Here is a 55,216-nt window from a genome sequence, read left to right on the forward strand (position 1 = left end):
CCCCAACCGAAAACACCCCACCGATTTTGGTGGGGCGCCACACCCACGACATTTTGACGGGGCTCAAGGGCTGCCGCCTCAACTGTGTAGATCAGCTGTGTAGGTCAGCGGATTGCGGGGCGGTCGGGGGTGATTCGGGTGCTGACGGAGGTCCAGTTGACGATGTCGCCACGCACCAGCGGCTGCGGGTCGCCGTTGACGTTGCGGGGTGCGGTCACGGTGGCGACTTCGCGAAGGCCCAGGAACCGGCCGGTCTTGGGTTCGATGATGAGGTCCTGGCGCACACCCAAGTACTGCACCCGGCCGATCGCACGTCCGGTCTTCCCGTCGAGGTTCACAGCGTCGGCCTGGAGCTGGATGCCGGGAATCTTGCGGGCCGCCTGATAGAGGGCGGCTCGGAGGTCGGCCGGCGCGATCCCGGAGGCCATGATGGTGGCGACGCGGCCGAACGCCTCGTTGTCCGCCGCCTGAGCCGTTCGGGCCGGCAGACCACAGTTCGGCAGCTTGTTCCGGCAGTGCGCCACTCGCCGGGCGTCATCCGCGCGCAGCGCCGCCAGCAGTTTGTCAGGGTCCCGCGGCAGGCGGGCGAGGAAGTCCGCGGAAGGCATGAACCAACTGGGAGTGCAGATGTTCTTCGAGTCCTTCTTCTGGAGCATGATGCTCCCGCCCGTGCCCACCCCGCACGCGTAGGGCGACTTGATCGTCTCCGGCTTCATGTTCAACGGGTCGATCTTGCTCCAGACCTGTTTGGCCGCTGCGGGGGAGAATTCCTTTTTCGCATTGAGCACCGATATCGCCGTGTACGGCGGCTTTTGGTCGGCTGAGATCCACCAGTCGCTCACGTCGACGCGCGTGCCGACGTACGAGTTGTGAGGTCCGAATCTCCACGTCCCCTGGCTTCGCTGGGTGACCTGGCGGTACTGCCCAGGTGGGATCGGCGCGTCGGGGTTGGCGCTGGTGAGTTCGGCGGCGTTGGCCAGGAAGGTGTTCGCGTCAGCGACCGCACCGGGCTTCGGGGCGCCGTCCTTGATGACGACGTCGTTCACCAGGAAGCCGACGGCCAGCGTCGCGGCCACGGTGCCGGCCACCAGCACCCGGCGCCGGCCGACGGAGCGGCGTACGGGGGAGGAGGTCAGCAGACGCTGACGGGCGCGGGCGAGTGCGATGGGATCCGGCGGGGGTACGTCGTCGCGTACCCGCTTGAGCAGGTCGATCTCATTCATCAGGGTTCTCCTGGAAGTCGGGGCCGAGCGCCGCGCGCAGGGCACGGCGGGCTCGGTGCAGGCGGGACCGGACCGTCCCGATCGGGATGTCGAGTGCGGCGGCGATCTCCGGGTAGCTGAGGTCTTCCCACGCGAAGAGCAGCAGAATGTCGCGATCGGCTTGCCGCAGACCGGCCAGTACTCCGGCCAGGGCGCGCGAGGCCGACTGTGCGTCGACCCGGGCGGCAACCTCGGCGGCGAGCATGTCCGCGTCGTCGAACGATCCACCGGGGTCCGAGCGCGAGTAGGCGCGGTACTGGCGGACCTCGTCTCGCCGCCGTCGATGGATCAGGTTGGTGGCGATGCCGTAGAGCCAGGGCAGCGCGCCTGCCGAGGACTCGTAGTAGTGGTACCGGCGTTCGAAGGCGATCAGGAACGTCTGCCCGACCAGGTCGTCAGCTTCGGTCGTGCCGAGCCGACGGGCGACGTAGCGGTGGATCGCGACGGCATACCGATCGAACAGCAGGGCAAAGTCCTGCTGCCTGGAGGACACGAGCTGGGCGTCCGTGCGCTGGCCGACCGGATCGGTCCTCAGGGCAGCCTCTGGCGGTGGCGCCGGTTCGGGTGGCAGGCGTTCTCGGGCGAAGGCGGCCGTCTGTATTCGGTTCACGCCTGCTTCTGCCCGATCCCCAGATATCGGTTCCCGCCCACCCGGAGAGCATGCCCTAGTCGGCGGTGCGGAGCGCGCCTGGGGCCGAGCCGGTCGCGGCCTTGATGTGGCGGCTGAGGTGGCTGACCGAGTCGTAACCGGTCAGGTCTGCGATCGCCTGCAGCGGCAACGTGGAGTTGCGGAGGTGGCCCAGCGCGTGCCGGAGCCGTACGTGCTGCAGCGCCGTACTCGGGCTCGTGCCGCGCAGCCGCGCGAAGGATGCCCGCAGCCCGGAGGGCGAGATGCCGAGTTCGGCGGCGACCGAGGCGATCCGGATTCCCGAGGCGAAGCGTTCCTCGAAGATCCGCTCTGCCTGCGCGACCAGTTGCTCCGCCGCGGTCACCGGCGCAGCTGCCGCGCGGCGCAGCAACAGGTCGAGTTCGCCGAGCAGCAACGAGCAGAGCTGGTCGCTGTCGTCGCTGGGCTGCGTGCTCTCGCGGACGAGCGAGTCGAAGACCCGGCCGAGGTTGCGGTCGCCGTCGTCGAAGCAGACGCGTGGCCAGGGCCAGCGCGGAGCCGCGTCGACCTGCAGGAAGCGGTTGGCGTAGCCGGTGCGGCTGAGCTCGGCGTGCCACGTCCGCGGTGGGGTGAGCAGCACGGTCCCCGGCGTGGCGGCGTACGTCTCGTCGCCGATCGGGCAGGTGATCCGCCCGCGCACGTAGTACACCAGCTCCCACGAGGTGTGCGCGTGCGACGGATAGTCCTTGCCCGGCCCGGCGGTGTGTACGCCGGCGCCGAGCAATCGAAGCGATTTGTGCATAACCGCTGTCGCCTTCTGCATTGTTTTCCTGGTACGTCGCATCGATGCTGGCATCGATTCGTGCATCTGGGAAGGAGTGCTTGGATGGATATGGCGACCGCACTGCGCGACCTCGGGGTGACCGACGACGTACTCACGCACGGCGAGAAGGACCAGCTCGACCGCGACGGATTCCTCCCCCTGGAGGGAATCCTCACGCCGGAGGAGGTGTCCGGGTTCACCAAGCGGATGGCGGAGCTGACCGCCGCCGAGGGCGACCGAGCGGGCCTGGAAGTCCACCAGGAGAACGGCACCGACCGACTCGCCGACCTGGTGAACAAGGACCCGAGGTTCGAGGTGTGCTTCAGCCACCCACGCGTCCTGGCCGCGATGCAGCACGTGCTCGGCGAGTTCAGGTTGTCGTCCCTCAACAGCCGCGCGGCGTTGCCAGGTCAGGGGCACCAGGGCCTGCATGCGGACTTCGGCCACCCGGTCGAGCCTGGCGCGTACGAGGTGTGCAACTCGCTCTGGCTGCTCGACGACTTCACTCCGCAGAACGGCGCGACACGCGTCGTCCCCGGGTCGCATCGGCGCGGAACCATGCCTGGAGACGAGATGGCCAATCCGGGCGACGAGCACCCGGAGCAGATCCAGCTGACCGGCAAGGCCGGGACGGTCGTGGTCTTCAACAGCCACCTGTGGCACGGCGGCACCCTGAACCGCACCGACAAGCCGCGCAGGGCGATGCACTCCTACTTCGCGCTGCGCCACCTGCCGCAGCAGCTCGACCAGCAGGCGTACCTCCGGGTCGAGACGTACAAGCGGCTGAGTCCCGCGCAACGCTTCATCCTCGACGTCAGCGGCACCGGTTGAGTCGTCAGTCTTCGACGGTCAGTTGGTGAGCGATCCGTGCTGCTTCGAGGCGACTCGACACGTCGAGTTTCCGCAGGATGTGCGAGACATGGACGCTGGTCGTCTTGATGCTGATCGTGAGTTCGGCGGCGATCTCCCGATTCGTGTAGCCACGGGCGAGCAGCCGGAGTACTTCGCGTTCGCGCGCCGTGAGACCGAGGGCGTCGTCCTGGTCGCGGAGCGCGGGTTGATCCGAGAGGTCGAGGTGGGCCCGCTGCGCGAGCAGCTCGAGCTCGTTCATCAACGGTCGCGCGCCGAGCCTGCTCGCAACCAGGTGCCCTTCGCGGGCGGGGACCGCCGCGTCCGCTCGCGAAGCGCCGGCGGCGACAAGCGCCTCGGCATGCCGCCAACGGCAGTAGGCGGCAGGGTACGGGCGCTCCAGTTGATCCCAGGCTGCGCTCGCCGCCTCCCACAACGCCGGTTGGGAGCAGCCCTCGACGCGGGAGTGCTCGGCTTCGGCGAGGGCGAGCCAGCCGGCCGCGTCCAGTGTCACCGCAGCCGCATCGGCGGCCGAGCGGTGGGCACGTTCGAGCAGCTGCTTCGCGCGACGGCGCGCGTCGTCGACACCCGCTGTGTCGCGGCGGATCGCCGCCAGCTGCGCACGGTCCGTCTCGGCTTGGATGGCCAGAGCGCACACCCTCGGCTCGCGGATCTTCACTTCGCCCGGCGAGTCGAGGCGCAGCTCGGCATCGAGCACCCGTGCTGCCTCCTCCGGCCGACGTTCCCACAGGGCGAGCTCCGCCACGAGGCAGGAGTACGCCGCCGTCAACTGCGGCTCGAGCGCCGCCGGCCGCGCCGCTTCCAGGTGCTGCCGTGCAACGGCAAACGCGCCACGCCGGATCTCCAGCTCTGCGCGGATCAGGTGCACGCCCTCGGGCCGAAAACTGCTGGTCAGGTGGAGCGCCGCATCGAGCACCTCCTCGGCGCGAACCCAGTCACCCAAGCCGAGGAGCGCCTCTGCCGCGTTGGCCGCGATGACGATGCCACTGCTCCGCTCGTACCCGTACCGGCGAGACTTGGCGACACCGTCGAGCGCGTCCTGAGCCGCCTCGCGCAGCCGGCCGCCGATCAGGTGCACGTCCGAGAGCAACACATACGTTCGCAGCTCCTCGACCACCGCGCCACGCTCCCGCGCGCGCCGGCGGGCGTCCAGAAGGCACTCGATGCCCTCGGCGCCGCGCCCGAGGAGTTGCAGGTCCAGGCCGAGGACGGCGAGCGCCCTGAGGGCGGGTAAGTCGTCGCCGATCGCAGCTGCGACCGCCAGCGCCTGCTCACAGGCGGTGCGCGACTCGACGGGCCGCAAGGACAGGCTCAGCGCATTGCCGAGTGCGGAGAGGACGCGGGCTCGCTGCGGCGAAGGCGGCTGCTCCGGAACGAGCTCGACCGCCCGTTCGAACGCTGCCCTGGCGCCGTGTCGATCGCCGATCGGGAGGAGGTACGTGCCGAGCCGTTCATACAGCAGGCCGGTCTCCGCGTCGTCATCCGCCAGCGAGATCGCCTGTTGCAGCAGCTCCGGAGCCCGCTGGCCGGCACCGGAGAAGTACGCGACCTCGGCGGCCCCCGTCAGCACCCGGCCGAGGTCGTGCCCGGTCACGGACTCGGGGTCGTCGACCTGGTCCCACAGATCGAGCGCGCGGTCGAAATGCTGAAGTGCCTCCGCCGGGCCGGAGACAGCCTCCGCGTCCAGCGCCGCCTCGATCGACGATTGGAGCGCCTCTCTGGGTCTCCCGGCCGCCGACCAGTGGTGCGCCAACTCGGACGCGGTCGAACCGGGCTGCGCGCGCAGTGCACGGGCGAGACGCTCATGCAGTTCCTCGCGCTCGCCCGGCAGGAGAGTCGTATACACAGCCTCGGCTAGGAGTGCGTGCCGGAAGCGGAAAGAGCCAGCCGCTTGGTCCGGCACGAGTACGTCGTACTCGACCGTCTTGCGTAACGCCTCGACGAGTCGTTCCTCGGGCAAGTCTGCGACCGCGGCGAGCAGCCGGTACGGGACGTCACGCCCAGCGGCGGCGGCGATGCGGAGGAGCGCGCGGCTCTCACCATCGAGGCCATCGAGTCGCTGCAGCAGTACGTCGCGAAGTACCCGGGGAAGCGTCTGCTCGCCACGGACCGCAGCCGCTAGGAGCTCTTCGGCGAAGAACGGATTCCCCTGCGAGCGTTCGTAGATCTCGTTCGCCAGCTCCGCCGGGACGGGCGTCTCCGCGGTCCCGGCGAGCAGTTGCGCGATCTCGTCACGCTCCAGCGGCTCCACCGCCAGAGCAGTCGCGGCCCGCGCGCGCAGTAGCTCCCCGACGAGGCGTCGCAGCGAGCTGTCCGGGACGAGCTCGTCGCTGCGGTACGTCGCGACCAGCAGCAGCCTCCGCTCACGCGCGGCGTGCGCGAGGAACGACACGAGATCCAGCGTTGATCGGTCAGCCCAGTGCAGGTCCTCGACGACGAGGACGACCGGCGCTTCGGCGCCGAGGTGTTCGAGCAGGGCGAGCGTCTCCTCGAACAGTCGGAGCCGCGAGTCAGGGCCGTCCGAAGCTGCAGCCGTCTGTGGCTCCGTCAGCTCCGGGACAAGCCGCGACAACTCCGGAAGCGAGCGACCCGCGACGGCCGCTGATCTCCGCAGCGGCCAGAGCGCCTCGACGAGAGGGAGATAGGGCATGCCGCTGCCGACGAGATCGATACAGCGCCCCCGCAGTACGGTTGCACCCGTCCGCTGCGCCCGACCGCCCAGCTCGGACACGAGTCGGGTCTTGCCGATGCCGGCGTCGCCCTCGACCAGGACCGTGGAGCCACCAGCGCGTGCCGCGGCAGCGAGCGTCGCATCGAGGCGTTGCAGCGCGTCGGCCCGCCCCACGAACCTCGGCCACGCCGGTCCTGGCTCCATGTCTAGTTCGAGTATGCGCCCGGGATAGGACGTCGGTCGCCGGGAAGTAGGACGGACCTCCCGATTGTGCAGGCCCCGCCTGAGGGCCAGCATCGAAGGACGAGCCAGCCGGTGGGGGAGGGGCGATGACGACACAGCAGCAGGTTCGGGACGCGATGCAGTTCGTCAACGAGCAGGACGCCGCGACGGTCGAGCGCTTCATCGAACGGCTCGAGCTCCGCGGCAAGGATCCGACGTTCGTGGCGTACCGCGAGGCCTACCTCGACGCGATGGACCTGCCGCCGACGGCCAGCATCCTGGAAGTCGGCTGCGGTACCGGCGTCGTGTCCCGCGCGATCGCCTCCCGCGACGGATTCGCCGGCTCGGTGACGGGGGTCGATCAGAGCCAGGACTTCATCGCGGTCGCCCAGACGCTCGCGGCGAACGAAGGCGTTGGCGACCGCGTCCAGTTCGCGGTCGGCGATGCGCACAAGCTCGACCTCCCGACCGCCGGCTTCGACGCTGCCATCGCCCACACCCTCGTCAGTCACGTCCGCGACCCACTCGCGGTACTCAAGGAGATGGCGCGTGTCGTCCGCCCCGACGGCATCGTTGCCCTCTTCGACGGCGACTACGCGTCCCTCACGTTCGACTGCGCTGATCCGGCCCTCGGCAAGGCTGTCGAAGCCGCGCTCGAGGCGATGATCATGAGCTCGGCGCGAGTCATGCGCGAGCTCCCGCGCCTGCTGCCGAAGGCGGGACTGCGACTGCTTGTCACGCAGGCGAACGTCTACGCGGAGACCGGTTCGAGCACGTTCATGCTCAACCTGGCCGAGACCTACGCGCCACTGATCGCCGTGCAGGGCCTCCTACCCGCAGCACAGGTCGACGAGTGGCTCGCACACCAACGCCGTTCGGCCGCCGACGGCACGTTCTTCGCCGCCTGCAACTACTACGCCTATCTGGCCCGACCCTGAGTGCTCGCCCGATAGGATCCGGCGGGTGGAGGATCCCGAGCTCGCGGTCTGGTTGGGGCAGTTGCAGGAAGAGTCGTTCGACCGGGCGGGGTTGGCTACGCGTACGGCGTACCCGCCGGAGCGACGGATGACCGGACTCCAGCTGGCCGGATATCTGGAGCGCCGGAGCTACGCGCTCGCTTCCTCCACCCGGCCCGACGGTCGTGCACACGCCGCGCCGACCCTGTACTCCATTTACGCGCAGGCGTTCTGGCTTCCCACGGTCGGCGGCGCGGTCCGGCTCCGCAACGTGCAGGCACACCCGTGGCTGGCCCTGTCTGTCCTCGAGGGTGACCACGACGCGCACGCCGCGGTGCTCACGGAGGGGCCGGCCGAGGTGCTGACCACCGTTCCGGACGACGTGTGGGAGTTAACGCGCCGCCGCAACGACGGCGGCAGCGTGGAATGGGCCACGGCCTGGCTGCGGATGACCCCGCAACGACTGTTCAGCTTCGCCGAAGTCGCCTGGCAGGAATCCAGTAGCTCCTGACGACCTTCGCGCATCCGCAAGGTCGACGTACGCGAACGCCTTCGATCGTCGTGGTCGAGGTACGGCGGCCTTCATGGCTGGTGTCCGGCCGGTTGTTGATCCGGATTCGGGAGCACGTTGGTGAGGACGAAGGCGACCACGACAGCGACCACGACCTGCGGTGTCACCAACACACCGTCGGTACCGAGCAACAGGGTGGCCAGCAGGGTCGAGGTCAACGGCAGCCGCAGCATCGCGGCACACATCGCTCCGATGCCCATGCCGATCGCCGGCGCCAGACTCATGCCGGGCAGACCCGCCGCGGCGATCCCCAGCACCGCACCGATGAACATGGCGGGGAAGACCGGCCCGCCCCGGAACGCGCTGAGCGCGAGTCCGTACGCGAGCAACTTGCAAGCGGCGAGCAGGATCAGCACCCCGACCGAGTAGTTTGCGGCGTCTTCGACCAGCGCGGGCAGGGCATCCTGGCCGGAGAACAAGACCTGATTGAAACTGTTGTCGGAGATCAGCTGGTAGGCCATGGCGATCAGCCCGATGAGAAGGCCGAGAACCGCCGTCACCAGCACCCGGTTCACGTGTACGACCGCACGCAGCGACAGCCCGATCCAGCGGATCACCCAGCCGAGCAGCGCCCCGGCCGCGCCCATGGCAAGAGCCCAGGCCATCGTGGCCACCGTCGGATCCACCGCCGGCGGCACGGAGGGGAGGGCCAGCGAGAAGCTGCCGAGCCCCGTCCAATTGTCCAGACCGACGAAGACCAGAGCGCCGATCCCGGAGGCCAGCAAGCCCGGCAGCGCTACCAAGCTCAGCGTCGCACCTCCGATGCCGGCGACCTCCATGATCAGGAACGCGCCGAGCACGGGGGAGCCGAGCAGCGTACTGATCGCAGCGAAGCTACCGGCCGACGCCATGATCGTCAGCGCCATCGGTGGCGCGTCCTTCCTGACCAGATGCACCGTCAGCACCGCGAGGCCACCACCGATGGCGATCAGGGGAGCCTCAGGCCCGAGGACGGCGCCAAGACTGAGTGTGCTCAAGGCAGCCAGGATGATGCCGAAGAGCTCCTTGTCAGCCGGCGGACCTCCACCGGTCTGGAACCCGAAGGCGGGTGAGTGACCACCGTTGCCGGGCAGATACCGAATGGTCGACCCGGTCAACAGTCCGCACAGCACCAACCAGGGCACCGGCCACCAGGCTGGTACGCCTCCGCTGAAGATCTCCTGCGGAAGATCGTCGAACAGGGCCTGCTGGATCGCGCTGACCAGAGCGAGGAAACCGTACGCGACGGCCGAGATCGGAATGCCGAGGATCGCGGCGAGCAGCAGCGCGGAAAGATACGGCTTCGAACGGATGACCGTGACCGGGTCCATCGCCGGTGGCCCGCCCGACGGCCGCTCAGCCGCGCGCGATGCGCCCGCCGGGCGTTGCGAGTCGGTCATGACACGTGCCTCCCGGACGAGAACAACCCCGGCCGCGTCGTCACCTGAGCTCGCCGAAGACCTCCCTCACGATCCGTGGTCGAGGCGCCCGGCCACATCGTCCCGGCCGGATGATCGTTCACCGCTCCACGGTGGGAGCGGTACGACGGTCAGCGGCGCCGCCCCCACCGACGCCCGGCCCCGACACCGGCCAAATGCAGCGCGATGCAGAGCAGGCCGGCCATCAGCAGCGTCTGAGGCGTAAACGCATCGCTCACACTGGCGTTGGCCCAGTCCAGGATGAGTGCCAGCCCAAAGATCACAGCGGCGATGATCGCGAACATTGAGTGCTCCTTCGAACGATCGGGCGGAAGTAGCACTCAGGTACCCATCCGCCAACCACGGGTGATTCACCCCACGCGGGGGATGTGGCGCGCGCGGCGTTCGGCTGAGGTGGGTGGACATTCTGCGAGGGGGCCACGGATGGCGCTGAACGAGTACGAAGCCGGCACCGGATTCACCGGCACGATCGGCAGGACGGCGGACGAGTCGTCCCCCGCGTGGCCGAAGCCCACCCGCGCCACGCCGGGTGCTCCCAACGTTCTGATGGTCGTTCTCGACGACACCGGCTTCGGCCAACTCAGCTGTTACGGCAGCCCGATCGCGACGCCGAACTTCGACAGTCTGGCTGCCAGCGGACTGCGCTACAACAACATGCACACCACGGCGCTGTGCTCGCCGAGCCGTTCGTGCATCGTGTCCGGACGCAACCACCACAGCAACGGGATGGCGTGCATCACCGAGTTCGCGACGGGCTATCCCGGGTACAACGGTGTGGTCCCGTTCGAGAACGGGTTCCTGTCGGAAATGCTGCTCGGGCAGGGGTACAGCACGTTCATGGTCGGCAAGTGGCACCTCACTCCGAGCAACCAGGAGACCGCGGCCGGGCCGTACGACCGTTGGCCGCTGTCGCGCGGCTTCGAGCGGTTCTACGGATTCCTCGGCGGCGACACCAGCCAGTGGTACCCCGACCTGGTGTACGACAACCACCAGGTCGAGCCGCCCGCGACGCCCGAGCAGGGCTACCACCTGACCGAGGACCTGGTGGACCGGTCGATCCAGTTCGTCGTCGACGCGAAGCAGGTCGATCCGGACAAGCCCTTCTACCTGCATCTGTGCTTCGGTGCGACCCACGCGCCGCACCACGCCCCGAAGGAGTGGGCGGACAAATACGCCGGCCAGTTCGACGACGGCTGGGACGCATACCGGGAGCGGGTGTTCGCCGAGCAGAAGGCGCTGGGGATCGTCCCTGCCGATGCGGAGCTGTCTCGTCACGACCCCGACGTACCCGACTGGGAGTCCCTGCCCGCACCGGCCCGCCGCCTGTACAGCCGGATGATGGAGGTCTTCGCCGGCTTCCTCAGCCATACCGACCACCATCTGGGCCGCCTGCTGGAGTTCCTCAGCGAGCAGGGCGAGCTCGACAACACCATCGTGATGGTGATCTCCGACAACGGCGCCAGCGCCGAAGGTGGCCCGACCGGCACCACCAACGAGGCACAGTTCTTCAACAACGCCCCGGAGTCCCTCGAGGACAGCCTCGCGGTCATCGACGAGATCGGCGGTCCCAAGCACTTCAACCACTACCCGTGGGGCTGGACCTGGGCCGGCAACACGCCGTTCCGCCGGTGGAAGCGCGAGACCTACCGGGGCGGGAGCTCCGACCCGTTCATCGTCAGCTGGCCACAGGGCATCAAGGCCAGGGGCGAAGTGCGAACGCAGTACGCGCACCTCATCGACATGGTGCCGACCGTCCTCGACGCGCTCGGCCTCGAGCCGCCGGCCACGATCAGGGGTATCACGCAGTCGCCGCTTCAGGGGGTGAGCTTCGCGCACACGTTCGACGACGCGGACGCAGCGACCAAGCACCGCACCCAGTACTTCGAAATGCTCGGTCACCGCTCCATCTACCACGACGGCTGGCGAGCGGTCTGCCCGTGGCCCGGCCCTTCGTTCACCGAAGCCGGAACAGGTTTCGGTGAACCCATCTCGGCGGACAAGCTCACCGAGCTCGACTCGACGGGCTGGGAGCTGTACCACGTGGCCGACGACTTCGCCGAGAACCACGACCTCGCAAGCAAACACCGCGACAAGCTCATCGCACTCATCGGCATGTGGTACGCCGAGGCCGGCAAGTACGGCGTACTGCCGGTCGACGGGAGCGGCCTCGCGCGGCTTGTCGCCGACAAGCCGCGGGCTGCGGTACCGCGGGACACGTACGTCTACCGGCCGAACACCCAGTCGATCCCGTTCGGCGCCGGCCCTCGGGTGCTGAACCGGCCGCACAGCATCACCGCCGACGTGGACCTGCCCGAGGACGGCGCCGAGGGAGTTCTGTTGAGCCAGGGCACAGCGGCCGGCGGATACTCGCTGTTCATCAAGGACCGCAAACTGCATTATGTGCACAACTACGTCGGCCGAGGCCTGTACAAGGTGTCCACGCCGGAGGTGCTCCCGGCCGGTCCGCACAAGCTGCGCTTCGAGTTCGAGCCGACCGGAAAACCGGATATGGCGAACGGCCGCGGAGCACCGGGAACGATGCAGCTCTACGTGGACGAGACCCTCGTCGCCCAGGCCGAGGCACCGGTGACCACACCCTTCATCCTCAACCCCGGTGCCCTCACCTGCGGCGCCAACCCCGGCTCCCCGGTAACGCCGGACTACCCGTCCCCGTTCCGCTTCACCGGCACCCTGCGAACCGTCACCATCGACATTTCCGGCGACCTCATCACCGACAGCGAAAGCGAACTCCGCGCAGCAATGGCCCGCCAGTAACCACTACCTCGCGGCCGCCGGCGCAGCGAGCCGACCGTGTGGCGCGGGGGTCGGGTTTCTCACGCCGGCACCTCGTCGAATGCGACCGCTTCGATCGTCGCCGGGTCGGTCTCGGCGAGCTGCTGCAGAAGGGCGCGGGCTGTCTCGACCCGGGTCGGGTCGAAGAGGCTGAACACCCGGCCGCTCGCCGTGCCGATCCGGTCACGGACGGCCGCATAGCGCTCGGATCCTGCGGGAGTGAGGTGGAGTAGCTCGTCGCGGTCCTCGATGAGACCGCCTGCGGCGAGGCGCGCGAGCAGCGCGTCGGCCCTCGGGCCGTCGTACCCACTGGTGGAGAGCAGGTCCTTGACGGTTCTGGTCGGGGTAGCGCCCCGCAGGCCGAGGGCGTTGAGCGTGAACCACGCGCCGGGCTCGAGGTCCTCCTCGGTGAGGATCCGGGTCAGTGGACCGCGCAGGTTGCGCTCAGCCAGCGCCATCGCGGTGCCGAACGGGAGTGTCGGTGCGTTCATAGTCGTTGTTCCTCCTAAGATAGACAGGCAGCTGTCCACTACCGTACTCAAAAGACAGGAGACTGTCTATATGCCTGGGCATCCCCAACCACTCATCGGGTTGCTGCTGCGCCTGGCGAACCAGCGCTGGTCCACGGAGATGGACGCGGAGCTCGAGAAGCTCGGTGTCCGCGGCCTCACCGCGGCCCACGCGCGAGTGATCCCGTTCGTACCGCCTGAGGGCGTCAGCGTCCAGGCGCTCGCTACCAAGGCCAACGTGCGCAAGCAGACCATGGCCCAGAGTGTCGAGCAGCTGATCGCGGCCGGCCTGGTCGAGCGCCGTCCGGACCCCAACGATCGGCGCGCGTGGCTCGTCGTACTCACCGAGGCCGGGCGTGCGATCCGACCGAAGTCCCACAAGGCGGGGAGTGCTGTCGAGCGCGCCTGGGCCGACCAGCTCGGCGAGGATCGACTGGAGGCTCTCCGGGCAGCGTTGATCGAACTCGTCGGATACGACGCAGAGATCTAGCTGGCCTCGGCCAACTGCTGGAGGGACTGCCTCATCGCGGCACGATCCGGATAGCCGTGTCGTGCACCAACTCTGTAGACGTAGTGCCGGTCGCTCTTCATCACCGCAGCGACGTACCAAACGGGCCTGCCCGCGGCCAGCATCGCCACTATCGTTCGGTGTTCGGGTGTCGTGAACATGCTGAACCTCCTCAGCTCGGTGTTGGGTGTGAGCCGGTTGGCGGTCCGGCTCACACAGTTGCCCTTCCTTGCTCAGAAGCACGCCTCGGCGTAGTAGCACGGTTGCCAGTACCACGGGTCAGGCGGCGGCGGGTCCACAAAGGTGATGCGGAAGTGCGCCTGGTTCTGGATGAACTGCCCTGAGTTGCCGGTCAGATAGTTGGCGCGGACCGTCCAGACCTCCCCTCCAACCGTGTGCCTCGCAAGGTTGACGAACGTCTCGTTCGCGACGCAGTTGCCTCCGGCAACCCCGCTGTTGAAGATGAACCGCCCGCTGACGTTGCTTTCGACGTTCCAGAACGCCGAGGTGTACGGCCGCAGACCGTTGCCGCCGACCCGCAGCGATGTCGAGTCACCGGCGAACATCTGGTAGTCGTCGGTGCCACCGTCCACCGGCTGGTTCTCGAACCGGAAGCTGGACGGGTACACCGAGGTCAGGTAGACGTGAGCGTTGGTCCTACACGTCGCCGCCTGGGCGGGCCCTGAAGTAACGACCGAGACCACCGCCAACGGGACCAACACGGCCGCCACGGCGGCGACCCGTTTCACCACCCGCCGCCAGCGGCCGGATGTGCGCGTGTATTGCATGACTGTTCCCTTCCCTGGAGCTGCGGATCGGTCGACCGGTCGATCGAATGGATCGCCCAACGTTCGAAACCACCCACCCCACGGATAGCCAACAAATCCCACCACCAGCCCGAGGCCAACGAACCCCGCCGACCCGCCTGGGCGTAGAGCCACGACCTACCCAGATACAGGCGTAGGCCTTCAGCCCGGCTTAGGGGACGGCGGTGAGGTCGAGGCCGGTCCCGGCGGGGGTCAGCAGGGTTAGACGGTTGTAGTCGATGGTGTAGGTCACCCTGGCGCCAAGCGTGGTCAGGATCGCGGTCTCCACCTCGGCAGTTTCGCCTGTGCATGCGTGGTCGGTGGTGGTGACGCCGGTGAAGGTCAGCTCTGTTCTGGTGCGGGTGACGGTGCCGGAGAGTTCGTTGCAACCGGTCCAGCCGGTCAGTCGCCCACCGTCAAAGGTGATCCACGCCTCCTCGGCCCCATGGTGGTACTGGCGGAGATGGCCGTCCTTGATGATGACGGTGTCCACCTTCCACCTGGGCCCGTCGAGCGGGAAGTCGGGTTCGGCGATCTTCCTGTCCAGCAGAGTGATCGCCGTACCGGCCGATGCGAGGGTGAGCTGGCCGTGGTTCAGATGCCAGCTGGGTTGGCTGACCAGGAACTTGGTCAGCCATTCGTCCTGGGCCATGAGTGGCGGTTCGCAGCGCTGCTGGGTGACGAAGTATCCGTCGATCCACAACCTGCCGTCGGCCAGCAGCTCACCGGCTGCGGCAGAGGCGCCGAACTGGTTGCACCCGGCGTACGCCCCGAGGCAGTGGTACACGCGCGGACCCTCTTCGTTCGGGTTGGGCTGCTCGGCGAACTCCAGCCGGATGCGTGTGTTCGGGACCAGGTCCTTGGGATTGCCGTCCTCCGTCACCGCGGTGGACAGATAGGTCTTGCCCATCGGTGAACTAGTCGATCCGCCCACGCTCGGCTCCTCTCCACATCCGGTAGGCCCGGGGCGGCCGGACTTGTAGTCCTGCCGTGGCCCCGCGGGCGCCTCGCTCACCGGGTCCCGGCCGGCTCAGGATTCAGCCTACGATCGATCGCCTCGGCCAACGCTCCGTCGTCAACCGGGCCGCCTGCCGATGAGCACACCGGCCAGGGTCGCCTCGTGACATTCAGTCCGTTGGTGCGGCCTACGTCGTTGACGGCGGTCGGCACCGGGTAGATCTCCAGCCCGGACGCGGGGATCAGTGCCTTGATCCCGTCCGCGTCACGCCTGGGGATCCGGGTCGAGTTGGCTCAAGGCATCGAGCGCGGCGTTCATCATCTCCTGTGCCTTTGTTTCTCCGTAGATCCTGGCGGCGAAGGCGAGGTACTTGATGTTGACCCAAACGACCGCGAGCAGATAGGCGCTGCTCCAGCCTGGGTCGGTGTCGAGGCGTCGGCCGGTGAGGCGGCGCCAGGTGTCGACATAGGTCCGGTACCCGCTGCTCGCCGGCCCGCCGAGGTTCGCGATGTCGAGGGCAGGTGCGCCGACGAGCGCGCCGCCCCAGTCGATGATGTGGCCCTTGTGACTCTCGTCAACGAGAACGTTGTTCCGATGAACGTCACCGTGGAGGAGCGTCCGAGGCAGATGGTCGAGAGGGATGGTGATGCGGGGATCGTGTTGCAGTGCAGCAACTTGCGGGATCAGCTCGTCCGGCACGGGTCGATGGAGCGCGGCGAGTCGCTGCATCGAGATGTCGCACTTGGCTCGCCACCAGGTCGCATCAACGACCGGCACCGACTCGGGTGGCGCTGCGTCGAGGTAGTGAAGGTGGACCCTGGCCAGCGTCTCGATCGCATTCGAGGGGAGGCTGGTCTCGTCCGCTGCTGGCGTCGCCTCGTAGAACGCGGTCATCAGGTACGGACCCGACTCGTTGGTGCCGGTCTCGATGATCTCCGGCACGGCATCGGCGCCGGCCACGCTCGCCGCTGCGTGCATCGCCGAGATCTCGAGCTGTGAGGTCTGCTTCAGCAGAACCGTTCGCTCGGTCCGTCGCCCGGACCGGGTCAGAGCAACCTGAAGGCGGAACTTCGGCGCGTCACTGAAACCGCCGGTCACCGGCTGAGAAGAGACGATTTCGACTTCCGATCTCGGACCATGTGACGTCATCGCCATAGTCGTTGACCCTAGCCGAGCCGTGGTCCGCCACCTGTCGCACGCGGGTCGGCCGTCGAGTGCAGACGAATTCTGACGGGGTGCCCAGTGTTCGGTTCGCTGCGGTGCCTGGTGGGTGTGTTGCGGCGCCGGTCTGCGTGGTGCCGACGGGGTCTTGCGGACGGGCGGCGGCGTGATGGCGAGGTTCGCAGCGGAGCTGGCTGGCCTGGTGAACCTCGAGCTGGCCAGGGACGGTCCGTCGGCCGCTGACCGACCAGTCCCGGCACTGTCATGAAGCCCGGTGCGCGGACCGGCCAAGGCCGACCGGAGCATGGGCCGCCGCGGGCGGGAGACGCAGATCACGTGCGGGTGGGCTCACAGGTTGCCAGGCTGTTTCGTCTACTGAGCGTCAGACGAGCCGAGTCTCGACGTGAGGAATGCGAGTGAAACTCAGAAGCCAACCCTGGCCGCCGTGGCCGCTTCTGCGCTCACGACCCTTCCGGCTCGAAGAAAGTGGCAACGAGATCCGGAAGGCAAGGGGAGTGCTTCATGTTTCGAGACATCGGCGCCTACGTTGACGGCGACAACAACAAGGCCGAGTTTCCTCGGGACGGATGACCCCGAGGGCGGCTATGAGGTCCTGTTCTGGGACTGAAGGAGTCGCGTTCTGCAGCTCGGCGCCTGGCGATATTTCACTTGCCGAGGCATCGATTTCCTGTCAATGATCGCCGAGAGGGTTCTCGTGCTCTCAACGCTTACAAGGAAGGTCAACAAGTGAGACGAACCAAGGTTGCATTGGCTGTCGCGGCAATCGCCTTGACGCCGGCGCTTCTGATAACCACCCCTGCGTCTGCCGCCGACTCGGTCGGCGCCCCCACTGCTTGCCAGGCGCCCACGGACACGTTCGTCGTGACCACGCCGGTGGACGAGATGTCCGACGACGATGTGCGGGTCACGATCCTGCGCATTATCGGCGACCCGAGCACGGGCAGCGCGGTCGAAGCCGCCGCGCAGAAGGCCATGGACGGGACCATCGAGGACCAGCGCAACTTTCTGACGACCGACCGCTGGACGGCCCAAGCCGAGGACGACAAGGTCGCCGTCGCCACCACCCTCCACTTTGCCATCGTGTACAACGACCGCGGCGTCAGCAAGGCGGCGCAGCAGGCCCTCAACGACGGCACACCGACTGTCGTGCGCGCCTTCCTGGAGACCGGCTGCCGCCTCGCCCAGTTCGAAGACGACAGGGTCGCCATCTTCCGAATTCTCGCCGATCCGACCACCAGCGCAGCGGTCCGTGCGGCGGCAGAGCAGGCCCTCGACGAGGGTACGCCGGAAGCGGCGCGGTACTTCCTGGAGCACGGCCAGTTCGAGGTCTAGCCGTACTCGGTCATGAGGTTGGTGGCCGGGGATCGGGGGTTGACGTGAGGAGAACCTCCGGTTGGGCGAGTGGCTTGCCGAAGGCCCACTGGCAACCGGAGGTCCTCGTGCCCCACGAGTAGTGCGCGGCTGACTGTTCATGGTCGGCGGCTGATTGTTGAGCGGCATCGTGCCGGCTGGAAGCAGGCGCACATCGCGGCGGCGATGGGGGTGTCGCGTAAGTGTGTGAAGACCTGGATCGACCGGTTCGCCGTCGAGGGGGTGACACGGCTCTGCAGGATCGGTCATCGCGACCGCACATGACGCCGCGGCGTACCAGCACCGAGATCGAGCAGCAGGTGGTGGAGTTGCGTCGTACGGCGCGGCGAGGGCAGGACTGGATCGGGCCGGAGCTCGGTGTGGCGCCGCGGACGGTGGCCCGGATCCTGCGTCGTCACCAGGTGCCGTGCTTGCGCGAGTGTGACCCGATGACCGGCGAGGTGATTCGGGCGTCCAAGACCACCGCTGTGCGGTACGACGGTGGCGGTTCGAAGGCCAAGGGCCGCGAGCACGGACAGACCGCGCAACAGAAGCGCCAAGATCGGTTACGACTACATCCACTCCCTGGTCGATGACCAGTCCCGGTTCGCTTACTCCGAGGTCTTACCCGGCGAGAAGGGCACCACCTGCGCGGCGTACCTGCTCCGCGCCGCGCAGGCGTTCACCCGGGCCGGCATCCCCACCGTCGAGCGCTACAACCGCACCCTCACCAGCGAATGGGCCAACCGGCACCCCTTCACCACCAACACCGCCCGAACAGCAGCCCTTGCACCCTGGCTCGAGCGCTACAACAATCAACGCCGCCACACCCGCACTCGGAGGCCAACCACCTATCAACCGCGTGCCACCAACCTCATGACCGAGTACGAGGTGGCGTCGAGGGCAGCCTGCCGGAGGCGGCTCCGGTGGCGTGTGTCGGTCACCCGTTGATGTAGAACTCTTTCCCGTAGTGGTAAGACCCCGGGAGCGGGCCCAGCCAGATGTCGATATAGATCCAGGCATCGTATGGAAGGTCGTGGGAGCCGCCATCCGACTGCTGGGCGTGGACGCATGTTCCGTTCCCGCCCGAGGCGGTCAGGGTGTAGCGAGTGTTGTATTGACCGGACGCACTATGGGTGGCGACGTTCATCCTGGGCGCCAATCCATCGGCTGCCGTGTCGCACAGATAGAACTTGTCGCCGTATTCCTCGATGCACACCGTGCCCCCGTTTGCGGAGTCTGTGGTGGTCCAGACGTGGTCCCATATCCCGGCGCCCTTGCAGTAGGTGGGGGCCGCCGGCGCTGACGACGCAGCAGAGGCTGTGGGCACGACAGCGAACACTGCGACACATGTCATCAGCGCGGTCGCGATCGCACCGAACTTCCTCGACAGTGACTTCATGGATGCATGTTCCTAACATGATTGAGTGAGTTGTTATCACTGAATCTAACAAAGTGACCTAGATGTTGGCCTCAGGTTTTTGCCAGGCGCAGAACCGCTCCGAGAACGGCGCTCCCGGATGGCATCCGCTGCTGCTTCGATTCGGTGCTGGTCAGCGCGGGCGATGGCCGCGAGCAGGGTGAGGGCCTGGCGGCGCACGGCGTGCTCGACCAGTTCGTGCTGGCGACGCGCGGCATAGTAAATCGACGCACCTGCAGACGTCGGATTCCCGTGTAGCCAGCCACCACCAGCCTGTCCCTTCGTGACTCGAGTGGACTCTGATTGACGCGATTTCATCGCACGACCCATTGCACGCACGGCGCCTGCTGGCATGGGCCCGGCCGCCGGCGATCAGCTCGTTCGGCATCTCGGCATCTCGGCATCTCGGCATCTCGGCGTACGCCGTCTGCCTCTACGATGCCGCTTCAGCGCAGCCGAAGCACTCCGAGCCCAGCCGGCAAACTAGTCGCCAACGGCAACAGCCAGGGCACCACCCCAGCCAGACTCAAACCCGGACAGGTCGCCCTTGCATTCATCTACTTCGAGATGGGCGGCAACCCTCCGCCCCGGAACGCCAAGTCCATCTTCACAGCGCAACGCGCCGCGCCGGGCACGGAGTCGTTCGATTCGGCAGACATCAAGGTGACCGAGGCAGAGCGATCTGGCCAGCGGCTAGTCGGAACCGCGGAGAACACGAACAGCAAGGAGTTGGAAGGCCCGTACGGCGAGCTGCTCTCTGAACATGGCACATACGCGGCACCGGACGGGCCGCTTGCAGCGAACGGTTCTGTGTCGTACTCGATTGACCTCTACGGCCAGCCATGCCCAACGTTCCTTGTCGGCTCGACCGCCTACTTCAAGTAGGCGAACAGCTATGTGGATCCCTCAAACGCGCGCAGGGTCATTCGCTGTCCACAGCGGGAAGCATCAGCGGACGATTAGCTCTTTGATCGCGCGTGCACCGATGGCGTGTGCACCCTGATGCTTCAAGTCTGCGGTCGACGGGCCGTCGCACGACACCACCGCCAGTCAGGGCCGGGCCGACATCCGATCCTGCGGATGAAAGCCCGCACGCGATGGCATGAACTCTGCCATCTTGAGGCGTCGGGAGTACCGCCGCCGACGGCCCGCAACGGTCTGATTCGCGATGTTCCTCGGTGGTCTTGCGCCGGTCTGGGATCAGCGCTCAGCGCGCCTGGTAATCGGACTCGATTCGGCCGAGCCAGGTGACCGTCTCGCGTGGGCTGCGGAGTTGGATGACGGTTAGGTGTGCCCACAACGGGTCCTGTGTGCGAGCGGTCAGCTGGTCATGTCTGATCCGGGTGAGACGCCACGCCCTTCGGATTGGATGATTTGGGCGAAGCCACCAGCATGGCGTTTCGCGGTGGCCGTGCCACAGTTCCTCGCGGGTGATGATGCGCCGCAGCGACCGCTTGATGGCACGCCACAGGACAACGCGCCGCGGGTAGTCGAGCCAGATAAGCGTGTCGGCGCGGGACCACAGCAGGGCGGTGACCTCTGGCGGAGCCTCGGAGCTGGCCGGTGAACCCTGCGAGTCGAACAGCCACTCGTCGCCGGCGACGATTCGCTCGATGTCGCTCACAAAGGTGGGTGACATGCGCAGGTCAGGCCCGAGGTACAAGCCGTCCAAATGGTGAAACGGCAGGCCGAGGACCGGCGCGAGCCGCCGGGCCAGTGTCGTCTTGCCGGATCCTCCGATGCCGGCGATCAGCACTCTGCGCATGACGACAGTCAACCTCGATCAGCGGCTGAACCTGTCGGCTCCGGGGTGTGTCGCGAGGAACCACCAGCGGCAGACGAGTCCACGTCCGGGGTTTGGTTCAGGCTCGACACTGACTTCATCCAGCCGACGAGCACCGCGACCTCCGACGACCTCGCCCGGTCCCAATCGACGCCAAGAACCCACAGCAGCCGAAACCAGCGCAACAGATCGAAGCTGTAGCCGGCGGCATGTCAACGGACTTGCGTCGCCGTTGTGCCACATATCGGTGAAGTGCGCGTTGCCGAGATAGGCCGAACACCGCCGTTCGTTGTCGTCGATCGTGAGGGTTCGGAGGTCGAGCCGGCCGTCCGGTACCTGCGGGATCTGGCCCCAAGTGACGTCAGCCCGTTGACCTGTCGTAGCTACGGTTTCGACCTGTTGCGGTGGTTCCGCCTGCTGTGGGTACTGAGGGTCGGTTGGGACCAGGCGCCGTCCTCCGAGGTCGCCGTCCTGGTCGGCTGGATGCGGTTGTCGCCGAATCCTCCAGTACTGCAGGCCACTGGGGCGGGTTAGCCTCCGACAAGCGAGCCTTTCACCGAACCACTTATCTGAGACGGTGCTGGCTGGCGGTGGGTCAAGGACATCTCGCGCTCGTCCGGCGGGTCGTGTCCAGTTGGGGAACGCCTATCGGGCGCTGGGTGCGGATAGCGGATCGGTTAGGAGGTCCAAATGGCCGACATGGCATGCGGTCTCTTCCAGCATGTGCACCATCACCCAGCGAAGCGTCACGGGACCCTTGCCGAATGATGGCCGGGGCGCGGTCGTGTCGAGGCTAGGAAGTTGACTTGCGACGCGGCGGCTGCGCGAGCACGCGGCACGGTAGAGCTCGACGATCTCCCCGACGGTGTCGTCGGCCGCGGACTCGAAGTCCCACTCCGGCTGCGTGTCGAACGGCGCGGACGCCCAGGGCTCGGGCAGATCTCCGCCGCCGACACGCGCGATGAACCAGTGGTCCTCCATGTGCGCGAGATGCTTCACCACAGCACCTGGTGTCAGATCGGTTGCCGGCAGGGACTTGGTTCGCGCCTGCTCGTCCGTCAGCCTCCCGAATCGGGTGAGCGCCCGATGGCGATACTGATCAAGAAACTGGCTGAGGGTGGTTCGCTCGTCAGCGTCGAGGTCGGGGTAGAACTGTGCTTCGTCCACGGACATCTAGGCGTTGATCCTTCCGTGATGGTTCTGGGTGGCAGCGCCGGAATCAGACGCGGTCGGTCTTAACGTATGGCAGGCCGAGCTCGGCGTTCGTTGCGAGGCCGCTCGCCAACTGAGGCATCCCAGCGGGAACGGTTTGCCCGTCTGTCCGGTGGTGGATCCTCTTGCGGGCAGCTGTTGATCATGGCGTGCCACGGCAACGTCCGCGAGTACAACGTGGCAGCACGTCGCGGTGGAATCTCGGTGCTGCTGGCAACCGTCTCTGCCTGCCGGTTGATGACATTCTCGTCGGCGCCGGCGAGAAGCTGTTCGGGCCGACGGATTTGCTCGTCCGCCTGCGGTGCGCCTCCGTTGTCCAGACCGGCGCCGCGTCACTGGCGAGCTACGGCCAAGCGTCGTAGTGCTGGCGGAGGAGCTTCAGGACCAGGCACGTCGCCGCCACCGGCACTCTGATCCGGGCGCCGGTGGCGGCGAGCTCTCTTACAGGGAAGGGGTCATTGCCCAGGCGCCAGTACCGGGCTGTTGTGGTAGGCGGCGATCAGCCACTGGCCGTCGCGCTTCTCGAAAACCCAGGTCGCGTTCACCTTGCCGGTGTCCGGAACCTCGGTCTGGCCGGGGAACAGGATGCCGGATTCGCTGATGACGATCGCCGCGTCCCTGCCGACGAAGCGGAGGCTGAGCTGCTTGTTGGAGGTCGAGCTGCCCTTGAGTGGCCCCGCGAAGGCCAGAGCCATGTTCTCGCGGATTACGTCTCGGCTGTCGCGGAGCGAGCCGGTCATGATGGCGGTCGCGTCCGTGGCGTAGTTCGCGACCATGCCGGCGGCGTCGCCAGCCTCCCATGCCTTGTAGGAGTCAACCAGTACGGCCTGGATGGCGGCCTCGTCTGCCGGACGACTGTGTGACATCGGGTTCTCCCTTGTGAGCGGTTCGCTCGGGGTATTCCGGCGAACTCGGGAATACATACCGTCGGCAGGCCCGGAACTCATCGCGTCCGCACAGAAAAGTTGGTGAGGCGTACTGATCGACGGTTCCCGTGGCGCCTGCCGGCGCCCGTGCCGGCCCACAAGCTCAGCCACACTCCAGGCGGGCGCCGACGCCCGACGTTGACAGTCCCTAGTCGTCGAGTCTGGCCGCCAGGCCGAAGGTTGCGAAGACCTCGGAATCTTGGAACACCGAATTCCGGCTGATGCCGGCGGCGGTGACCGTGAAGATCTGGAGCGTGTGCAGCTCGTAACCGCCACCGACGCGCTGGTATGCGGCGAAACCGGGCTGGCCGTTGGCGGCGACGATCTTCAGCTGCCAGTCCGTTCCGGCCTTCGCGAAGACCCATTCCATGAACAGGCCGTAGTTGGCGGGGCCGGTGAACCAGTTGAGCATCGGCGGCATCTCCATGAGCACGTCCTCGGTGAGCAGCCGCTTGAGCCCCTCGATGTCTGCGTTCATGAATGCTTTCATGTAACGCTCGACCCAGGCTCGCTGCTCGGCCTCGGGTGGCTCGCTGACATTTTCCCGCTGGATCCCGATCTCCTTCAGCCGGGTACGGGCCCGCTGTAGGGAACTGTTCACCGACACGACGGTGGTGCCGAGGATCTCCGCCGCCTCGGCCGCGGAGAAGCTGAGCACGTCACGCAGGATCAGCGCACCGCGCTGACGCGCCGACAGGTGCTGCAGGGCGGCGGCGAACGCCAGACGCAGACTGCCGCGGTCGATCACGGCCCCGGCCGGATCACCGCCGGTCAGCAAGGAGTCAGGCAACGGCTGAAGCCAGGGCACGTTGTCTCCCAGGACCAGCGGCGCGAGCGGTTCCGACTCGGCCACCAACCCCGACGGCAATGGCCGACGGCCATGGCCCTTCAACGCGGTCAGGCAGGCGTTCGTCGCGATCCGGTAGAGCCAGGTCCGTAGGGAACTACGGGACTCGTCGTACTGCTCCCGCGCACGCCATGCCCTCAGGTACGTGTCCTGCACCAAGTCCTCAGCGTCGTGAACCGTGCCGAGCATCCGGTAGCAGTACGCCAGCAACTCCGAACGGAACGGTTCGACCAGCCGATCGAAGCCCTCTACGTTCGTCGTCACGTCCACGCCCCTTCTCTGCTCCGATCAAGATCACCATGCTCGAGCGACTGTAGCCGTGAGTACCGACAGCGCTTGTGGTGGTGAGAGCGGAGGACGCGCCGGCCGGGCCTCCGGCTGCCGGCCGCCGTTGAGGAGCCGTGGAGGACGACGGACACGGTCCGCAGCTGGTGGCAGACGAGGTCGTCGCGGGGTCGAGGACGAGTGAAGTGGCGGCGAGCGCGTCCCACCAGAACATGATGTCGAGCGCTGGCGTACGCGGGCAGACTGAAGGTATGCGGTACGTCGAGTTGCGCCGCCACACGGAGAACGATGGTGATCGCCTGACGCCGAGGGGCGTGGCGGAGGCCGAGGCGATCGGTGGCCTGCTGCGGCCGCCGTATGCGGCGTTCGTCTCGACCGGAGCGGTTCGTTGCACCGAGATGTTGAAGATCCTGCGGGCCGCGGCCGATCAGGACGGCGTACCGATCGTGGAGGCGATCGGCCTGCGGTCCTTGGTCGAGGACCGGTGGCGCGACGCCGTCAAGGCTGCGGGCAAGGGTGCGGATGTCGAGGCTGTCCGTGATGTCGATCCGGATCTGGTCGAGCGGGAGTCGTTGCTGCTGGGTACGGCGTTGCGGCAGGTGGTGGACGCGCTTCCGGAGGGCGGCAGGGCCCTCGTGGTCGGGCATAGCCCGACGAACGAGGCTGCTGTGCTGGGACTGACCGGTCGAGCGATACCGCCTTTGGGGAAGGGCGAAGGAGTCCTGCTGATCGAGGACAGCGGGACCTTCCGGCTCGAACCACTCGCCTGAGCATCGCCAGCGACCGGTCGGTCCCGACCTCGGCACGCGTCTGGGCGGGCGCGATCCGGGTGAGGTCGTCTTGCGCGGCGAGGAGCGCGAGGCCGTGCCCGGCCCTGGCCAGTAGCGCACCGAGGATCAGTAGTGCTGGTGCGTGCAGGGGAGCGGTAAGGACGAGCGTGAGCAGTCCGGTTGCCAGCAACAACAACCCGCCGGCCTGGGCTTGGCGCGGTGGCGTTCCGTGGCGGATGTGTAGCTGGGTGACGCAGGGCGAGCCGAGCATGATCGAGGTGATCAGCGCGAGCAATGCCACGTTGTGGGTGTGCAGTACGAGCTTGCCGGCGTACGACGGAATGTTCGAGAGGAACAGCCCGGCGGCGACTGCCCATGCCGCTGCCGCTGTGAGTCCTACCCGGAGGAAGTCGGCGCGGGTGTCACGAGGCACACTCGGCCACCGGATTCGCCAGCCGTTGCGGGTTCTCGGGCCGGTTTCGGGTACGGCGCGAACGAGTACGGCGGCGGTTGCACAGGGCATCATTCCGGCGACGAACGGGAGGATGTGTGGTGCGGGTGCCCACTGCGCCAGCAGTCCGGAGACCAGTACGCCGGCCGCCGAGCCGCCGGACTGGGCCAGTGTGGCCAACAGCGCTGCCTGGCGTGGGTCCTGGTCCGCAACGAGCTCGACCAAGCCGGCCGTCGCGGCGCCGCTCATCATCCCTTGGCCCAGGCCCTGTGTGGCACGTGCCGCGAACAGCCATCCGGTGCCGAGAGCGACCGCGAACAGGGCCAGCGCCAGGAATGAGATCGCGAGCCCCATGGTGATCACCCTGCGCCTGCCCCATTGGCCGGAGACTTGTCCGAACAGCAGGAGGGACGGGATCAGCACCAGCGCGTAGACCGCGAAGATCAACGCCAGCACGGCGGTGGAGAAGCCGAACCGCGTGCTGTAGTCCGCATACAGCGGTGTGGCGAGGTTGGCGCTGAACAGCATCGACGCGAATGCGCCTGCGACCACCAGCACGCGCAGCCGACGGGCATGCCTACCGCTGAGAGACAGGGTTTAGTCAACTAGCCGCGTCGCGATCGTCCGCGCCGGTGGCTTGAGACTCAGGCTGTGTGAAGGCTGAATTCGGTGCTGTTTGGGTCGGCCATTTCGACGCGGTCAGCCCGGTCGGCAAGACGGGTCGCACCGAGTGAGACCAGTCGTTCCGCCTCGCTGATGGGGTCCGCGGTGACCAGGTCGAAGCGCTGCCGGTTCCTTGCGTTCTTGGGTCGGATCGGCGGTCCGCCCCATGAGTCCCATGAGATCTTGGTGCCGCCGAGCGGCGACTGGACCGCGGTCTGCTCGTTCTTGTCCAGCACCAGCGGCCAGCCCAGCGCGTCGCGCCAGAATAGGCCGACGTCTCGTGTTCCGTCACAGGTGACCTCGCCGAGGTAGCCGGTGCCGGCCAGATAGTTGTTGCCCGGCTCGATCACACACAGCTCGTTGCCGCCAGGGTCGGCCAGTACGACGAACTTGTCGTCGGGTCCTTGGCCCACGTCAATGTGGCGGCCGCCCAGGCGCAGCGCTGTCTCGACGGTTCGCTGCTGGTGTTCAAGGCTGGTGCTGGTCAGGTGCAGATGCAGCTGTCGCGGGCCAACCTGCAAGGTGTCGGAGGTGACGAAGCGGAGCCCGACCTGCGTGTTGTCACCTGGTACCAACGCGCCGTCGGGCTCGGTGAGGACCTCTCGGTCGAGCAGCCCGGCCCAGAAGGCCGCCACCGCGGTCGCGTCGGCCACGTCGAAGACCACTGCTTCCAGTCGTAGAGCCACCTCTGCACCCTAGGAGGGGCTCGTGGCCCTGGCGACTGGTTTGCGCAGAGATCGAATAGGCTGCCCCGGTCTCCGATGGTGACGTGGTCGTCGTGGGTGCCCTTGCCAGGAACGCGTAGCTTGAGAAAATCGAGAGCCCCAACTGAGCCCTGGTCCGGCCAGCGTGCCCCAGTACGCGGACCGGCCCGTGGGCGGCCGTCCCCGTCCGGAATGGGATCGCTCGTCGCGGCAACATCCGGCACCGGGGTGGCTCGCGATCCGCGGTGATATCTTCCCGCGCGACTACCTGGAAGGCCCCGCTCGCCTACGTGGCGCACACGCCGTGGACCGTCATCTCTCGGAGAGTCGCCCGTTCAAGCTCTGAGCGAGGGATGGCCAAAATCGCTGTGCCCAGTCAAACCAGCTCTCATCCCCGGGCGGCGGAGAGGGCAGAAACGAACCGGAGAGCTCGTCTGCGTCGGGGACCTCGAACTGCTCTCTCCAGGGGTCGAGCTCCGCCTCGGCCATAGGAAATGTCTGCTCTGGCGTGTGTTTCCAGCGGTTCTGAATCCGACTCCATTGCACCTCGCGTTCCACAGGCAGGTACACGATCTCACAGGACGCTCCCACCGAAGCGGCCATCCAGCGCAGGGCGCAGCGCTCATCACGCGACCACAGACCGAAGTCAAGAACGACGCTGAGCCGCAGGCGCAGGGCGTCGATGGCCAGTGCGACGAGGCGGCCCTCCAGCAGCCACCGCTTGCCGCCGGGCTCCTGGTGACGGTCTTCTTGGCCGAAGAGGGTGAGCGCCCAGTCGTCGGCGGTGAGCTGCAGGGCTCCGCGCTCCGCCGCCAGCTCCCCCGCTCGAAGGGTCTTCCCGGACCCGGGAAGGCCAACCATCAAAAATAGTGTGGGTGCCTGCCCCGGCTGCGTGTTTCTCACAGTCGCATGCATGTGGTCCATGGTGCCTGCCACTCGCCGACGAGCATCCAGGGGTGGGCGAGCACCGCATCGCCCGCCAGGGTGACAGCTAGGGCCGTTGGCGATTACTCGAACTGGTGTTCTAGTCTGAAGGAATGGGGACGAATCGCCGCTACCCGCGGGAGCCGCCGCCGGATAGCCGGCGCCGGCATTGCTGGGTGATGCGGACGGCTCGCGAGCGAGGTCCGTGGCCTGGCTTGATCCTCGATTGGCGCCGTACCTCGTCGGGGGAGTGGCAGGCGCGGGTCGTCTACGTGCCTGACCTGCGCCGACCGGAATCTGTCGAGGGGTGGTTCGCGGCCGCCAATCTGCGGCCGCTGGACCCGAAGGCCTAGCCCGGCTAGGCCACGCGATGTGCGTTGCCGACGACGGCGCGCCCAACGCATGGTGGACAAATGGAGACCGACGCCGCGATTGTCGAGCTGTACGGGTTGATACCCGAACAGTTCATCGGCGCCCGGAACCAGCTCGCCAAGGCGGCCCGCGACGCCGGAGACCAGCAAACCGCCACTGCGGTAGCGGTCCTCCGCAAGCCGACGGTGTCCGTCTGGCTCGCCAACCAACTCGTCCGCACCGATCCCGACGGCATCCACGCCTTGACCCAACTCGGCGAACAGCTGCGCGAGACCTACCTGTCGTCCGACAGCACCCGACGGCGCGAACTCACCCGACAACGCCACGACCTGGTCCGCAACCTCGTCCGTGTCGCGCGCGACCAGGCCGCCGGCGGACGCCGCCTTACAGCCCAAACCACGGAACGACTCACCGAAACCCTCGAAGCCGCACTCGTCGACCCCGCGGCCGCGCAACTCCTCCGCTCCGGACAGCTGACAAGCGCCCTTCGGCACATCGGATTCGGCGTGGTCGACGAGAATGGCGACCCGGTCCGGCTCGCCCCCATCAGGCCGCGCGTCGTACGCCGTGCCGCCCCGCCTCGTACACGCAAGCAAAACATCAAGCCGTCCCGCCACGCGGCGATCGATCGCACACTCGATCAGCGTCTACGCGACCAGAAGCAACGCCACGCGCAGGCGGAGACCGACTACACACAGGCGCTGGCCGAGCATGACGAGGCCGAACGGACACTGGACGCGCACCAGCACCGGATCGGAGACCTCGAGGCCGATCTGGTTCGCCTGAACGACCAGCTCGAAGGAACCCGGCAAAGCCTCAGGGAGGCCCGCAAACAGGCGTCGCGGCTGCAGCGTGCCTTCAACCAGACCGCCCGCCAGGTCGCCGCGATCAAGCGACGGCTCGACGCCGAGCAGTGGCGCCTGAACGCGCTCGACTGACGAATGCCGGGGAGCTCCAGTTCGGTTCGGCCGACCCGTCTACGAGCGGCAGAGGACTGGCGATCAGACCCTCGTAGGTGCGCGCCGGTAATGGGCGAACGCGGCGTCTCGATGGGCGCGGTCGGCGGGCAGGTCCCGCGGGTCGCTTCGCCGTAGAGGGTGTGGAACTGTTCTTCGAGGACGGTCAGCGACTGGCTGTCGCAGACGAGGTGGTCGATCACCAGGCCCGCCAGGGTTTCGGACGGTGTCTCGCACACCTCGCCCGGTGATGTGGGGACGGCGAGCCGGCCCTCGATCGCTGTCGTGTGTTCGGTCTCCGACCGGCGCACGACAGTGATCTGCGAGAGCTTACTCGAGCGGGCCAGGCCGAGTTGGACGCCGTACAACAGCCCGAGTTGCGAATGATGCCGGAAGAGAGCCGCCAAGGCGGCGACTGCGGGTGGCATCGAGTCGGCACCGGCGGGAGGCGCCAACCGATGTAGGTACGCTGCGGAAAGGGCTGCGTGCTGTTGTCCCTCAGGTGCTTGTCGCGTTCGAGACGCGCCAGTTGAGCGGGGGACGGGCGAAGGAATGTGAGGGGGCGGCAGGCGACAGTTCCTCGGGCTCACTGATCGGAACCGTCCAGGAAGCGCCGCGCCTCGGCCAGCCCACCGTCCCGGTCGGCGCGCACCTGGGCCATCAACGCCGGAACGACGTAGTCGAGTGACCGGCGACCCTCGCGACGGTTGAACACATGCAGCCCGGCCGTTCCGAGAACCACTGCGAGGACGCCGCTCAGCTCCTGGTCCGGGTCGGCGCTTCCTAAGTAGAGGGTGCGTGCTTCAGCCTCTGAGATCCGGAGACGACCGACGAACAACAGCACCACTTGCCGACGGTTGCCGCCGACGAGGAGTGCCTCGAGGCGCGGCGCCGTCGACCAGTACTCGTTGAGTCCGGGGAACTCCTCGTCCAGTTCCCTGCGCATGACGCCCTGGACGTCGAGGACTCCGTCCACGACGTCGGCCGGCGTTGCGCCGCCACCGATGAACTTCACCTTGCCCGCGCTCGACGAGGTCTTCCCGACATCAGCGAGGAGCGCACGTCCGTCGCTGGTGATGGGCAGCACGTTGACCGCAACCGGGCAGCAGGTGTCGGCCGCCGGGAGATCCTGTTCGCGGTTGGCCAGGTAGTGGGCGAAGGTGGTGCAGCGTAGGTCGCCGACCCAGCGTCCCTCAGTGGAACGCAATCCCGACAGGGACAGCAGTTCACCGTTGTGAAAGGTGGGATTGTCTCTGGCCTTCTCGGTCCAGGTACGGTCGACGATCTCGCGACCCTCGGCGCTCAGGGAGATCTCCCCCCTGACGATCAGATCGAGATCGTGGTCGATGGTGAACACTCTGGCGGTGGACGTGCTTGTCATGCACAGGTACCAATCGATGTCGTAGCGGTAGTTGATCTGCGGACCCATCCTGCGGACGAGACGGCGCGCGTGTCCGACTCCGGCGGACGAGGAGCCGACGCCGGCAGCACGCGGATTTGCTGCCGAAGCGCTGAGACCGCTGAAAAGCTCCGCGTGGACGTCAGCCACAGCCGACCAGGAGTACCTCGCCTCGACATCGGAGCGGCCGTTGCTACCGCGAGGTTCGTCGTGCCGTCCACGGGCTCGATACTCAACCTGGCAGCCGCGAACTGGTGCACCTCGCTCGCGCCCTCCTGGCCCGCCCCCTTCGCCCTTCCGGCCGGCGCGAGCTAGGTCTGCCGCAGCACGCTCGGGCGAGCGACAGACACGATCCCCGGCGAGAACATGACGCCGATCTCATCGGTCCGGGCGGAGTGGCGCCCCGAAGACCTCCTCGCGCTTCAGGATCATAACGACTCGGGCTGAATTGGATCCTTCGTCGCCCAGACGACACTAGGTCATGCCGCGTTCGGAGCCTTGACTGGCGGGGCCGCCTGCAGCCGCCATGTCACCGTCGGACCTCGTTCCATGCGTCTAGTTTCGCGTGTAGTTAGTTGATTTACAGTTGGTGTGCGTCAGGATGGGGTATGGCGAATCGACCTGCTGCTGCGCTGGCTCTTCGTGACGGTGATCGGGAGCGGTTGTTGCGGATGGCTCGGTCGTCGTCGGGTCGGGCGGGCCTGGCGCAGCGGGCGCGGATCGTGCTGCTGGCGGCCGACGGTGAGGCGAATACGGCGATCGCGGAGCGGGTGGGGGTTTCGCGGCCGACGGTGATCGGTTGGCGGGAGCGGTACGCCGAGCGGGGGCTGGCGGGGTTGGATGATGAGCCGCGGTCGGGTCGGCCGCGGGTGGTCGACCATCGCAAGATCGTGGCGGAGACCCTGAAGCCGCCACCGCGGCGGCTGGGGGTGACGCACTGGTCGAGCCGGCTGATGGCCGCTCGGCTGGGGGTGAGTAACGGCACGGTGGCCAAGGCCTGGCGCGACTACGGGGTGCAGCCGTGGCGGGTGGAGACGTTCAAGTTCTCCACCGATCCCGAACTGGTCGCCAAGGTCACCGATGTGGTCGGGTTGTATCTGGCGCCGCCGGAGAACGCGATCGTCTTGTGTGTGGACGAGAAGTCGCAGGTCCAGGCGTTGGACCGGACCCAGCCGACGCTGCCGATGCAACCCGGGCTGGCCGAGCGGCGCACCCATGACTACGTCCGGCACGGCACAACCACACTGTTCGCGGCCCTGGAGATCGCCACCGGCACGGTGACCGCAGCAGTCAAGCCCCGGCACCGCCACCAGGAGTTCCTGGCCTTCCTCAAGCAGGTCGCCAAGACCTACCCCGACGACGGCGATGGCACCGAACTCCACCTGGTGATGGACAACTACGCCGCCCACAAGCGCCCCGAGATCAAGGCCTGGCTGGCAGCCAACCCGCGTATCCAGGTGCACTTCACCCCGACGTCCGGATCGTGGCTCAACCTGGTCGAGGTCTGGTTCGGCATCATCGAACGACAAGCCATCCGCCGCGGCACCTTCCGCTCTGTGCGCGACCTCAACACCAAGATCCGCGCCTTCATCGACGGCTGGAACGACCGCTGCCACCCCTTCGTCTGGACCAAGACCGCCGACCAGATCCTCAGGAAAGCCAACCGTCAGACCACTTCAAACACAGACCACTAGTAGGCGGTTAGTAGCGATTTTGTCCATACATGTGTAGGGCGCGGGCGATTTCGTGCCGCTTGGCGCGCGGCGGCCCAATGGGGAAGATCGCGACTGCTCCTAGTCTGGGCAGATAGAACGCGCCCAGACCTGCCTCGCCGGACTTGGGGAATAGGTGAGCGTGCTTGCTCCAGGCGACGACAGCGAGATTGCCGTCCGCCCGATGATGTCCACGCGCTCGATGTATTCCCACGGCATCCAGGCGGTGTGTCTCGGGCCGGCGAACGTGGACCGGCACGTCCGCTGGGTCGGCGGCACCGTCTCGGCCGGGGACCGCCCAGGTGGCGGTGCCCGCTTCGTCGTCCGTGTCCCGCTGCTGCGCCCTACCTGACGTCCACCACCCGCAGCCAGCGGAAGGCCGAGCCGACGGACTGATACGGCGAGATGAACGCGACCCGCACGTCCACGTCGGATCGCGCGAACCAGTTCGTGTAGTAGTACCCGGTGCCGGTCGTCGTCGCTGTGGCGACCGTGCTGTACGGGACCGAGGTCTGGCCGTGCGGCCGTGTCTGCACGACGACCTGCTGACCGGCGAACGGGCCGGTGGCACCCGTCGTGTACATCGCCGTCAGGTGGCCGTACGTCGACATCTTCGTACCCGGCCGGATGACCGTCGCGTTGGTCGGGGCGGCGGACCCGGTGATGGTCGCCGGCCGGGCGGTGACCGTGACCGGGCTGACCTCACGATCGATCGGCAGGTTGTCCGGGCCGGTTCCGGCGAGCTCGATCCGCAGCCGGTAGGTGCCGGCGGTATCTGGCTTCCACCAGCGCGTGAACGTGCCATCGGCGGCCGGGCTGCCGAAGGACTGCGTCCAGGTCCACGACGCGCCGTCCCACCGCTGCAGGTTGGTGAACACCGTCGTCGGGAAGGCCTTGGCGCTGACGCGCCACCACACCCCGATGTAGCCGCGTGTCGAAGCGATCAGCGGCGAAAGGCTCGCGAGCACCCGCGCGGTCACGGTGCCCGACCCGGCCGAGCCGTAGCTGGCGCTCTGGACCACCGCGACCCTGAACAGGACGGGTGCGGAGATCGGGAGCTGGAACCGGTAGCGTCCGGTGGTGTCCGTCCTGCCCGATCCGAGCAAGTGCAGCTGGCCGCTCTGCGCCCCGCCGCCGTACAGCTGCACCGTGCGGCCGGAGCTGACCGCGAGGCTGCCGGTGGAGGTGTAGTTCCGTACCACTCCGGTGACCGTGGTCTTGGTCGGGCTGGTCACCCGCGCCGGCTGCTCGATCGTCGCGGTGGTGCCGCGACGGATCCGGAACGGCACCGACACAGCCATCGACTCGGCCCCGTGCGTCACCTTGGCCACGACCCAGTCCCCGGCGCCGTTCACGAGCGGGATCGGCAGGGTCGCGGTGATCGCGATCGCCGGTGGCATGCCGGTGCCGTCGCGACCGTCGAAGGCGATCTCGCGGCGCAGTGACCCGTCGGTCTTCTGCACGGTGGCCGTCACCCCCGAGCAGTAGTCAGGCGGATACCAGTCCCCGGAGTAGGCGATGAACATCGTTGCCTGTCCGTCGCCGGCCAGCAGGTCGGGCACCGCGCCCTGGGTGTGAATGTCACCGAGGACCGGCGGGTGCAGGCATTCGTCGACGGCGTGGGCGGGGGTGGCTACGCCCAGAGTGGCCAGCGCCAGGATCAAGACTTGCGCGAGCGTGACAGTGCGCAACCGGGACATCGCGACCCCTCCCAAGGTGGACCTACCAACTTCGATGCACGCCCCGGCCAGAAAGTTGTCAGCCTTGCCGGTGAAGGGCGGCGTAGGCCGATCTCGATGTCGAGTGCATCCGCGATCTCGGCCGAAGCAGGTCCAAGGTTGGCCTCGGCCTGCTGAGTCGAACCCCATAGCACCAGATCAACTGGAAGGGAGCTGCGTCATACGTACCACCGCGGGCTTTCGAGGGCAACCTGGCCGACGATCCGCACGTCCGGTTCACCGCTTCGGGCAAGCAGATCATCGAGCTCACCGTGCTGGTGAACGCCCGTCGCCAGAACAGCGAAGGCGCGTGGGCCGACGCCGAGACGACCCGACATGTGGTGCGGGCATTCAAGACCCTCGCCGAGACATCGCTGAGTCACTGGCGAAGGCTGATCAGGTCCTCGTTCATGGAACCGTGACGACTGAGGCCTGCTGCCGCGCGTTAGTCACGTCGGCCAGGCCGCGGCATGCGGCTCGCCAGGCTGCCGGTGACCATTACGAGCCACACGAGCATCCCCCAGGCCAAATCCTCGTTCCACGCACGTTCAGCGATCCGGGCCGCCTCGGCAGCCGTGGGTGGCTTTGGCTGCGGCGCCTTCGGAGCAGGGGTTCTTCGACCGCATCTGGTACCACCGATCGCTGCAACACGAGTATCGGCTCGAGTCCGCGGGCGACGGTCCGGAGATCGACCGCCTCCTCGCGATCGCGGGACCCGGGCGGAGCCGGGTAGAGGCGACCTACACCGAACCCGGGCAGCTCGGTCCGTACACCGATTTCGATTTGGGGATGCTCAACGGCAAGTTGTCAGCCCTGCGATGGGTCCTGGGAGGCGAATAGGACTTCCTCGACACGTAGCGAAGGATCAGCTCTAGGGTCTGTCCAGGCATAGCTCGGTCTGCGCTTCTTCGTCAGCTCTGGCGGCCGGATGTTCCTTCTCCACGACGGCTGGAAGCCCCGCACAGGCACCGTCATCGTCCTCCCCGACAACGAACAGCTCCGCTGGCACTTCTCCCGTTAACGGGACACCGCAAACAAACCATCTACCGAAGACCGGCCTACGGTGTTCCGACGATCGATCGCTACGGTGAGTTGGACGACCTGAGTTCGGTGACCGAGGCAACTTCTGGCTCGCCCCCTGTGGCTACAGTCGCACGCTTACCGCGGGACGAGGTGACGAGTCCCGCTGAGACCAGCAGCGCCACGGCCCGGTGCGCGTTAGCGGGCCGCTACGCCGTACCAGCCGGCTAACGCCTTCTCGGTCGGACGTGGATCGCCGGGGGACAGGCTGCCGGAGTCGATCGCGCCCCGTAGGTCTGCGGCGATCCGTTCGTATGGTTGGAGGTCCTCGTCCAAGGCGGTTGCTATCTGCAGCAGGGACTTCCGGGCCGCCGACTCGGCCGGCGTTGGCCTGGGCGGCACCCGAGTTGGCGTCGTCCCGGCGGCGCGCTGGTCTGCCTCTGACCACCATGCCGTGTAGACGCGTAGCGTCGTCGTCCCGCCGCCGGAGTGGCCCAGGCGCCCAGTTCGCGGTCGCTCCAGCGCAGTGCTCACATTTCTCCGCGGCGGATTCCTGTGGTGGTCTTCGTCGACAGGAACGATCCCCAGTCCCCGTCTTCCTCCCATGCCGCGGTGAGCAGTCGGCCGACTTCGTCGGTGGTCGGTGGCTGTGGATTCGGAGGCGGGAGCCCTGGTTTGTCCGCGTGCTCGGGTGAGTTGACAGAGATCCATTTCCAGACGACCGCACGGTCCAGGACGCCGCTCAGGATCCAGTGGATCTGCCGGACGGTTGAGTCGGCGAGGCCCTTGCATACGTGCGGTTTGCACATCCGGCGGCATCGCCGGCATCCGCGTGGGCTGTTGCGGGGGCAGCGGTTGCCTTCGTGCTCATCACAGTTGTGTGGCCGGGTCGTTCGGTGCTCGATGTCCTTCTTGCGGCCTCAGCAGTGGATGCGGCACCGGCGCAGCTCGGAGTAGGAGGTGTCGAGTGTCTCGACGTCGAGCCGCACAAGTTGCGTTGAGCCGATCAGCGGGCTTGATGTGGCTGTTGTACCTCGACAGGTAGCCGCGCCTCGTTTGAGTGTCGACGTCGAGCACCGTGAAGTACTTCTCCATGAGCGGGTCAACCGTCGCACGGGTCTTTGGATTGCGCGTCACGTCGACCTGATTGAGGAGCCGGGTCGGTGTCTTGCCCTCACCTGAAGGGAGTCAGAGGGCAGGGTGCGAATGCAGCCCTGCTGACGCTTCGACTTGGGAGATCGAGCTGCCATGCGCAGACCGTGGCATGGCGTTCATGGCGCGAACCATGGCATGCGCCTTCGTCCGAGCCGCAGGTCAAAGTGCAGAACGTTCTCTGACCTGCGGTTTGTGGAGTAGGGCGGGCGGGACTCGAACCCGCGACCCAGGGATTATGAGTCCCCTGCTCTAACCAGCTGAGCTACCGCCCCGTGCTCGGCAGATGGTATCTGGTGGGTGTGGGGGAGTGGGGAAACCAGGGGTGCGTCAGGGGTTTGACTGAGGGGTGGGTGGGGCGGACCAGGCATGATGGAGGCAGGTCCGACGAAGGGAACACCGATGGGCTGGTTCATTTTCCTCATCCTCGTAGTGGGCGCGATCGCGGCGTACAAGTATCGGGTGCCGCTGCTGGCCAAGTTGACCGGTCAGCCGCAGGACCGGATTCAGCGCGCCATCGACCGCAAGAAGGGCAAATAACGCTGACTCCTGAGGTGTAGATCCCGCCGGTCCTGCCGCGGCTGAGGTTGCGGCAGGAGTGGTGGCATGCGTACGGCGTGCCGCCGGGCGGGTGCTCGGAGTGCCCGGACCTGACAGCGGGAACCTGACAGCGGACATGAAAGAAGCCGGCTCCTGGAGGAGGCCGGCTGGTGGGTTGCTCCCGCGACTGGACTCGAACCAGTAACCTGCCGGTTAACAGCCGGCTGCTCTGCCAATTGAGCTACGCGGGATCGGGATGGAACCTGTCCCCGAAACCCCGAGGACCTGAGTAGGTTAGCAGGACGGGGCCGAACTACAAAAACGGGATTCGGCCTGCCCGGGCTTGCCTTCTGGGTCAGATTCCGAACTCGTCACGGACCGACTTCAGGGCCGCTTCGGCGGCATCCAGTACGCCGGGTTGGTCCGGCTCCAAGCCCTTGTCCAGAACGAAGTTCCAGGCGACCGGGACGTCGGTGGTGGCCGGGTTGCGGCGGCCGATGATGCGTACGCCGCGCTTGCCGACGAGGGGGACGTGGCGCTGGATCACGATGCTCGCGTCGACCCGTTCGCGGAGCAGTTGCCCGAAGCGGCCGGGGTCGTCGACCGGGAGATCGGTGGCGCGTAGCGGCGTACCGAAGGCGGTGGTCTCGAAGACATGCAGGACCGAGGCGTCGGAGTCCCAGCCGGCCCGCTCGATCTTCTCCCAGCCGACGCGACGGACGGACTCCGGCGAGTCGGTCGGCAGGTAGACGGCCGCACGGGTGCCCGCGACCCATGTGCCGTTGGTCAGGCGGACGGCGGCCAGGATGTCTTCCTTGCCGACGGGTGAGTGCCGGGACGCGATGGACACCGCCTCGGTCAGCTCACGGGGCCAGGAACTACGCCTGAGTCTCACCTGCTCATCATCCCAGCCGCCACCAACCCAGCCCGCACCGCCCACGTCTACGAAGGCGTTCAGGCGGCGTAGTCGCGGAGATGGTGGTGGGCTCGGCGGCGCAGCTGGCGGAGGGCTTCTCGTTCGAGGACGCGGATCCGGTCCGGAGGAAGGCTGAGTTGAGTAGCGGTCTCCTCGATGGTGCTCGGGGTATGGCCTCGCAGCCCAAAGCGGTGATGGAGGACGGCTTGATGCAGATCGTCAAGGAACTCCAGGTGGTAGGCGATGTCCCGGCGCAGGCCGGCGTGCAGGACGACGGACTCGTCGTCGATCACGGGTTCGGAGTCGTCCAGATCGAGGGTCTCCGGATGGATCCGCCACGCCTGGGCGCGTTCCACCCGAGCCACCGACAGGCCGGTCTCCGTTGCGAGCTCCCGCGTGGTGGGATCGCGACCGAGCGTCTGCGTGAGCTCGTGCCGGACCGATGCCAGCCGGCCGGAGTCGGTATACGCCTGGGCAGGCATCCGGACCAGCCGTGAGCGGTCGGAGATCGCCCGGCCGATCGCCTGGCGGATCCACCAGATCGCGTACGTCGAGAAGCGGTGGCCGAGGCGGTGGTCGAACCGCTCGACCGCCCGCATCAGCCCGATGTTCCCTTCCTGAATCAGGTCGAGCAGCGAGATGCCTTTCCCGGTGTACCGCCGGGCCAGAGACACCACCAGCCGCAGGTTGCACTCGATCATCCGCCGCCACGACTGCTTGCCGAGCGCGACCACCTGCTGCAGGTCGGCTGGATCGTGCCGGCCGCGCTCGCCGGCCAGCCGCTCCGCCGCGAGCAGCCCGGCCTCGATCCAGTACGAAAGCTCGCTCACCTCCTCCAGAGTCAGTAGTTCGTGGTTCCCGATGTCGCGCAGGTAGGCGACCAGTGCGGTCCGGTCAGCCGGCTCGCAGTCCAGTTCAGCCATCCGTTCCCCTCTCTCCTGCCAAGAGCTCCTGCCAAGGGCTCCTGCCCAAGAGCCTCTGCCAAGAGCTCCTGCCCAAGAGAGTGCCGCGATTTCGCCGCGCTGAACGGATCAACTTTCCGTCGGTGGATAACTACCGGGCGTCACAACCCCCGCCTGTGGATGACGGCAGCCTCCACCCAAGCAAGCGCCGTATGATGCCCGCCAAAAGGAGCTCAGGACCAAGCCGGGTACGCCGCCGCCACCTCGGCGTACCGGTCCGACCAGTTGGGCAACACGGCCCCGGCCAGCTGCGCGTCGAGCCGATCGAAGAAGGCGTGCGTCCCAGGGATGAAGCCACGCGCGTTGGTGACGGACAGCCCGGTGTGGGTGAAGGTCAGCAGGGTCCCGTCGCCGTCCACCGACAGTTCGTACCGCACGACGCTGTCCTCGACGATGCGCTGGTGCCACTCGTGCTCGAACACATGCGGCGGGTCCCAGACGAGGATGCGCCCGGTGAGGCGCTTGGCGTCGGGCGCGGCCGGCGGCTCGTCCGGCATCATCTCGATGGTGCCCCCGGTGCGGCCGTCGATCACGGTCTCGCCGAACCAGGCCTTGCGCTCGAGCGGGTCGGTGAGCGCGGCCCACACAGCGTCGATCGGATGTGGCAGATGACGCCGGAACGTCATCGTGGCGCGGTCGCCGTCGATGATCAGGTCGCCGTAGTGGTCCTGCGTGGTCATTCGGTGGGCTCCTTCTGGTTTTGGGTCAAGTGGTTCTCGAGGGCGTCGAGGTGCCGCGGCCAGTACCTGCGGTAGCGGCTGATCCAGTTCTCGATCTCGATCAGGCGGTCGGCGCGCAGCGCGTAGATCCGGCGCTGGCCGTCCGGCCGGACCTCGACCAGTCCGACCTCGCGGAGGATCCGCAGATGCCTGGAGACCGCAGGCTGGGTGAGCTTGTGCAGGTGCGCGACCAACTCACCGGCCGGCCGCTCGCGTTCGGACAGCAGGTCCAGCAGTTCTCGCCGGCTCGGCTCGGCGATCGCCTCGAAGACGTCCATGGCCAGAAGTATTACAGCAAGCGTATATACACCTCAAGTGATATGTTTCCAACCGCGCAACTAACGGGCTGAAATGGTCCGCCCTGAGGTCTACCGTTGGCCGGGTGCGAGTGGCTACCTGGAACGTGAACTCGGTCAAGCAGCGGTTGCCCCGGTTACTGGGGTGGCTGGACGAACGGCAACCGGATGTGGTGTGCCTGCAGGAGACGAAGCTGGCGAACGACGCCTTCACCGCGTTGCTCGGTGACGAGTTGGCCGGCCGGGGCTACGAGACGGCGCTGTACGGCGAGGTGCAGTGGAACGGCGTGGCCCTGCTCTCCAAGGTCGGCCTGGAGGATGTGGTGACCGGCGTCGCCGGTGCGCCGGGCTTCCCCGATCCCGAGGCCCGTGCGGTCGCGGCGACCTGTGGTGGCATCCGGATCCACTCGCTCTACGTGCCGAACGGGCGTACTCCGGACTCCGATCACTACCACTACAAGCTCGCCTGGCTGGCTGCTCTCCGCGACGTGATCGCCGCCGGTCCCGCCGACCAGATCGTCTGTGGTGACATGAACATCGCCCCGACCGACGCCGATGTCTTCGACCCAGCGGCGTACGTCGGGCAGACCCACGTGACGCCACCGGAGCGACAGGCTCTGACGGACCTGATGAGCGCCAAAGACCTGCACGATGTCGTCCGCGATCGCTGGCCGGACAACCGCGTCTTCAGCTATTGGGACTACCGCGCCGGCATGTTCCACCAGGACCTCGGCATGCGGATCGACCTGATGCTCGCGACCGATCCGGTCGCCGACCGGGTGAAGGCAGCGTGGATCGATCGCAAGGCGCGCAAGGGCACCGGTCCGAGCGACCACGCGCCGGTGATCATCGACCTGGACGTCGCGCCTGACGGCGACATAGGCCCGGTCGTGCCCCCGCCGTCCGCGCCGCGGACCGGCCGCAAGTCCACCACCAAGCTTCCCCAGAACCGCTGATGCGTCGCCTGGTCGCGGCCATCGCGCTGATGGCAGTCCTCGCCGCGTGCAGCGGGGAGAAGAAGCAACCACCGGCAGCGCCCGCGGTGGCCTGGTCGAAGGTCGACGTCGGCGCGGAGCCGGTCGCGCTCCGGGCGTACGGCGACCAGCTGCTGATCGGCCTGCGGAATCGCGGCGCCAAGGTCGTCCCGGGTCTCGTCCTGCTCGACCAGGGGAAACAGACCCCGATCGCGATCAAGCCGAACCCGGCGAGCCCGTACGCCTACGAAGCGGTCTGGTACTCGATCGCGTACGACGGGAAGCAACTCCTCGCACTGGGCGGCGCATCGGGTGGTGCGCATTCGAACACCCGCTGGACCGTGTGGACAGGCTCGGTCGCCGGTGGCCTGATCGAGCGCCCGCAGGTGTTCTGGACCTTCGGCGGGCAGGACGCGGGCGATCTGTTCTCGGCCGTCATCACCTCCTCCGGCGGCCGGGCCCTGCTCGGATCCTGGGGCGGGGTCGAGACCGGCAACGACGCGACCGTCTGGCTGCCGCAGGGCGACGCCAAGTGGAACCGGCTGAGCTCGGCGAAGACCGCCCTGCAGAGTACGCCGTCCCTCCTCGTCGGGCCGGGCTTCGGGACGACGCTCGGCAAGAGCGTCGTGTTCGTCGGCTCCCAGGTGCGGCTCGCGCCGAACGTGGTCGCGCAGGAGGCCGCGGTCTGGCGATCGACCGACCTGAACCAGGGCTGGACCCGGATCGTCCTGCCGGATCCCGGCAACCGCAGTCAGGCCAACACCGCGACCTGCAGCAAGGACTGCGTGATCTCCGGCTACGTGGACGGGAAGCTGGCGATCTGGCGGCTCGGCGCCGACGGCACGGCACAGCGGCTCCAGGGTGTGCCGTCGATCCCGGTCGGCGACAAGGACAAGCTGCCACCGCCGATCGTCGACGGCGACAAGATCGTCCAGATCGTTGCTCAGGACAACAAGGTGAAGGTGGTCACCGGGACCGGCGGCAGCTGGACGGTCCAGGAGTCGACCGGTCCGCAGGGCCTGGTGACCGATGCGGCGGTCACCCAGGATCACAAGGTCTATCTCATCGCCGGTACGACGTTGTGGGAGACCACGCTCAGCTGAGCAGCCCCCGGACGTACGCCGCCTGACCGATGTGCTCCAGGTCGTCGCCGATCACGCTCACCAGCCGCACGCCCATCGTCACCGGCGGCGTCCAGTTCCGGTCGACGATCTTGTCGAGATCGTCGTCGGTGACGAGCCGCAGGAACTCCAGCGTCCGCGCGTGCACGGCGTCGTAGTACCCGGCCAGCAGCTCGGCCGACAGTTGCACCTGCCCGACCTGCTCGGAGGTGTGCCCGTAGCCGGTGTCGGCGGGATCGAACGGCAGCCCGAGGCGCTCGTGCCACCCGTCCGCGGTCAGGACCTGCTCGTATCCACCGACGCCGGCCAGGTGGTCGTCCTGGATCCGGGTCAGGTGCCAGACCAGCCAGGCGATCGAGTTCGCCGTGTCGCCCGGCCGGGTCGCGAGAGTCTTCTCATCGAGCCCGTCGACGACCGCGTGCACTTCCTCCTGGATCCGGCTGTACGCGTCGATCAGCAGTTCACTTGTGTTCATGGACAGTCACCGTAGTCCCCACTCCCGACAGTTCTAAGGTGGGTCGCAGCAAGTCCGGACAAATGAGGAGCAACTGTGGAATACCGCACTCTGGGCGCCAGTGGAGCGATCGTCTCGACCCACGCGCTCGGCACCATGACGTTCGGCAATGAGACCGACGAGGCCGGCGCGCACGCGCAGCTGGACCGGTACGTCGCCGCCGGCGGCAACTTCATCGACACCGCGGACGTCTACACCGGCGGTGTCTCGGAGGAGATCGTCGGCAGCTGGCTGGCGAAGAGCAGCGCCCGGGACGACGTGGTGGTCGCCACCAAGGGCCGGTTCCCGACCGGCGACACCCCGAACGACGTAGGCACCTCCCGCCGGCACCTGCGCCGCGCTCTCGACGCCTCCCTGAACCGGCTCGGCGTCGACCACATCGACCTGTACCAGTTGCACGCCTGGGACCCGGTCACCCCGCTCGACGAGACCCTCGGCTTCCTCGAGGACGCCGTACGCGCGGGAAAGATCGGGTACGCCGGTCTGTCCAACTTCACCGGGTGGCAGCTGCAGAAGGCCTGCGACCTGATCGACCGCCGGGGCTGGTCGCGACTCGTCACGCTGCAGCCGCAGTACAACCTGCTGGTGCGGGAGATCGAGTGGGAGATCGTCCCGGCCGCGCAGGAGAACGGGCTCGGTCTGCTGCCGTGGTCGCCGCTCGGCGGTGGCTGGCTGACCGGGAAGTACTCGTTCGACGAGGAGCCGACCGGCGCGACCCGCCTCGGCGAGAACCCGGACCGCGGTGTCGAGTCGTGGCGCCGGCGCAGCACCAACCAGCGCGTCCGCGACGTGGTCGACGCGGTTCGCGACATCGCGACCGCTCGTGGCAACTCGATGGCGCAGGTCGCCCTCGCCTGGCTGGTCGACCGGCCCGCCGTCACCTCGGTGATCCTCGGCGCGCGGACGATCGAGCAGCTCGACGACAACCTGGCCGCGGCCGACCTGCACCTGACCGCGGAGGAGACCGAGAAGCTCAACCAGGCCAGCGATCCGGGCGCGGCGGATTATCCGTACGGCGGTCCGGGCGTCGCGCAGCGGGGTCGTCCGATCACGGGTGGGCGCGCCTGAACGGCGATCGCTCGACGGCCTTGCGGAGAGCGGCGTACGACGCGACCAGCGCGCGCCGCTCTGCCGCGAGGAGTGGGTCATCGCGGTCGCATCCTGCCCGGACCCACCGATCGGACAGGTCCATTGCCTCGACACGGTGCGCAGCCGCGGGCCGGACCGCCTCCGGATCGGCGTCGTACGCGTAGGAATAGAGCTCGACCAGAGCGGCCTCCAGTTGGTCGGCCGTGACCGATTCGTCGTGCTGCTGCGCCCGATGGATGCGCCACCACTCGACCTCCAGCCGCGCCGCCCGTGCCGGGTCGAGCGGCAACTCGCCGTCCTGGGCGACGAGTTCGTAGAAGCGGCGCATGTACGCGCGGGCCGCGTCCGGCTGGTTGTCGGGGTACGGTGCCCATAACTGGTTGGCGCGCAGCACGTACCACGCTCCGGCCAGGGTCCGGTGGGGTGACATACCGAACGCGGCGGCGACCATCCCGACGGAGGCGCTGAGGAAACTCCGCCACTCGTGGCGGTAGTACGCGGCCCAGGCGTCGGTCTCGCGATTGCCGACAACCACTGGGTCGAAGGACCGTGGACCTGTCGCAGGCATGACCCCCTCCTCCACAGGAGACCCGATGAACGATGGTAGTCCCGTGGCCGGCGTCGTCGCCCGGATGCAGCAGCGGCTCGACGAGCTGCCGGACGACCTGGCCCATCGCCGGATCTTCCTGAGCACCTACCTTCGCACCACCCGAGCCGTTGGCGACGCCATCGATCTGGCGCGGTTCGAGGACCCGGCCTGGGTCGAGAACTGGGACGTGAAGTTCGCCGAGCTCTACCTGGATGCGCACGATGCCGCCTTGACGCCAGGCGCTCGAGTGTCGCGCCCGTGGCGGCTGGCCTTCGACGCCCCTGCCGACATCCCGGCGCTGCGTCACGTCCTGCTCGGCATCAACGCGCACGTCAATTACGACCTCCCGCAGGCACTCCTCGCGGTGATCAGTGACGCCGACTTCACCGATCCGTACCTGATGGAGCGACGGCGCCGCGACCATGAGCGGATCGACGGTGTACTGGCCGAACGCGTCAGCGCGGAGGACGACGAGCTCGGTGGTGCGCGGAGTCTGCTCGACCAGGTGCTGACACCATTCAACCGGCTGTCCTCGAGGCGCTTCCTGCGTGAGTCCCGTCAGAAGGTCTGGCACAACACCGTCGAGCTGCAGCACGCACGCAAACAAGGACCAGACGCCTATGCGAGCCGTCTGGCGGAGCTCGAGCTGCTCAGCGCTGCCAAGATCGCCGACCTGCTACGCCCCGGACAAGTCCTGCTGCGTCTGGCCCTCACGGGCTTCGGTGTGACGCTTCCACCACCGGTCTAGCCCGGCAGTACTCCGGACCACACCACTCCGAGCGCCAGACATCCCAACGTCACCAGACCGAACACGCCGACCCACATCAATGTGGGTACGCCGGTCAGCCGTCGCAGCTGATCCGCATCCGAGCTACGGCCTTGTCCGTAGCGGCGTGAATGCTGCAACTCCAGTACGGCGCGAGGTGCGGCCAGCAGCAGGAACCAGGTCAGCAGATAGGCGAATGCGGACTGGACCGACGGTGAGCCCCACCATGAGATGCCGAAGACAAGGGCGCCGAAGACAACGACCGACCAGAGGCCGTAAAGGTTGCGGATCTGCAGCAGCAGTATCAGCAACGCGACCAGGAGCCCCCAGAGCATCGCAACGGCGTACCCGCGGCTCAGGACGAAGGCAGCGGCGAGGCCGAAGAGGGCCGGTCCGGGGTAGCCGGCCAGCAGTACGGCGATCATGCCCGGACCTGTCGGGTGGCCGCGTGACACCGTGACTCCAGAGGTGTCGGAGTGCAGTCTGATCCCGGACAGCTTCCGTCCGACGAGTGCGGCGATCAGTCCGTGCGCACCTTCGTGCGCGATCGTCACGACCTGGCGCGTCAACCGCCACAGCGGGCGGAAGCCGATCAGCACCAGTGCGACGACACCGGTCCCGATCACCAGTCGCAGCGACGGATCCGGCTGCGCGGACGTGATGCTGTCCCAGAACTCAGTCACCCGCCCATCCTTGCAGCACAGTGGTCGACTCCGAGCAGAGCGGGACGTTGACATCGCCAGATGCGCGGACGACGGTTGAGGGATCGCGGCCCGGGGAGGGGCCGCCGCATTGGGGGCGACATGTCACAGCCACGCAGCATGAAGGCCACGGGGAAGAAGGCGGCGGCGAAGAAGACCGCCGCACGCAAGAGCAGCGCCCGGCAGGAGCCGGCGAAGACTGCGACGGGGGCGAAGCGGGCCGCCCGTACCTCCGTCGCGAAGAGGACCCGGGCAGCTGCGAGTTCGAGCCGGACACAACGCACCGCGACCACAGTCGCCGCGCAGGCGGCCGCCGTACCGCTGCCGGACTTCCTCGGTTCGGCTGGCACATTGACCCTCGCGCAGCGCACACAGTTGGTCGAGCAGGCGTTGCTGCTGCTGGAGCAGAACTACGTGCATCTGCCGCTCAAGGTCGCGATGCACGCGGTGAATCCGTTGCAGCGGTTGCGAGTGATGCGGGCGCGGATGGAACGGCAGACCGCGGCCACGATGGGACCGGAGTGGATCTTCCACCGGGAGATGTCGAGCATCTTCCACTCGGTCCGCGACCTGCACACCAACTACCTGCTGCCGGTTCCGTTCGCCGGCAAGATCGCGTATCTGCCGTTCATGATCGAGAAGTGCTACGACGCCGCCGACGTCGAGCACTACCTGATCACCCGGACGGTGACCGGCTACTCGGCCCCGCAGTTCGGGCCGGGAGCCGAGGTGACGCACTGGAACGGTACGCCGATCGCCCGCGCGGTCGCGCTGAACGGCGCCCAGTTCGCCGGCAGCAACGACGCGGCCAACCTCGCCCGCGGTCTGGAGTCCCTGACCCTGCGGCCGCTGGTGATCCAGTCGCCGCCGGACGAGGACTGGGTGACGCTGTCGTACGTCGGTCTGGACGGCTCGGCGCAGGAGTTGCGCGAGCAGTGGAAGGTCACCACGAACCTGCCGCCGATGACGGACCTGGACGCGATCAGCCAGACGTCGGCCTCGATGGGGCTGGACCTGGATTCCGACGAGAAGGCCCGGGCGAAGAAGGCGCTCTACGTCCGCGATGTGGTCGAGCTGGAAGACGGTCAGAGTTCGGCCGAACTGCGGACACCGGCGGCCGTGACCGGCGCCGATCTGCCGACCACGATGCCGGGCGTCTTCCGCGCCCGCGAGGTGGTCACATCGTCCGGAACGTTCGGGCACGTGCGGATCTTCACCTTCAGCGTGCAGGACCCGGTCGCGTTCCGGGACGAGTTCGTCCGGCTCGCCGCCGCGCTGCCGCAGAACGGCCTGATCGTGGACGTCCGCGACAACGGCGGCGGGCACATCTTCGCCAGCGAGTTCACCCTGCAGACGATGACGCCGCGGCGGATCGCGCCGGAGCCGGTGCAGTTCATCAGTACGCCGGTCAACCTCAAGATCTGCCGCCGGCACAAGGACAATCCGCTCGGCATCGATCTCGGTCCGTGGTTCGACTCGCTCGACCTGGCCACCGAGACGGGCGCCGCGTACTCGGCCGCGAAGCCGATCACGCCCGAGGACGGCGCGAACGACATCGGCCAGACGTACCACGGCCCGGTGGTGCTGGTCACCGACGCGCGGGTGTACTCGGCGACCGACATCTTCGCCGCTGGGTTCGCCGACCACGAGATCGGCCCGATCCTCGGCGTCGACGACAACACCGGTGCCGGCGGCGCGAACGTGTGGACCCACGGCCTGCTCGCCGCGTTGCTCAACGAACCACCCCCACCCGACGAGACCTCGCCGTACATCGCCCTGCCCAACGGTGCGAACCTGCGGGTCGCGATCCGCCGGACGTTGCGGGTGGGTGCGCTGTCCGGCACGCCGGTCGAGGACCTCGGGGTCAAACCGACGGTGGTGCACAAGATGACCGAGGCGGACCTGCTCGAAGGCAACGTTGACCTGCTGAACAAGGCCGGTTCGTTGCTCGCGGCCCTGCCGCACCGGCGTCTCGACGTGAAGACGACCTTCAGCGGTACGACGCTCACGGTCGCCCTGGAGGTGGACGAGCTGGACCGCGTCGACCTGTACCTCGACGATCGCCCGATCAGCTCCGAGGATCTGACCGGCCCGGAGCTCAGCATCGACATCCTGGAGGTCACCCACGGCCAGCTCCTGCGGGCCGACGGATACCAAGCCGGCGCTCTGGTCGCCTCCCGCCGGACGAAGGTCTGAACGCTGTAGTTTCAAGGCATGCAGACGCTGCGCCTGACCGCCGAGGAAGAAGGAATGCTCGGCGGTCAGGACGGTGACGGCGTCGCGCTCGCGATGCGTGTGATCGTCAGCCTGGCCCGGATCGCGGACGCGCCGCGGCTGGTCGAGATCACCTCCGCGCACGTCGACTCGTGCCTGTACCACGGCCAGGTCAGCCTGGACTTCGCCCATCGCCTGGTCGACCTCGGCGCGAAGGTCCGCGTCCCGACCACGCTGAACGTCGGCTCGATGGACCTCATCCATCCGGAACTGGTCCGTGACCGCGACCTCGCGGCGTCCGGTCGCGAGCTCATGTCGGCGTACGTCGCCCTCGGGTGCACACCGACGTTCACCTGTGCGCCGTACCAGCTGCCGAACCGGCCCGGACTCGGCGAGCACGTCGCGTGGGCGGAGTCGAACGCGATCGTGTTCGCCAACTCCGTCCTCGGTGCCCGCACCGATCGGTACGGCGACTTCCTCGACATCTGCGCTGCGATCACCGGACGGGCGCCGTACTCCGGGCTGCAGACGACCGAGGCGCGGCGGGGGACCGTGACATTCGACTGCCGTCCGTTGGGTGATCGGTTCCTGCGGTCCGAGCTGGCGTATCCGTTGCTCGGGCATCATGTCGGGTCGGTCGTCGGCGGCGAGATCCCTGTGCTGGTGGGGATCCCGGCGTCTGCGGGCGAGGATGAGCTGAAGGCGTTCGGTGCGGCGGCCGCGTCGGCTGGGGGAGTGGCGCTGTTCCATGCGGTCGGGGTGACGCCGGAGGCCCCGACTCTCGACGAGGCGTTGGAGCTGCCGGTGCGTGAGATCGATCTCGACATGATGCGACAGACGCGGCGAATGTTGTCGACCTTCTCGTCGGGTGAACTCGATGCGGTCAGTGTCGGCACACCCCACGCGTCGTACGCCGAGTGTGCCCGGCTCGCTGAGTTGCTGACGGACGGGCCTCCGTTGAAGATCGCGTTCTATCTGTCAACCGGTCGCGCGACGCGGGCGCTGGCCGAGGACAGCGGCGTACTGCGAACACTCGAGGCTGCTGGAGTCACGGTCGTCGTGGATACCTGCACCTATGTCACGGCGATCCTGTCGCCGGAGTGGAAGAACGTGATGACGAACTCGGGCAAGTGGGCGCACTACGCGCCGGGCAACATCAACGTGTCCGCCGTCCTCGGTTCGCTGGAGGAATGCGTGGCGTCCGCCCGCGCCGGTCGCGTGATGCTGGAAGACGCATGATCACGGCTCTCACACTCAATCCCGGCAGCGCGACAGGTGAGGTGATCCGCCTGACAGCACCTTTGTCCTTCTGGGGCGGCACCGACGAGAACGGCCGCATCATCGATGCACACCATCCCCAGTGCGGCGTCGTACTGGCCGGCCGCATCCTGGTGATGGAGTCGGGTCGCGGCTCGAGCTCCGCCTCCAGCGTCCTCGCCGAACAGATCCGCGCCCACACCGCACCCGCCGCCATCATCCTCGCCCGCCCCGACACCATCATCGCCCTCGGCGCCCTGATAGCCCACGAACTCTACGACCTCACCACCCCCGTAGTCGTCGTCGACGGACCGCTCCCCGTCAGTGGCCGCCTACGGGTGGACGCCGGCCCGACCGGCGCCACGATCAGCCCGCTCATGCATGAGTACGGCGGTTGCGGTGAAGAGGAGTGCGCAGGCGGTGAGGGCCAGGGGGAGGGTGGTGAGGCGGGCGATGGTGGCGATGGCTAGGCCGCAGGTGATTTCGCCGAGGTATTCGAGTTGGGCGAGGAACGAGTGGGTGGTGGCGCGGATGTCGGCGGTGGTGCGGGCGTTGACCCAGACCGTGCCGATCACCTGGGTCAGCGGTTTGACGATGCCGGAGATCAGTACGACGGCGATCGCGCCGACGACCGGATCGCGGGCGAAGGCGAGCAGGAGCGTGCCGAGTACGCCGACTGCGGCCGCGAGGGCGTAGTCGTTGCGGGCGTGGGCGCCGTCGATCCGATGGCCGGCCAGGCGCAGGGTGAGCGCGCCGACGAGCAGCCCGGCAACGCCGAGGCCGGTGAACCAGATAGTCGGGTCCGGGTCGGTGGGTAGGCCGAGATCGATCAGCTGGACCTGGAACAGCCGACCGACCGACCACGCGCCGTTCACGAGGAAGGTCGCCGCGAAGATCAGGCGGATCGCGCGACTGCGCCGTACGAGAGTGACGCCGCGCCGGAAGATGGTCCAGGACGCCGACCAGCGGGCGGTCCGCACCGGCACGAAGTGGTGCTCGGTGAACCTCAGCGCGACATAGAGCGCCAGCGAGAGCATCGCAGCGCCGGCGACGACGATGGTCAGATCGCGGCGGGTCGCCCAGGCGAGCAGGCCGAGCAGGATCAGACCTGTTGCGGCCCCGGTCAGCTGTGCCCGGGCGGCGTGGGCGAGTACGGCGGTGATCCGGTCCGGCTGGTCGAGCTCGTCGGTGATCCAGGCGACGTCGGATCCACTCGCGAACGTCCACGAGATGCCCCAGAGCACCTGCGTCGCGAGGAGCGCGGGGAACGAGTCGACGAGCCCGGTGGTGAGCATCGCCGTACCCATCAGGACCTGCGAGATCACCAGTGACCACTTGCGGCTGATGGTGTCGGCGACCACGCCGGCCGGCACCTCGCAGACCAGCGCGAACCCACTCTGCGCCGCGCCGATCAGTACGAGCTGGGCCGGGGAGAGGCCGGCGTCCACGACCAGGTAGACGCTCGTGACCAGCCACCACCCGTTGTGCAGCACGGCCCGCAGCCAGGTCCAGCGGAGGAAGACCGTCACCATGCCCGCAGCGTCTCCCGCCGGATCGCGCGGGTCTAACGGATTTCTCCCACGGGTGTGAGTTGGTTCATATTCTTCGCAACTATAAGCAAGTTGCGATAATTTGGAACGGTGGCGAAGGGCGGCCGGTGCGGCCGGAATCACAGTGAAAAACGAATGACCGTTCTTGATTTTCGGGCGGGCATCGACGCAGGGTGGAATCTCAGAGAACGAGCGTTCGGTTTGAGGTGGGGGTCGATGTGGCGCAACTGACTCTGGAGCGGGTGGAGCACCGATCGCTGCCGGTCGCGGTGAAGCCGCACGGGATCTGGCGGATCGTGCGCGAGGTGACGCTGCTGGCCGTGCTGTTCGGGGTGTACAACCTCGGGCGGTTCCTGTCGGCGGACCATACGGGGTCGGCGTTCCGGCACGCCGGCGACCTGATCCGGTGGGAGGCGTGGCTCGGCCTGCCGAGTGAGGCCGCGGTGCAGCAGCACGCCTTGCGGATCGACGGCCTGGCCGAGGTGGCCAACGCGTTCTACGCGAGCGTGCACTTCCCGCTGACCGCGGTGGTTCTGTTGTGGCTGATGATCCGGCGGCCGGCCGAGTACGGGAAGGCGCGCTGGGCGCTGGCCTCGCTGACCGGGCTGGCGTTGATCGGCCACATGTTCTTCCCGCTCGCGCCGCCGCGGATGATGCCGGGCTGGGTGGACACCGGCGTACTGCTCGGGCAGTCCGTCTACGGACCGAGCACGGATTCCGGGGTGGCGAACCAGTTCGCGGCGATGCCGAGTCTGCATGTCGGATGGTCGTTGATGGTCGCCGTCTTCCTGATCCGGGCGACGCGGTCACGCTGGCGCTGGTTGTGGATCGCCCATCCGGTCCTCACGTTCACGGTCGTCGTCGTGACCGCCAACCATTACTGGCTCGACGGGTTGATCGCGATCGCGTTGGCCGTGCCGCTGCTGCTGATCTTCGACAGCCGGCGGGTGCGCATCCCCGCCGATGTCGGTGAGCTTGCTCAGCGTTTGAACGACAAGCCCGCGGTGGCGAGCTCCTCGTCCGCCCGGACCAGGTAGGGCTCGCGATCGAGGACAAGCCGGGCCGCGGCTGCGCGGAGGTCGAACCACAGCCCGATCAGCTCGAGCCGTCCTTCGTCCTCGGCCGTGCGCACGCAGGCGAAGCTGCGCAGGTTCGCGAGCTGTACGCCGACGTTCGCGACGGACAGCTTGTCCGCCGGGGACAGCTTCACCCCGGTGGCCGGGTCGACGATGTCCGGCAGCCCGACCGCGCGTCGTAGCGACGGTTCGAGGTGGCGCAGCCAGTTCTGCAGGCCGGTGCCGGCCGGGGTGTTCGCCTCCAGCGCGGCCGCGGCGGCACCGCAGTGCGAGTGACCACAGACCACAATCGATCTCACCCCGAGTACGTCGACGGCGTACTCGATCGCGGCGTCGACCGAGCTGCTGTTCGATCCCTTGGGTGGAACGAGATTGCCGACGTTCCGGACGCAGAACTGGTCGCCGGGGCCGGTGGTGGTGATCAGGTTCGGCACGATCCGCGAATCCGCGCAGGTGATGAACAGTTGTGCCGGGCGCTGACCGTCGGCCGCGAGCTTCGCCAGCATCGGCCGGATCGGGTCGGCCGACGCCTCGAACTCACGGATGCCGTCCAGCATCGAGACCCGTTGGTCCGGCTCGGGGATGACCTGGGGATGCCAGGGCAACAACCTTCGCGCCGGGTCCGAACGCATCGCGGCCCGGAACGCCACCCGGTTCAGCTCGACCGAACCACCGCGCGCGATGTGTCCGCGCCGCCAGTCCTCGATCGCCTCGTACGCCGCATGGTCGAGATGGTGGACGTCGAGATCGACCCGAACCCGCGCGCCTTCCGGGATCGACCGGAGCGTGCGGATCAAGGAGGCAACTCCGAGGAACACCAGCGTGCCGCGGATCCGAATTGTCGACAGCCCGTCCTCCTCGGTCGTGGTGACAGTGGCCCGCGCCAGCCGATAGAGCACTCGCACGATCGCCAGCGCCAGGCCGATGAGCACGCCGTCGGCCAGTCCGAGTACGGCGACGGCCGCGGCGGTCACGACGTACACGAGAAGCTCGTCGTGTTTGCGCAAGGTGCGGATGTGAGCGAGCTGGACCAGCCGCAAGCCGGTGACGAGCAAGACACCGGCCAGGGCGGCCATCGGGATCAGTTCGAGCATCGCGCCGGCCGCCAGCACGAACGCCGCGATCCAGACACCGTGCAGGATCGCGGAGGCGCGGCTGCGCGCGCCGGCTGCGACGTTGGTGGAGCTGCGTACGATCACGCCGGTCACCGGCATGCCGCCGAGTGCGCCGGACACCGCATTCGCGGCGCCTTGACCGATCAGCTCGCGGTCGAGGTTGCTGCGCTTGCCGCGATGAAGCTTGTCCACGGCAACTGCCGACAGCAGTGACTCGACACTGGCAACGAGGGCAACGGTCAGCACCGCCGTGATGATCTCGATCGGAGTGCCGTCGGGCACGGCGGGCAGGACCAACTCCTTCAGCGGCTGCTCCGGCAGGTCGACACGCGTGACGTCGGTCAGGAACGCCGCGGCCACCGCGGTGACCGCGACGACGGCCACCAATGGCGCCGGAATCACCTTGACCTTGGGCAGTCTGGGCCAGGTGAGCAGGATCGCGACGGTCAGTACGCCGGCCAGCACCGAATGGGGGTGATGGGCAACGAGTTGGGCGGGAAGCGCCGCCAGGTTGGCGATCAGGGAGCTCTGCGCCTTCCCACCGAGCACGACGTGCAACTGCTGGACGGCGATCGTGATGCCGATGCCGGCGAGCATGCCGTGTACGACAGCGGGGGACAGGGAGAGCGCGAGCCGGCCGACCCGGGTGACGCCCAGCAGGATCTGCAGCAGTCCGGCGGCGCAGGTGATCGCGGCGGTCGCGGCCCAGCCGAACTGGCCGACCAGGCCCGCGACGACGACGGTCAGACCCGCGGCCGGACCGCTGACCTGCAACGGTGATCCGCCGAGCGCCCCGGCGACCACGCCACCGACGACGGCCGCGACGAGGCCGGCGATGAGCGGGGCGCCGGACGCGGCGGCGATCCCGAGGGAGAGCGGTATCGCGATGAGGAAGACCACCAGCGAGGCCGGTAGGTCATGGTGAAGGACTGACCTCCAGGTCGTGCACTCAGGCACAGGACCGGAAGCCGGCGGGGGATGGGAAGGTGACATGGTCGGCACGGGTCCTCCGGCGTCGGTGCTCTGGGCAACTTGCTCTGGGCATCAGGCGTCGAAACAAAGAGTGTCGATCTGGTGACCCATAGTACTGGTCTGTTCAAGCCCGGAACAGGGACGAATGCGAGTTCGTTGCCGACGGCCCCGACGTACGGAAAGGTGACGATTGCTCAGGGCATCGATGTCTCCGGGAACAGCACCCGGCGCGCGTGGTCGGTGTCGAGGTACTCGCGGACGGCGACGATCGCTCCGTCCCGGACAGTGAAGACCGCGCCGCAGTGGTTGGCGTACGCCTCGCCTGATCTGGCCGTCGCCTGCGCGGTCCATTCGGCGAAGACCTGGTCGCCGTCGGCGAGGGCGTTCGTCAGCCTGATGGTCACCGGCGCTCCGGGCGCGAACAGCTTGCCCGCCACCGCCCCGAGGAACTCGTCGACCACCGTCTCGCGACCCTTCCACTCACCGGACAGCGGCAGGTCGCCCGGGTAGGTCCAGACCACGTCGGGCGCGAAGCTCGCGCGGATGGTGGCCAGGTCGCCGGCGGCAACAGCCTCGACGTACCTCGTCACGACGGTCTTCGGGTCGTTCATCGGTGTCTCCTCGGTGAAGAGTGTCAGTACGGCGTTGCCGCGGATCCGGCGGTCGCGCAGGTCGTCGAGGACGTCGCCGGTCCGGGACCAGTCCTCAATCCGGCCGAGCTCGGGGTGCAGCCGTCCGGCCGCGACCAGCCGGACGAGCGTGGCCAGGTCCGCGCCGTCGTCGCCGTCGGTGTAGTGGAAGTGCTCGATCGTCCCGTTCTCGGGTCCGTCGAACATGGTGAAGAAGTCAAGGCTCGCCGGTTGCCGGCTGGCTTGGCCGAACCAGATCAGCCTCCCGCCCGCCCGCACCTTCGACAGGGCGACCGGCAGGCTGTCACCTCCGATGGACTCGAGGACGAGATCGAACGGTCCGTCCGCGGCCGAAGCCTCGGGCACGATCGTCTCGGCGCCGAGTTCGAGCAATCGCGCACCGCGAACCGGCGAGGAGACGACAGCCGTGATCGATGCGCCGGCCGCCGCGGCGAGCTCGGTGAAGTAGTGGCCGACACCGCCGGAGGCGCCGGTCAGCAGGATTCGCCGTCCGATCACGGCACCCGCCGTACGCAGAAGACGGAGCGCCGTCAGCCCGGCGAGCGGAAGTGCCGCCGCCTGTTCGAGCGGCACCGCGTCCGGCAGTACGGCGAGCTGGGTGAGCGGCGCGGCCACACGCTCAGCCCAGCCGGAGTGTGGCACGTGCGCCACCACTCGAGTGCCGACGGGCGGACCATCAGGAATCGTCCGGATCACCAGGCCTGCGACGTCCTTGCCGGGGCGCCAGCCGTCTCGCGGGTTCTCCAGCTGGAAGGTCTCACCGCGGTTCAGGGAGTACGCCGCGACCTCGATCACGACCTCGCCGGGACCGGGCTCGACCTCGTCGACCTCGGCCACCACGACCTTGCCGCGTCCGACAGGTAGTACTGCTCTCATCCGCGTTGCCTCTCTTGCTTAGACTCGACCTCGACGCTACGAACCGTTCGTGGCGGGCGGAAGACAGCACTTATTACTGCTCTAGGCACCTCATGGATACCGACCAGGTCAGAGGCAAGTGGGACGCCACGAAAGGCGCCTGCCCAACACGTCAGGTGCTGGGCCGGATCGGCGACACCTGGACGATGCTGGTGATCAGCACGCTGGAGAAGCACGGCACACTGCGGTCCGGGCAACTCAAGCTGCTGATCGAGGGCGTCACGCAGAAGATGCTCACCCAGACCCTGCGCCACCTGGAGCGCGACGGCATCGTCCAGCGGACGGTCGTCGCCACGGTGCCGGTGACGGTGACCTATACGCTGACTCCGCTCGGGCTGAGCCTGGCCGCGGCCGTCGCGACGATGCGGACCTGGGCCTACGACCACATGGACGAGATCGCCGCCGCCCGCGACGAGTACGACGAAAGCTAGTCCGTAAGCGATGGGAGTCACGTGGATCT

56 protein-coding genes, 2 tRNA genes and 3 pseudogenes (1 of these 61 cut by a window edge) are annotated in these 55,216 nt (G+C 67.6%); 27 read left to right on the forward strand and 34 right to left on the reverse strand.

Going from position 1 to position 55,216, the window contains the following annotated elements:
* Positions 1-104: 104 nt before the first annotated feature.
* Genes AB0I34_RS33725 through AB0I34_RS33735 form a run of 3 tightly spaced genes read right to left on the reverse strand, consistent with a single transcriptional unit; the run spans position 105 to position 2,671 of the window.
* Positions 105-1,223: a CU044_5270 family protein gene (locus tag AB0I34_RS33725; protein ID WP_360452968.1), complete on the reverse strand. Its 1,119-nt coding sequence runs from the start codon at positions 1,221-1,223 to the stop codon at positions 105-107.
* On the reverse strand, positions 1,216-1,872 hold the full coding sequence (locus AB0I34_RS33730; protein ID WP_360452970.1) for an RNA polymerase sigma factor: 657 nt from the start codon (positions 1,870-1,872) through the stop codon (positions 1,216-1,218). The genes AB0I34_RS33725 and AB0I34_RS33730 overlap by 8 nt, the downstream gene beginning before the upstream one ends.
* Positions 1,873-1,927: 55 nt before the next feature.
* Entirely contained in the window at positions 1,928-2,671 is a 744-nt protein-coding gene (locus AB0I34_RS33735; RefSeq protein WP_360452972.1) for an AraC family transcriptional regulator, read from the reverse strand.
* 84 nt (positions 2,672-2,755) lie between these two features.
* Here AB0I34_RS33735 and AB0I34_RS33740 point away from each other — a divergent pair, with 84 nt between their 5' ends.
* A complete protein-coding gene (locus tag AB0I34_RS33740; protein ID WP_360452974.1) occupies positions 2,756-3,523 on the forward strand; it encodes a phytanoyl-CoA dioxygenase family protein in 768 nt (255 codons plus the stop codon).
* Positions 3,524-3,527: 4 nt separating this feature from the next.
* Here AB0I34_RS33740 and AB0I34_RS33745 read toward each other — a convergent pair whose 3' ends face one another.
* Entirely contained in the window at positions 3,528-6,437 is a 2,910-nt protein-coding gene (locus tag AB0I34_RS33745; protein WP_360452976.1) for an AAA family ATPase, read from the reverse strand.
* A 125-nt stretch (positions 6,438-6,562) separates the two neighbouring features.
* On the opposite strand from AB0I34_RS33745, the gene AB0I34_RS33750 reads away from it, so the two are divergent.
* Both AB0I34_RS33750 and AB0I34_RS33755 read left to right on the forward strand, forming a co-directional pair.
* A complete protein-coding gene (locus AB0I34_RS33750) occupies positions 6,563-7,393 on the forward strand; it encodes a methyltransferase domain-containing protein (RefSeq protein ID WP_360452978.1) in 831 nt (276 codons plus the stop codon).
* Positions 7,394-7,418: 25 nt separating this feature from the next.
* Complete coding sequence (locus tag AB0I34_RS33755; RefSeq protein ID WP_360452980.1) at positions 7,419-7,922, forward strand: pyridoxamine 5'-phosphate oxidase family protein; 504 nt, start codon at positions 7,419-7,421, stop codon at positions 7,920-7,922.
* A 71-nt stretch (positions 7,923-7,993) separates the two neighbouring features.
* Here the strand turns inward: AB0I34_RS33755 and AB0I34_RS33760 are convergent, their stop codons facing one another.
* Both AB0I34_RS33760 and AB0I34_RS33765 read right to left on the reverse strand, forming a co-directional pair.
* Positions 7,994-9,361 carry a chloride channel protein gene (locus AB0I34_RS33760; RefSeq protein ID WP_360452982.1) on the reverse strand — a complete coding sequence of 456 codons (1,368 nt, stop codon included), beginning with the start codon at positions 9,359-9,361 and terminating at the stop codon, positions 7,994-7,996.
* A gap of 149 nt (positions 9,362-9,510) precedes the next feature.
* Complete coding sequence (locus tag AB0I34_RS33765) at positions 9,511-9,684, reverse strand: hypothetical protein (RefSeq protein WP_165555453.1); 174 nt, start codon at positions 9,682-9,684, stop codon at positions 9,511-9,513.
* 139 nt (positions 9,685-9,823) lie between these two features.
* On the opposite strand from AB0I34_RS33765, the gene AB0I34_RS33770 reads away from it, so the two are divergent.
* Complete coding sequence (locus tag AB0I34_RS33770; RefSeq protein WP_360452984.1) at positions 9,824-12,175, forward strand: arylsulfatase; 2,352 nt, start codon at positions 9,824-9,826, stop codon at positions 12,173-12,175.
* A 59-nt stretch (positions 12,176-12,234) separates the two neighbouring features.
* On the opposite strand, the gene AB0I34_RS33775 is transcribed toward AB0I34_RS33770, so the two are convergent.
* Entirely contained in the window at positions 12,235-12,684 is a 450-nt protein-coding gene (locus AB0I34_RS33775; protein WP_360452986.1) for a hypothetical protein, read from the reverse strand.
* A gap of 70 nt (positions 12,685-12,754) precedes the next feature.
* Here AB0I34_RS33775 and AB0I34_RS33780 point away from each other — a divergent pair, with 70 nt between their 5' ends.
* Positions 12,755-13,192, forward strand: a complete 438-nt coding sequence (locus AB0I34_RS33780; RefSeq protein ID WP_360452988.1) for a MarR family winged helix-turn-helix transcriptional regulator — start codon at positions 12,755-12,757, stop codon at positions 13,190-13,192.
* Here AB0I34_RS33780 and AB0I34_RS33785 read toward each other — a convergent pair.
* The 4 genes from AB0I34_RS33785 to AB0I34_RS33800 form a co-directional block, all read right to left on the reverse strand.
* Entirely contained in the window at positions 13,189-13,371 is a 183-nt protein-coding gene (locus AB0I34_RS33785) for a hypothetical protein (RefSeq protein ID WP_360452990.1), read from the reverse strand. The genes AB0I34_RS33780 and AB0I34_RS33785 overlap by 4 nt on opposite strands.
* A 72-nt stretch (positions 13,372-13,443) precedes the next feature.
* Positions 13,444-13,998 carry a hypothetical protein gene (locus AB0I34_RS33790; RefSeq protein WP_360452992.1) on the reverse strand — a complete coding sequence of 185 codons (555 nt, stop codon included), beginning with the start codon at positions 13,996-13,998 and terminating at the stop codon, positions 13,444-13,446.
* A 190-nt stretch (positions 13,999-14,188) separates the two neighbouring features.
* The gene (locus AB0I34_RS33795) at positions 14,189-14,950 is read right to left on the reverse strand and encodes an META domain-containing protein (protein ID WP_360452994.1); all 762 of its coding nucleotides are present in this window, start codon (positions 14,948-14,950) and stop codon (positions 14,189-14,191) included.
* A 288-nt stretch (positions 14,951-15,238) separates the two neighbouring features.
* Positions 15,239-16,072, reverse strand: coding sequence for an aminoglycoside phosphotransferase family protein (locus AB0I34_RS33800; protein WP_360452996.1), 834 nt, complete (start codon positions 16,070-16,072; stop codon positions 15,239-15,241).
* Positions 16,073-16,882: 810 nt separating this feature from the next.
* Between AB0I34_RS33800 and AB0I34_RS33805 the strand changes: the two genes are divergently transcribed.
* Complete coding sequence (locus AB0I34_RS33805) at positions 16,883-17,488, forward strand: ALF repeat-containing protein (RefSeq protein WP_360452998.1); 606 nt, start codon at positions 16,883-16,885, stop codon at positions 17,486-17,488.
* A gap of 69 nt (positions 17,489-17,557) precedes the next feature.
* Positions 17,558-18,386 (forward strand): annotated as a pseudogene (locus AB0I34_RS33810) (leucine zipper domain-containing protein).
* Positions 18,387-18,446: 60 nt separating this feature from the next.
* Here AB0I34_RS33810 and AB0I34_RS33815 read toward each other — a convergent pair.
* The gene (locus AB0I34_RS33815; RefSeq protein ID WP_360453000.1) at positions 18,447-18,908 is read right to left on the reverse strand and encodes a hypothetical protein; all 462 of its coding nucleotides are present in this window, start codon (positions 18,906-18,908) and stop codon (positions 18,447-18,449) included.
* 456 nt (positions 18,909-19,364) lie between these two features.
* Here AB0I34_RS33815 and AB0I34_RS33820 point away from each other — a divergent pair, with 456 nt between their 5' ends.
* Entirely contained in the window at positions 19,365-19,811 is a 447-nt protein-coding gene (locus AB0I34_RS33820; protein WP_360453002.1) for a hypothetical protein, read from the forward strand.
* Positions 19,812-20,133: 322 nt separating this feature from the next.
* Here AB0I34_RS33820 and AB0I34_RS33825 read toward each other — a convergent pair whose 3' ends face one another.
* Positions 20,134-20,682, reverse strand: a complete 549-nt coding sequence (locus tag AB0I34_RS33825; protein ID WP_360453004.1) for a hypothetical protein — start codon at positions 20,680-20,682, stop codon at positions 20,134-20,136.
* A gap of 279 nt (positions 20,683-20,961) precedes the next feature.
* Here AB0I34_RS33825 and AB0I34_RS33830 point away from each other — a divergent pair, with 279 nt between their 5' ends.
* On the forward strand, positions 20,962-21,243 hold the full coding sequence (locus AB0I34_RS33830) for a hypothetical protein (protein WP_360453005.1): 282 nt from the start codon (positions 20,962-20,964) through the stop codon (positions 21,241-21,243).
* Positions 21,244-21,354: 111 nt separating this feature from the next.
* Here the strand turns inward: AB0I34_RS33830 and AB0I34_RS33835 are convergent, their stop codons facing one another.
* The 3 genes from AB0I34_RS33835 to AB0I34_RS33845 all read right to left on the reverse strand — a co-directional run bounded on the left by AB0I34_RS33835 (position 21,355) and on the right by AB0I34_RS33845 (position 23,958).
* Positions 21,355-21,882: a DinB family protein gene (locus tag AB0I34_RS33835; protein WP_360453007.1), complete on the reverse strand. Its 528-nt coding sequence runs from the start codon at positions 21,880-21,882 to the stop codon at positions 21,355-21,357.
* Positions 21,883-22,376: 494 nt separating this feature from the next.
* Complete coding sequence (locus tag AB0I34_RS33840) at positions 22,377-22,787, reverse strand: SgcJ/EcaC family oxidoreductase (protein WP_360453009.1); 411 nt, start codon at positions 22,785-22,787, stop codon at positions 22,377-22,379.
* Positions 22,788-22,995: 208 nt separating this feature from the next.
* Positions 22,996-23,958 carry a sigma-70 family RNA polymerase sigma factor gene (locus AB0I34_RS33845; RefSeq protein ID WP_360453011.1) on the reverse strand — a complete coding sequence of 321 codons (963 nt, stop codon included), beginning with the start codon at positions 23,956-23,958 and terminating at the stop codon, positions 22,996-22,998.
* A gap of 272 nt (positions 23,959-24,230) precedes the next feature.
* Here AB0I34_RS33845 and AB0I34_RS33850 point away from each other — a divergent pair, with 272 nt between their 5' ends.
* Positions 24,231-24,749: a hypothetical protein gene (locus AB0I34_RS33850; protein ID WP_360453180.1), complete on the forward strand. Its 519-nt coding sequence runs from the start codon at positions 24,231-24,233 to the stop codon at positions 24,747-24,749.
* 37 nt (positions 24,750-24,786) lie between these two features.
* Here the strand turns inward: AB0I34_RS33850 and AB0I34_RS33855 are convergent.
* The 3 genes and pseudogenes from AB0I34_RS33855 to AB0I34_RS33865 all read right to left on the reverse strand — a co-directional run.
* A pseudogene (locus AB0I34_RS33855) lies at positions 24,787-25,728 on the reverse strand (MFS transporter); the annotation flags it as partial.
* 116 nt (positions 25,729-25,844) lie between these two features.
* On the reverse strand, positions 25,845-26,549 hold the full coding sequence (locus tag AB0I34_RS33860) for a VOC family protein (RefSeq protein ID WP_360453013.1): 705 nt from the start codon (positions 26,547-26,549) through the stop codon (positions 25,845-25,847).
* Between the two features lie 330 nt (positions 26,550-26,879).
* Complete coding sequence (locus AB0I34_RS33865; RefSeq protein WP_360453015.1) at positions 26,880-27,482, reverse strand: ATP-binding protein; 603 nt, start codon at positions 27,480-27,482, stop codon at positions 26,880-26,882.
* Between the two features lie 122 nt (positions 27,483-27,604).
* On the opposite strand from AB0I34_RS33865, the gene AB0I34_RS33870 reads away from it, so the two are divergent.
* Both AB0I34_RS33870 and AB0I34_RS33875 read left to right on the forward strand, forming a co-directional pair.
* Positions 27,605-27,844 (forward strand): hypothetical protein, encoded by a 240-nt coding sequence (locus tag AB0I34_RS33870; RefSeq protein WP_360453017.1) that lies wholly within the window; start codon positions 27,605-27,607, stop codon positions 27,842-27,844.
* A 60-nt stretch (positions 27,845-27,904) separates the two neighbouring features.
* Positions 27,905-28,801, forward strand: coding sequence for a hypothetical protein (locus AB0I34_RS33875; protein ID WP_360453019.1), 897 nt, complete (start codon positions 27,905-27,907; stop codon positions 28,799-28,801).
* A 604-nt stretch (positions 28,802-29,405) separates the two neighbouring features.
* Here the strand turns inward: AB0I34_RS33875 and AB0I34_RS33880 are convergent.
* Entirely contained in the window at positions 29,406-30,248 is an 843-nt protein-coding gene (locus AB0I34_RS33880; RefSeq protein WP_360453021.1) for a hypothetical protein, read from the reverse strand.
* A gap of 641 nt (positions 30,249-30,889) precedes the next feature.
* On the opposite strand from AB0I34_RS33880, the gene AB0I34_RS33885 reads away from it, so the two are divergent.
* Both AB0I34_RS33885 and AB0I34_RS33890 read left to right on the forward strand, forming a co-directional pair.
* The gene (locus AB0I34_RS33885) at positions 30,890-31,912 is read left to right on the forward strand and encodes an IS630 family transposase (protein ID WP_360453172.1); all 1,023 of its coding nucleotides are present in this window, start codon (positions 30,890-30,892) and stop codon (positions 31,910-31,912) included.
* 154 nt (positions 31,913-32,066) lie between these two features.
* The gene (locus AB0I34_RS33890; RefSeq protein WP_360453023.1) at positions 32,067-32,282 is read left to right on the forward strand and encodes a hypothetical protein; all 216 of its coding nucleotides are present in this window, start codon (positions 32,067-32,069) and stop codon (positions 32,280-32,282) included.
* Here the strand turns inward: AB0I34_RS33890 and AB0I34_RS33895 are convergent.
* Positions 32,275-33,630, reverse strand: coding sequence for a hypothetical protein (locus AB0I34_RS33895; RefSeq protein WP_360453025.1), 1,356 nt, complete (start codon positions 33,628-33,630; stop codon positions 32,275-32,277). The genes AB0I34_RS33890 and AB0I34_RS33895 overlap by 8 nt on opposite strands.
* 230 nt (positions 33,631-33,860) lie before the next feature.
* Here AB0I34_RS33895 and AB0I34_RS33900 point away from each other — a divergent pair, with 230 nt between their 5' ends.
* Positions 33,861-34,070, forward strand: a complete 210-nt coding sequence (locus AB0I34_RS33900) for a single-stranded DNA-binding protein (protein WP_360453174.1) — start codon at positions 33,861-33,863, stop codon at positions 34,068-34,070.
* Between the two features lie 157 nt (positions 34,071-34,227).
* Positions 34,228-34,488 (forward strand): hypothetical protein, encoded by a 261-nt coding sequence (locus AB0I34_RS33905; RefSeq protein ID WP_360453026.1) that lies wholly within the window; start codon positions 34,228-34,230, stop codon positions 34,486-34,488.
* A 378-nt stretch (positions 34,489-34,866) separates the two neighbouring features.
* On the opposite strand, the gene AB0I34_RS33910 is transcribed toward AB0I34_RS33905, so the two are convergent.
* Together AB0I34_RS33910 and AB0I34_RS33915 are read right to left on the reverse strand one after the other, a co-directional pair.
* The gene (locus AB0I34_RS33910) at positions 34,867-35,070 is read right to left on the reverse strand and encodes a GntR family transcriptional regulator (protein WP_360453028.1); all 204 of its coding nucleotides are present in this window, start codon (positions 35,068-35,070) and stop codon (positions 34,867-34,869) included.
* Between the two features lie 951 nt (positions 35,071-36,021).
* A tRNA-Ile gene (locus AB0I34_RS33915) sits at positions 36,022-36,095 on the reverse strand.
* A 127-nt stretch (positions 36,096-36,222) separates the two neighbouring features.
* Between AB0I34_RS33915 and AB0I34_RS33920 the strand changes: the two genes are divergently transcribed.
* Positions 36,223-36,360 (forward strand): hypothetical protein, encoded by a 138-nt coding sequence (locus AB0I34_RS33920; protein ID WP_360453030.1) that lies wholly within the window; start codon positions 36,223-36,225, stop codon positions 36,358-36,360.
* Positions 36,361-36,538: 178 nt separating this feature from the next.
* Here the strand turns inward: AB0I34_RS33920 and AB0I34_RS33925 are convergent.
* The 5 genes from AB0I34_RS33925 to AB0I34_RS33945 all read right to left on the reverse strand — a co-directional run bounded on the left by AB0I34_RS33925 (position 36,539) and on the right by AB0I34_RS33945 (position 39,235).
* Positions 36,539-36,611, reverse strand: a tRNA-Asn gene (locus AB0I34_RS33925).
* Positions 36,612-36,715: 104 nt separating this feature from the next.
* Entirely contained in the window at positions 36,716-37,255 is a 540-nt protein-coding gene (locus AB0I34_RS33930; RefSeq protein ID WP_360453032.1) for a hypothetical protein, read from the reverse strand.
* A 59-nt stretch (positions 37,256-37,314) separates the two neighbouring features.
* Positions 37,315-38,199, reverse strand: coding sequence for a sigma-70 family RNA polymerase sigma factor (locus AB0I34_RS33935; RefSeq protein WP_360453034.1), 885 nt, complete (start codon positions 38,197-38,199; stop codon positions 37,315-37,317).
* Positions 38,200-38,411: 212 nt separating this feature from the next.
* On the reverse strand, positions 38,412-38,918 hold the full coding sequence (locus tag AB0I34_RS33940; RefSeq protein ID WP_360453036.1) for an SRPBCC family protein: 507 nt from the start codon (positions 38,916-38,918) through the stop codon (positions 38,412-38,414).
* Positions 38,915-39,235, reverse strand: coding sequence for a metalloregulator ArsR/SmtB family transcription factor (locus AB0I34_RS33945; protein WP_360453038.1), 321 nt, complete (start codon positions 39,233-39,235; stop codon positions 38,915-38,917). The genes AB0I34_RS33940 and AB0I34_RS33945 overlap by 4 nt, the downstream gene beginning before the upstream one ends.
* Before the next feature lie 110 nt (positions 39,236-39,345).
* On the opposite strand from AB0I34_RS33945, the gene AB0I34_RS33950 reads away from it, so the two are divergent.
* Together AB0I34_RS33950 and AB0I34_RS33955 are read left to right on the forward strand one after the other, a co-directional pair.
* Positions 39,346-40,209 (forward strand): exodeoxyribonuclease III, encoded by an 864-nt coding sequence (locus tag AB0I34_RS33950; RefSeq protein ID WP_360453177.1) that lies wholly within the window; start codon positions 39,346-39,348, stop codon positions 40,207-40,209.
* Complete coding sequence (locus AB0I34_RS33955) at positions 40,209-41,330, forward strand: hypothetical protein (protein ID WP_360453040.1); 1,122 nt, start codon at positions 40,209-40,211, stop codon at positions 41,328-41,330. The genes AB0I34_RS33950 and AB0I34_RS33955 overlap by 1 nt, the downstream gene beginning before the upstream one ends.
* Here the strand turns inward: AB0I34_RS33955 and AB0I34_RS33960 are convergent.
* On the reverse strand, positions 41,323-41,823 hold the full coding sequence (locus AB0I34_RS33960; protein ID WP_360453042.1) for a DUF664 domain-containing protein: 501 nt from the start codon (positions 41,821-41,823) through the stop codon (positions 41,323-41,325). The two genes, AB0I34_RS33955 and AB0I34_RS33960, sit on opposite strands and share 8 nt — an antisense overlap.
* 75 nt (positions 41,824-41,898) lie before the next feature.
* Between AB0I34_RS33960 and AB0I34_RS33965 the strand changes: the two genes are divergently transcribed.
* Entirely contained in the window at positions 41,899-42,930 is a 1,032-nt protein-coding gene (locus AB0I34_RS33965) for an aldo/keto reductase (RefSeq protein WP_360453044.1), read from the forward strand.
* Here the strand turns inward: AB0I34_RS33965 and AB0I34_RS33970 are convergent.
* Positions 42,911-43,519, reverse strand: coding sequence for a hypothetical protein (locus AB0I34_RS33970; RefSeq protein ID WP_360453046.1), 609 nt, complete (start codon positions 43,517-43,519; stop codon positions 42,911-42,913). The genes AB0I34_RS33965 and AB0I34_RS33970 overlap by 20 nt on opposite strands.
* Before the next feature lie 25 nt (positions 43,520-43,544).
* Here AB0I34_RS33970 and AB0I34_RS33975 point away from each other — a divergent pair, with 25 nt between their 5' ends.
* Positions 43,545-44,288: a DUF5995 family protein gene (locus AB0I34_RS33975; RefSeq protein ID WP_360453048.1), complete on the forward strand. Its 744-nt coding sequence runs from the start codon at positions 43,545-43,547 to the stop codon at positions 44,286-44,288.
* On the opposite strand, the gene AB0I34_RS33980 is transcribed toward AB0I34_RS33975, so the two are convergent.
* Entirely contained in the window at positions 44,285-44,989 is a 705-nt protein-coding gene (locus tag AB0I34_RS33980; protein ID WP_360453050.1) for a M50 family metallopeptidase, read from the reverse strand. The genes AB0I34_RS33975 and AB0I34_RS33980 overlap by 4 nt on opposite strands.
* Before the next feature lie 138 nt (positions 44,990-45,127).
* On the opposite strand from AB0I34_RS33980, the gene AB0I34_RS33985 reads away from it, so the two are divergent.
* From AB0I34_RS33985 to AB0I34_RS33995, 3 genes and pseudogenes are all read left to right on the forward strand, one after another.
* The gene (locus AB0I34_RS33985; RefSeq protein WP_360453052.1) at positions 45,128-47,203 is read left to right on the forward strand and encodes a S41 family peptidase; all 2,076 of its coding nucleotides are present in this window, start codon (positions 45,128-45,130) and stop codon (positions 47,201-47,203) included.
* An 18-nt stretch (positions 47,204-47,221) separates the two neighbouring features.
* Positions 47,222-48,460: an aconitase X catalytic domain-containing protein gene (locus tag AB0I34_RS33990; RefSeq protein ID WP_360453054.1), complete on the forward strand. Its 1,239-nt coding sequence runs from the start codon at positions 47,222-47,224 to the stop codon at positions 48,458-48,460.
* Positions 48,457-48,732: pseudogene (locus AB0I34_RS33995) on the forward strand (DUF126 domain-containing protein); the annotation flags it as partial. The gene AB0I34_RS33990 and the pseudogene AB0I34_RS33995, both read left to right, overlap by 4 nt.
* 78 nt (positions 48,733-48,810) lie before the next feature.
* On the opposite strand, the gene AB0I34_RS34000 reads toward AB0I34_RS33995, so the two are convergent.
* Complete coding sequence (locus AB0I34_RS34000) at positions 48,811-50,010, reverse strand: MFS transporter (protein WP_360453056.1); 1,200 nt, start codon at positions 50,008-50,010, stop codon at positions 48,811-48,813.
* Between the two features lie 236 nt (positions 50,011-50,246).
* Here AB0I34_RS34000 and AB0I34_RS34005 point away from each other — a divergent pair, with 236 nt between their 5' ends.
* On the forward strand, positions 50,247-51,065 hold the full coding sequence (locus tag AB0I34_RS34005) for a phosphatase PAP2 family protein (RefSeq protein ID WP_360453058.1): 819 nt from the start codon (positions 50,247-50,249) through the stop codon (positions 51,063-51,065).
* Here the strand turns inward: AB0I34_RS34005 and AB0I34_RS34010 are convergent.
* A complete protein-coding gene (locus tag AB0I34_RS34010) occupies positions 51,008-53,212 on the reverse strand; it encodes a SulP family inorganic anion transporter (RefSeq protein ID WP_360453060.1) in 2,205 nt (734 codons plus the stop codon). The genes AB0I34_RS34005 and AB0I34_RS34010 overlap by 58 nt on opposite strands.
* 173 nt (positions 53,213-53,385) lie before the next feature.
* Positions 53,386-54,717 carry a nuclear transport factor 2 family protein gene (locus tag AB0I34_RS34015; protein ID WP_360453062.1) on the reverse strand — a complete coding sequence of 444 codons (1,332 nt, stop codon included), beginning with the start codon at positions 54,715-54,717 and terminating at the stop codon, positions 53,386-53,388.
* A 92-nt stretch (positions 54,718-54,809) separates the two neighbouring features.
* Here AB0I34_RS34015 and AB0I34_RS34020 point away from each other — a divergent pair, with 92 nt between their 5' ends.
* Entirely contained in the window at positions 54,810-55,187 is a 378-nt protein-coding gene (locus AB0I34_RS34020; protein ID WP_360453064.1) for a helix-turn-helix domain-containing protein, read from the forward strand.
* Between the two features lie 21 nt (positions 55,188-55,208).
* Positions 55,209-55,216, forward strand: partial view of an SDR family oxidoreductase gene (locus AB0I34_RS34025; RefSeq protein WP_360453066.1) — the 5' end (the start) only. 766 nt of this gene lie beyond the right edge of the window; only the first 8 of its 774 coding nucleotides appear in the window; the start codon lies at positions 55,209-55,211; its stop codon lies beyond the right edge, outside the window.

Source organism: Kribbella sp. NPDC050281, assembly GCF_040655855.1.
GTDB lineage: Bacteria > Actinomycetota > Actinomycetes > Propionibacteriales > Kribbellaceae > Kribbella.

Coding starts and splice junctions, on each gene's coding strand:
- AB0I34_RS33935 (WP_360453034.1), bottom strand. CDS start 38,199: ATGGCTGAACTGGACTGCGAGCCGGCTGACCGGACCGCACTGGTCGCC.
- AB0I34_RS33940 (WP_360453036.1), bottom strand. CDS start 38,918: ATGACCACGCAGGACCACTACGGCGACCTGATCATCGACGGCGACCGC.
- AB0I34_RS33735 (WP_360452972.1), bottom strand. CDS start 2,671: ATGCACAAATCGCTTCGATTGCTCGGCGCCGGCGTACACACCGCCGGG.
- AB0I34_RS33990 (WP_360453054.1), top strand. CDS start 47,222: ATGCAGACGCTGCGCCTGACCGCCGAGGAAGAAGGAATGCTCGGCGGT.
- AB0I34_RS33765 (WP_165555453.1), bottom strand. CDS start 9,684: ATGTTCGCGATCATCGCCGCTGTGATCTTTGGGCTGGCACTCATCCTG.
- AB0I34_RS33955 (WP_360453040.1), top strand. CDS start 40,209: ATGCGTCGCCTGGTCGCGGCCATCGCGCTGATGGCAGTCCTCGCCGCG.
- AB0I34_RS34020 (WP_360453064.1), top strand. CDS start 54,810: ATGGATACCGACCAGGTCAGAGGCAAGTGGGACGCCACGAAAGGCGCC.
- AB0I34_RS33840 (WP_360453009.1), bottom strand. CDS start 22,787: ATGTCACACAGTCGTCCGGCAGACGAGGCCGCCATCCAGGCCGTACTG.
- AB0I34_RS33985 (WP_360453052.1), top strand. CDS start 45,128: ATGAAGGCCACGGGGAAGAAGGCGGCGGCGAAGAAGACCGCCGCACGC.
- AB0I34_RS33760 (WP_360452982.1), bottom strand. CDS start 9,361: ATGACCGACTCGCAACGCCCGGCGGGCGCATCGCGCGCGGCTGAGCGG.
- AB0I34_RS33775 (WP_360452986.1), bottom strand. CDS start 12,684: ATGAACGCACCGACACTCCCGTTCGGCACCGCGATGGCGCTGGCTGAG.
- AB0I34_RS33870 (WP_360453017.1), top strand. CDS start 27,605: ATGGGGACGAATCGCCGCTACCCGCGGGAGCCGCCGCCGGATAGCCGG.
- AB0I34_RS33920 (WP_360453030.1), top strand. CDS start 36,223: ATGGGCTGGTTCATTTTCCTCATCCTCGTAGTGGGCGCGATCGCGGCG.
- AB0I34_RS33970 (WP_360453046.1), bottom strand. CDS start 43,519: ATGCCTGCGACAGGTCCACGGTCCTTCGACCCAGTGGTTGTCGGCAAT.
- AB0I34_RS33865 (WP_360453015.1), bottom strand. CDS start 27,482: ATGCATGCGACTGTGAGAAACACGCAGCCGGGGCAGGCACCCACACTA.
- AB0I34_RS33875 (WP_360453019.1), top strand. CDS start 27,905: ATGGAGACCGACGCCGCGATTGTCGAGCTGTACGGGTTGATACCCGAA.
- AB0I34_RS33850 (WP_360453180.1), top strand. CDS start 24,231: ATGCGGTACGTCGAGTTGCGCCGCCACACGGAGAACGATGGTGATCGC.
- AB0I34_RS33770 (WP_360452984.1), top strand. CDS start 9,824: ATGGCGCTGAACGAGTACGAAGCCGGCACCGGATTCACCGGCACGATC.
- AB0I34_RS33820 (WP_360453002.1), top strand. CDS start 19,365: ATGCCGCTTCAGCGCAGCCGAAGCACTCCGAGCCCAGCCGGCAAACTA.
- AB0I34_RS33780 (WP_360452988.1), top strand. CDS start 12,755: ATGCCTGGGCATCCCCAACCACTCATCGGGTTGCTGCTGCGCCTGGCG.
- AB0I34_RS33895 (WP_360453025.1), bottom strand. CDS start 33,630: ATGTCCCGGTTGCGCACTGTCACGCTCGCGCAAGTCTTGATCCTGGCG.
- AB0I34_RS33785 (WP_360452990.1), bottom strand. CDS start 13,371: ATGTTCACGACACCCGAACACCGAACGATAGTGGCGATGCTGGCCGCG.
- AB0I34_RS33725 (WP_360452968.1), bottom strand. CDS start 1,223: ATGAATGAGATCGACCTGCTCAAGCGGGTACGCGACGACGTACCCCCG.
- AB0I34_RS33960 (WP_360453042.1), bottom strand. CDS start 41,823: ATGAACACAAGTGAACTGCTGATCGACGCGTACAGCCGGATCCAGGAG.
- AB0I34_RS33945 (WP_360453038.1), bottom strand. CDS start 39,235: ATGGACGTCTTCGAGGCGATCGCCGAGCCGAGCCGGCGAGAACTGCTG.
- AB0I34_RS33745 (WP_360452976.1), bottom strand. CDS start 6,437: ATGGAGCCAGGACCGGCGTGGCCGAGGTTCGTGGGGCGGGCCGACGCG.
- AB0I34_RS34015 (WP_360453062.1), bottom strand. CDS start 54,717: ATGAGAGCAGTACTACCTGTCGGACGCGGCAAGGTCGTGGTGGCCGAG.
- AB0I34_RS33880 (WP_360453021.1), bottom strand. CDS start 30,248: ATGGGTCCGCAGATCAACTACCGCTACGACATCGATTGGTACCTGTGC.
- AB0I34_RS33835 (WP_360453007.1), bottom strand. CDS start 21,882: ATGTCCGTGGACGAAGCACAGTTCTACCCCGACCTCGACGCTGACGAG.
- AB0I34_RS34000 (WP_360453056.1), bottom strand. CDS start 50,010: ATGGTGACGGTCTTCCTCCGCTGGACCTGGCTGCGGGCCGTGCTGCAC.
- AB0I34_RS33750 (WP_360452978.1), top strand. CDS start 6,563: ATGACGACACAGCAGCAGGTTCGGGACGCGATGCAGTTCGTCAACGAG.
- AB0I34_RS34010 (WP_360453060.1), bottom strand. CDS start 53,212: ATGTCACCTTCCCATCCCCCGCCGGCTTCCGGTCCTGTGCCTGAGTGC.
- AB0I34_RS33975 (WP_360453048.1), top strand. CDS start 43,545: ATGAACGATGGTAGTCCCGTGGCCGGCGTCGTCGCCCGGATGCAGCAG.
- AB0I34_RS33740 (WP_360452974.1), top strand. CDS start 2,756: ATGGATATGGCGACCGCACTGCGCGACCTCGGGGTGACCGACGACGTA.
- AB0I34_RS33815 (WP_360453000.1), bottom strand. CDS start 18,908: ATGAAGTCACTGTCGAGGAAGTTCGGTGCGATCGCGACCGCGCTGATG.
- AB0I34_RS33885 (WP_360453172.1), top strand. CDS start 30,890: ATGGCTCGGTCGTCGTCGGGTCGGGCGGGCCTGGCGCAGCGGGCGCGG.
- AB0I34_RS33790 (WP_360452992.1), bottom strand. CDS start 13,998: ATGCAATACACGCGCACATCCGGCCGCTGGCGGCGGGTGGTGAAACGG.